Origin of the sequence: Mycolicibacterium sp. Y3 (genome assembly GCF_051188035.1) — a bacterium.
GTDB lineage: Bacteria > Actinomycetota > Actinomycetes > Mycobacteriales > Mycobacteriaceae > Mycobacterium > Mycobacterium fluoranthenivorans.
Genome location: NZ_JAVQLT010000003.1, coordinates 114,610 through 169,791, shown reverse-complemented (window position 1 = coordinate 169,791; position 55,182 = coordinate 114,610). Strand labels below are relative to the sequence as shown.

Genomic DNA, 55,182 nt, shown 5'->3' with positions numbered 1-55,182 from the left:
TCCTCCGTTCCGCACGCGGATGCGTGCGAGCTGCGCACGGGTCTGCACGCTGCACCACAGTGTCATGCGTTGCCGCGGAAACACCCGAACGGATATCACTATACCAATGAATGGCATAGTGCTATACACTCAGACGCAGACCCCGCCGCGCGACCCCCGCAGGAAGGAGAACGCCATGACCACCCACCCGCCCGCAGGCTGGTACCCAGACCCCATAGGCGCACCGCAGCAACGCTATTGGGACGGCCAACAATGGACCGAAGCGCTGGCCGCCCCCACCGTCATCGCAGTCCCCGTCGCCGCCCCACCCGCCAAGGACTGGGCGCAGCGCCATCCCGCCTGGACCACACTCATCGTGTTCTGGATCGCCTGCATGATCTGGCAGTGGGAATGGCTGGCCCCCACCCTGGCAGCGGCCGCCGCAACAGCCTGGGGCATCCGCTGGCTCCACCACCGCAACGCCCGACTCGCCGCCAACGCCGACCGAGAAAACGCCCTCGCCGCCGAAGGAGACGAACGCGGCATCTACGGCGACTACCCACCCGCCGACGCCCAACCCGACGCCGCCTAACCAGAGGAGGAAACCCCCATGCCCAGAACGACTTCCGTCCCCTTCAAAGCCGGCGACTACCTCTACGCCGGCCAAGCGATCGACGACGCCACCGGCCGCCTCGACCAATTCGACGACACCGCCAAGATCGTCGCCCACAACGCCATCATCGAACTCATCGACCTGGAAGGCGGCACCATCACCTGCCACCAAGTCGCCGTCATCTCCAGCGCCATCGCCAACGCCCTCCAGGGCAACACCTACGGAGAAACCCTCTAATGACCGACCTCACCACCATGACCCCACCCGACATCGACGCCATCCTCAACGACCTCAGCCACCAACGCGCCACACTCATCGCCCGCGCCGAAAGCCTGCGCACCGCAGCACATCACGCCCGAACCGGCCGATTCCCCGACGAGCAACGCGCAGCCCGCTTCGACGCCCAAGCCGACGAACACACCCCGCAAATCGCCGCGATCACCGATCAGATCAAGCCCTACAACGACGAATTCGAGCGCCGCGGCGGCTGGACACGGGCCTTCCTCGTCCAAAACAACGGCGGCCACGTCCACAGCAGCATGAACTGCTCCACCTGCTATCCCACCACCCGCTACGCATGGCTCACCGCCTACAGCGGCAAAGACGAAGAACAAATCGTCTACGCGGCCGGTGAAATCGCATGCACCACTTGCTATCCCAGCGCTCCGGCCGAAGTTCTCAACCGCGTCGGAGAGATCCGCCGACCAAGCGACCTCGAACGCGAACAGCGCGCCGCCGACAAGGCCACCAAGAACGCGCAGCGCGCCGCGGCCGCCGTGCTCAACCCCCACACCGGCAAGACGCTCTACAAGACCGAACGCGCCGCATCCAACGCGATCGCCACCGCCCTAGGGAACCTGCATTGGTACGGCGACGACCACCCCTCCGCCGCCGAATGGAAGCACACCGTCGACGCCGCGGTCACCGCCCTGGCCGCCAAACAGGGCATCGACAAGGACGCCGCCATGGCCGACTACCGCGAGCGGGCCGACAAGAAGTTCGCCGCCACCGCCCGCAAGACCCTGCGCGAACTCAAGCAGCAACGCGCCGACATCAACGTCGACGACCTCATGCCCGGACTGCAAGCCTGGATCCGCGACAACGGAATCCCCGCCTGACGCAGACCCCACCACCAAAGGCCAAGGAGAACAACAGTGAACGGCGACCACCGATGGCGCACCCTGTGCGTCAACCCCACCAGCTCACGTCCGTTCCTGGTGTGGCGAATCCGCAACGGCGCCACCGAGTATCACCGGTCAGCGCCCACAAACTACGCCCCGAACGGGCGAATCATCCGGTACGGCTACCAAGCCGCCCGCGACAAGGCCCGTGAACTCAACGCGCCGAGCAACGGCAACATCCTGGGCGATGGCAGTGCCCCGGACAATCCACATCGCGCGGGCCATGACATGTCGGCAGCCGGCGATACGGTGAAACGATGCCCACTCCGCCCAACGGACACCGAAACCTGAGTCGCACATGCCCTCCGTCGTGGTACTGACAGGCGCAGGCATCAGTGCCGAATCTGGACTGTCGACGTTTCGCGGCCCGGACGGCATGTGGGAGGGCCACAGAGTCCAAGACGTGGCCACCCCCCAGGGCTTCGCCGCCAACCCCGAATTGGTGCAGCAGTTCTACAACCGCTTGCGCCGGCAGACGAGCCAGGCCCAACCCAACGCGGCACATCACGCACTGGTCCGGCTCGAACGCGCCTTGGGTGACCAGATGCATCTCGTCACCCAAAATATCGACGACTTGCATCAGCGCGCTGGAACCCTCCGCATCACTGCCATGCACGGCGAATTGACAAAGATCCGCCATGTCGAGACAGGGCAAATACTGGACTGGCCTCACGACGTCGCTGAGGCTGACCGGGACTGGCGCCCCCACGTCGTGTGGTTCGGGGAGCCCACAATCGGCCTCGATCACGTCGCCGAGAAGCTCAATAGGGCCGACATCTTCGTCGCCGTCGGCACGTCCGGCACGGTGTACCCAGCCAACCAATTCGCCGCAATCGCCAAAGCCGCTGGTGCGATCACCATCGAAATCAACATCGAACCCGGTACCGGACCCTTCGATCAGGTTTGGCAGGCCTCAGCCGCCCAAGAAGTGCCGATGTTCGTCGACCACCTCATCGAAGAGTTCAGCCAATCGTCCCGATCATAGAGACACGTTCGGAGACAACGAAATTGCGCTACGACCGTGCACGGACAGCGCTTCGTCCCGCCAGAAAATCAGAGGCAATTCCGTTGAAGGACAACGCCTCAAGCGCAAACTTCGGGATCTAATCGCTACTTCCGCCGCACAGCCTACTGAGGCGCAGTGAAGGTGAAGTCGGTCGCCACGTCAGCTTCTCTAACCCGGCGGACGGGGTTCCACCGGCCGTGCGTGCGTAGCGTCGCGCGGCCATCTCCGAGGCCGAAGATCGCGGCGGTCGTCGCATTCATGAACGCGGCGTCGCCAGCCAACGCCGCCGACCGCGCCAGGCGATCGAGTAAGCGCCTGTCGGAAGGTGAGGCCTTCCAGGTGAGCTTGTGCTCCGGGGACGTGTCGTCGGCCCAGATCGACGACGGCGCGGCAGGGAAGCCCAGGACCACGTTCACTCCGGACGATCGTCCGATCCGTCCCCAGCGGCCCAAGGCCGCGGATCTGCCCCACTGTCCGTCCGGGTCCTCGATGAGCACGACCGTGGTGGGTACCTGGTGTCCGCGCTCACGGGCCTCTGCGACATCGCGCGCTTCGACCGAGCGCAGGAACTCGTGACGGGACCCCAAGACCTCGTCGACATGCCCGACCAGCTCGCCGGCGTCGACGCGCCGGTGCTCCACCGTCACCTGCGTGTCCTCGCCCGCGCAGAGCACCAACTCGAGATCCTCAGGTTTCTGGCCTGCTGCGAGGCCGGCGGCTATCACCGCCAGGAGAGCCGGCACCTCGGCGCCGGCGACCAAGCAGTGGGGCCCGGATCCGCCTTGGCTCTCCCACTCCAGATTCACCGACACGCTGGCACCGTCAGGGCCGGTTCCAAGGAGCGCCAACAGTGGGCGCCGCAGACCACCGTGGCTGACCTGGCGAAGGGCACGGGTGTAGGACGTCCCCGGATTGGCCGCCTGAAATTCGCGGGCAGCGCTCTTGCGGGATTCGTTGCTAGACATGGTGATTGCTCCCATCCAAAGTAGTTCCTCCGCGTCGCCCCACATCTGCGCGGAAGTGCCTTTGCTGGGTAGTGACACGGAACCCGGTGGGTCTTGTCCCGGTCTGAAATGACTGGCCGATGTGGGCGGCTGCAGTCGATGCCGAGATTCACGCCGCCGTGCGTGGCGATGGCCCAGTGTAAGCACGCAGAACCGCCTGCAGGCCTCGCCGACTGGGCTGAACATGTGATGCGCCCCGGCCGCAGGGGGGGTGAGGGCGACCGGGGCGCGGGAACGTCCTCAGGGGGGAGGAGGACGTCGAAATCCACGCTAGCAGCGCGCAACGACCCCCCTGCCGGCTCGTCACCTGTGAGATCTGCCCGAATCGAAGTGACGGAAACACCGGTCAGCGCAGGTACTTCATTGAATAGACGACCAAGAACCAACCCAAATGGAGGAGAAGGACCAACCTCCCGGCGGCATCGACGATCTCGCGCAGCAAGGCGTACCGCGCCCACGCCGACACTGCGCTGCAGCTGGCCACTCAGGCGACCTACGGCCGGCTCAGCACCCGAGGACCCATCAGTGTTCCTGGCAGAACACTGACTCGCGCCCAGGGCCGAAGATCGTCGATGCCGCCGCTGGCACGGGGCGCGGCAGCGTGCTGACCAGCGGCGATGACACGTCCCCGACGATATCCCGCACCCAAGATCGTGGGCGCCAGGATGGCGCCTCGCAGAAGGTGCTCAAGGAGCAACCAGTGGGCTGACCCTTCAGTTGGGGACGTGCTATCACCGCAGGTCATGCGAGCCATTGAGTGAGTGCTAGCGGTGTATCACCGCGCCCGGCAGCGTCCATCAAGGCCTCTAGCGCCGCGCCGGCGGATCCGTGCACCTGCACTGGCCGCCCGCACCGCACCCATACGTCGTGTTCGGCGCTGAAGCGCCACGGCCGGCGGAAGAAGTCGACGACGTCGCGACGCGTGGTCAGGACGTCGATCTCGACGAGGGCCGCCGCGAAGGAGCAGATCTCCTCGAAGTCGGCGAACCACCGGCCATCCAGTTCAGCTGCCGCTCGGCGAGCTCGCTCCAACACGTCGTCATCCATCGTCTTAGCGCACCGCATTCGCTGGGAACGTTGCCAATCTCGAACTGAGAAGCCCCCTTATCGGCATCCCGGGCACGCCGCCGACCTCGGCAGATGGCAGGTCCCGCCGCGGCGGGCCGCCGCACGACGCCGAGGAGTTACGTTGCATGGCAACGACGCGCCGAGGAGGTTCGCATGGTTCAAGTACTTCTGGCCAGCCGCAACGGCCAGCTGTACAAGGCGTCGTGTCCGATGCGTCGACGACATCGCCGACCTCATCCGCGAATGCGACCTGGAGGCACTTACCAGCGGTGACGCGAGCATCGACTTCTGGTTCACTCCGTCGACCCGATCCTCGCACCGCCGCGTCAACCGCAAGGCCACCGAGATCTACCTCGCCACAACCGGTTTCACGCCCCGCAACGTGCCCCTGATGCGCGGCATCGTCGTCCTGGCTGCACACGATGCCGCCGGCGGCCTGGCCAGCCTGACCGATCAGCAGATCGACACCTTGGCCGGCCATGTCGAGCGCACCCCCTGGTGGCAAGACCTGGTGCTGGCCATGCGCTACGCCCGAGACTGGCGACGCGAACTTCGCGCCGTCCGGACCACGCTCAAGCGCCAGTACCAGGATCTGCCCTGGCCGGCGTGAGCGGCGAGGACGACGCGGAGGCGCAGCCCGCCGGGCAACTGTGCGACCAGCAGCTACAGCAGCTGCAGCAGATGGTCACCCAGCAGCCTCGGCCGCTGCGGCAGTGGCTCTGTTGACTCTCGGCCGATCCCGGCCCCAAATAGCTCATCGACCAGCGCAGATAGCACGTCCCCGACATGAGGAGTCGGGCGCCGGTAGCCCGCAACACCCCGCCTGAACTGCGACGACGGCAGAGCCCCTGACAGGCAGCCGATCGACACGTCCGGCCCTTCAGGACTCAAGCGAAATTACCACTCACGGAAATATCACCGTAGCTGGTAATTTGCCCTCACTGGTAAATACCGCTCGTGACTCCCGCCCGTGAGGGCTGGACGACCTGAATAGCAGGAGTCCCCATGTCCGCCGTCCGTACCGCCACCCCGGCCCTGGCGCTGACCACCGCCGCCGCACTCGCCTTCACCCCCTTCATGTCACCGCTGCCGATGGCAGCCCGCGACATCGCCGTCCCGCACATCTCCGCGCCTCGACTGCAGCTGACCGCCGTCATCAACCCGGCCGACATCACCAAGCTCGTCGACAATCTCGAGTCGGCAATGGCCTCGGCCTCCACGACCGTCACCGGACTGGTCGGCGCCCCGGGCCAAACCCTGACCCAGGCGCTGGCCTCCGCGGTCACGCTCAACGACAGCCTGTGGAACGGCCTCATCGCCGCCTCGGACAACAAGACCCTCACCGCCATCCTCAAGACACTGAAAGCGTCGGCAGGAAACGGCCTTTCAGACCTCTCGAAATCCATCGACGACGTCAACGGCTCCATAGTCCTGACCACCGGACAGCTCGCTGACCTGTTGACCTCCACACTCACCGGCTCCCTCGGCACCGCCTTGAACGTCGTGGCCACCGTCATCAACAACCCGCTCGCGCTCCCGAGCTACACCGGCCTCATCAACGCCCCGATCGACATCGCCGGCCTGGCCCTCACCCAGGGCATCGGCACCGTCAACCACCTCGGCGCCAACGTCCTGACCGTCACCAACACCGTCGTCACCGGAGCCACCAGCCAGATCTCCAACGCCCTCGACACCTTCAACGGCCTGCTCGACGCCAGCAAGAAACTCACCGGCATCGACCTCGTCAACGGACTCATCACCGCCGTCCAAGGCATCGTCTCCGCACCCGTGGCCGCCGCCGTCGCCGCCGCCAACGGCGCCTCCACCACCATCACCAACGCCGCCACCACGATCCTGGACCGCGTCACCGACGGCGCCTCCGACGCAGTCGCCACCTGGATCGGCAATGGAACAGACCCCGGCGCGATCCAGAAGGTCATCAACACCATCGGCACCGCGCCGCTGAGCCCCGCCAGCTACGCACACGCCATCTCCGTACTCGTCGGCGCCGGCGCCTCCACCGTCACCACCGCCGCCCACACCGTCGGCTCCCTGGCCTCGGTGCCCTTCACCGCCGGCGCCGACATCACCGTCGCCGCCGCCAACGTCTTCACCGCCTTCACCAGCGGCCTGGCCACCGCCGCCAGCGGCGTCCTCCAAGCCGCCGGGCTGCCGTCCCTCGTCGCCGGCATCCCACACGCGATGGCCGCCACGGTCAACGTCCTCGTCAAGGCGGCCGCCGCGACCACCGCCGCAGGACTGCGCACCATCGCCGCAGGACTGGACTTCGGCTCGGCCATCACCGGCAACCTCACCGCGACCGCCACCCCGGCGGCAACCCGCAAAACGATCACCCTCAGCCTCACCGCCGACACAACGCCGAGCACCGACACCACCGCGGCGAGCGCCACCACCGGGCACAGCACCAAAACAACAGCGGCAGAACCGAAGACCGCCAACACCACCAAGCCGACCGAGCCGGCAGGGGACACCGCCGGCGAAGCGGCCGAACCCACGGTGAACCCGGCGACCGAGGAGAACCCGAAGCCAACCCACGCAACCGAAACAGCCGCCGATACGACCGCAAGCACCGCAGCGACCCCGACGGCCACCGACGCCAAGACCGACGCGGCCGGCACCAAGGACGCGTCGACGAGCACCAAGGACAGCACCCCCACCACGACCACCGGCAAGGACGACACCAAGACCTCAGCCGGCACCGCGAACAGCGGCTCCGACCCGGACAAGACCAACAACGTCACCGCGCCGAAGAAGCCCCGCCCCACCGGCACCAAGAACGCCCCCAGCAACAAGACCAGCGACAACGCCCCCACCGGAGAACCCGCCTCGAACTCAGCCAACAGCGGACAGTCCGACAGCACCTCCGCCGCCACCGCGAAGACACCCAAGCACGCCTCGGAAACCTCGCCGCGGCACGCCGCAGCCAGCGACTCCGCACCCAAACACGCCGCCGCCGCCTGACCGACCGCTCCAGACCAACCGACCCACGGACGGAGTTGCGAAAATCGCAACTCCGTCCGTACCCTTGACGGCATGAGCCAGGAACAGATCGCGCGCCGCGTCGCCGACAGCATCCCGGCGACCACCACCCACGCCGAGGTCGCCGGCCAGATCGGCCTGACCAAGGACCAGCTGTCCAAGTCCCTCAACGGACGGCGCGCATTCTCCTCAGTTGAACTCGCCCAACTCGCCGACGTCCTCGACCTCGACGTCCACTGGCTGATCACCGGACGGCCCGACCCGAACCGCCTCGTCGTCGCCGCTCGCCACGACTTCGACCACACCACCGGCCGCCGCGACGTCCCCGGCCGCGACACCGACCAACCGGTCCTCGACGACATCGCCCTGGCCTACCGCCAGGCCTTCCCCGCATGGAAACAGGTCGACTTCGCCCTCCCCGGCACCGTCATCGAAGTGAAGACCACCCTCGGCTCGAACTTCGTACGCCGCATGGCCGATCGCTTCGAAACCCATCTCGACGTCGACGTCATCCGCCTGCCTGAAGTGTCGACCGCCTACTCCTTCCACGTCGGACTCCGCAAGGTGATCGTGTTGCAGGCCACCGGGAACTGGTTCCGCGAAAACTGGTCCCTGGCACACGAACTCGGCCACCTCGTCGCCGGTCACCACGCCAACAACCTCACCCCGGCCGAAGAGAGCCACCACGAACTCGTCGCCAACGCGTTCGCCGCCGACCTGCTCCTGCCCGAGGACCGCATGCGCGCCATCAACTGGCACGACCTCACCGAGCGGGAACTGGCCGACCACATCTGGCACTGGGGTGTGTCCACGGATGCCCTCGCGCGCCGCCTCGAATGGCTTGGCATCCCGGTATCCGACACGATCGCCGCGGCGATGCAGCTGTCCACACAGAAACTGCTCCGCTGGTACTGGGCCGGCTTGCAAGACCACGGCCGCGATGAGATCACCGTGCGCATGGACGAAGCCGCCACCCGCCGCTTCCCGCTCAAGCTGCAAGAAGCCCACACCGACCTCATCGCCTCCGGCGCCCTCCACAAGGGCACCCTGGCCTGGATGCTCGGCATCGACCCCGACGCCCTCGAAGTCGACGAACCACCTCAACCCGAGCCGCTCGACACCGATCAGCTGGCCGCCGCCCTGGGCCTGTAGTGCCCAAGCTCTTCCTTCCCGACAACACCGTCCTGATCAACTTCGCGATCATCCGCCGAATGGACCTGCTCGCCGAACTCGTCAAAGGCCAAGGCGCCTGGTGCGTTTCGATCGCGCGGGAATGCGACAAGTCGCAAGCGTTCCACCCCGACCTCAGCGAGGCCGCTGCCATCTTCGGGGAACCGCTCGACCCAAATCCCAGTGAGCGGGTCGACGCAACGATACTGCGCGAGACCATGGCCAGCCCCGGTGAACCGTCCACCCAACACCTCGGTGAAGCCGAGACCATCGCAATCATGAGCAACCGCAAGCTTGAAGGATTGTTCCTCACCGACGACGGTGGAGCCCGCGCCTTGGCTCAGCGCCACCACATCACCGCTGTGTCCACATGGGACCTGCTGCGCTTGGCTCACAAGGTCGGCAAGGTCACCCGGCCGGTGCTGGCCGGCTATCTGCGCACCCTGGCCGCCGCCGGCCGCGGCAAGCCACCGGGGATCACCAGCTTCGACAAACTGACACCATGGCTGCCGCCCGAACCCGAGTAGACACCGCAGCTATGCCAGCAGCGCGCCGGCCCACCGATCGGCATCGAACAAGGTTGGTGCGTCCAGCCCCGTAGTCGCCTGCAGCGCACCGGGATACGTCCGCTCGTACATGGCATTCCACGCCACCACCATCGCCGGAGGCGTCAACATCCACTCGGCCACGGCCTCCTGCAGATACCAGCACTGGCCATCGCGGGCCGCCGAGATCAGCCCGCGCCGGACCAGGCCCTCCCACAGCGCCTCCGTCAACGCCGTCCGCGGCCGCAACGGCTTGGCCAACCGCTCGACGTGCACCTGAGCCAGCACCCACGGCAGATCCCAGATCCGCGCGGCATGCGCCCGATGCGTGCCTCGCAGCACCTCGTAGACCGGGCCTGCCGGACCCTCTACCCGGTTCAGCAGCATCGGATCCCGGGCGAACATCTGCGCCAACCAGTCATCGAGCGTCGCGCCGGCGACCGCGTCGTGCAGCCATCCCGCCACCTGCACGACGGTGTCGCGTCGCGGCTCTCGACCGATCTCGCCCCACACTGCGGCGTTCGTTGATGTCAACAGTCTCGGCTCAATCCAGTGCGCCCACGTCGCCCACCCGCGGGACGCAGACCCCTGCACCCCGAGTGCTCCGACGTCGGAGTCATCGAATGGCGGCATGAACACCCGGTGCGAACCGATCTGCGGCGCAACGGCGTTCAGTGTCGAGGCATTGGTCTGCGCGAGGACCTCAAGCTCATGCTGACCGCCTGGAAGCCCGGCCGCCAACGCCTGCAGCTGCTCAACCAGCCCACCCGGACGATGCCCGAGCTGGCGCGCGAGATCCCCGGCCACGTCGCCGGCGGCCTCCGATGCCTCCGACGACCAGGCGAAGTCGACTACCTCATGGTTGGGGCGCGCACGGTGGACAGGACCATCGGCCAGGATCACCTCGGCGCGGCGCAGCAGCTCGGCGACCGCCTCGGCGTCGCTGCCCACCCCGCGCACGACGACGCCATCACCGCGCTCGGCGCGGAAGAACCCATCACCGCGCCACTGCAGCACATCCTCAGCGGTGAGCCCGCTCAGGTCAACGCAGCCAAACTGCAATGCTCCCAACGACATAGCCATAATGTAGCACATGTGCTACATTGACGGGCATGGAAATCGTAGGCGTACGCGAACTCCGCCAAAACGCATCCGACCTCGTCCGCCGCGCCGAAGAAGGCGAAGAAATCACCATCACCGTCGCCGGCCGACCCGGAGCCCGCCTCGTCCCCGCAACCCCACACGCCTGGCGCCAATGGGAGGACATCGCCGACCTCTTCAATGGCCCTGAAGACACCGCCTGGCCCACCGACCGCGACCTCGTCGACCAACAGATCCGCGACCCCTGGGCGACCGCATGAAAGCCATCCTCGACACCAGCGTCATCCTCGCCACCGGCATCAGCCCCATCGACGGCGAGATCGCCATCAGTGCAATCACACTCGCCGAACTCCACTTCGGCGTCCTCGTCGCCAAAGAACAAGCCACCCGCGCTGAACGACTACGCCGCCTACTCAAGATCCAACGCGACTTCGACGCCCTGCCACTCGACGCCACCACCGCCGCCAGCTACGGCCAGATCGCTGCCGCCGTCGTCGACGCCGGCCGACAACCCCGCGCCCGCGCGATGGACCTCCTCATCGCCGCAACCGCCCACGCCCACTCCGCACGCCTCTACACACGCAACGCCGCCGACTTTCACGGCCTCCAGCACCTCATCGACATCATCGCCGTCTAACCGGAAACGGAAGCCAAAGATGAAGACCGCCAAGCTATCCGCACGCCAACAAGAAGCGCTCGACCTCGTCCGCCAAGGACGCGTCCAATACGGACACGAATTCCCAAAGATGGCGCGCCGCGGCCACGCGACGTTCCCGGTCTTCCTCATCGACGGATACGCCGCGTACAACCAACAAGGACGGACCTTCGGCTCCCTGGAAGAGCGCGGCATGATCGTCGTCCGCTACGACCTCGTTCCCCACCACCACGTTCCGGAGACCACCCGAATCTCCCGCACTCTCACCGGCGAAAGCACGGTCACGATCCCCGCGCACGATGCACCCGTCGACGCGGGGTGGCGCACGGTAGTGGAGCTAGCGGCCGGGGCGGAACCGGTCGCACGAAACTAAGTTTCAGAGTTTCTCCGCGGCCGGCGCACGATGTCGGCGTACCGCGGATTCTGATAGAGGGCCTGCTGACTAACACCGAGTGCCTCGGCGATCTTGCCCGCGGTGACACCTCGATCGCGGGCATCCTGCATAGCCGGGGAGGGGTCGGCGACTGGTGCCAGGATGCGGATAGTCAGGGTCGCCCACGGCTTCTCGAACGCCTGGAGGAGTTCGTAGCGGGTGTCGCTTGGGTCCTGGGCGAGAAGGACGCGCACGGCGGTGGCTGCGTCACCGACGCTCGATCCCGGGCCCGCAACGAGGTACTCGGCGGCCAGAAGTCTGGCTGAGTGCAAGGCATCGTCGGCGACGCGACTGCTAGCCGAAGCCAGGTCCTCAGCGGTGAGGTCGTCGAATGCCACGCAGGCAGATTAACGCCTTCGCTCAACTCGGCCGAGTATCCGTGCACAACGGGTCTTGAATACCCGGTCGCGACGTCTATAGTGACAACAGAAGTTGTATGTCAGTAGCAATTACACTTGGTAGTGACGCATGAGGAGCTGAGATGGCCGATGCACTCGCACATGAGATTCAGCTGGCCTGCGATGACCTCTACTGCGCACCTCTGGATCCCGTAGCTCAAGCCAACGCCCGCGACTTGCTCCTGCGCTCCACGCCGACGGCGGACGAGCGCGATATCGCCCGCAGGATCCGGATCGCCTGCGACGAGCTGCATGACGATCCTGCCGACGTCGACGCGCGTTGGACACTGCTAGCGCTGCTCGGACGGCCGATGGTCGGCTCGGGCATCTCAGTGCGAGCCTGACGACGGCAACGAACTGGGCAAATAGCACGTCCCCGGTGTGCGACCGCGGAAAGATTGACCGCGGCCCAATAAATCCGGGGCTCCGCAGCGCCTCCGGAGCGTGTCTGCGCAGATAAACTGGCCTTCATGAGCCAACCGATGACCTTCAACATCCCGCAGTTTCGGGGTGGGTCGGACGATCTGGGAAACCAGGGCCACCAAGCAGCATCGGACCTGTCCAGCGGCGTGCAATCCGCACTGTCCCCGCCCGGGGCGTCCAGCCCGGTTGGCAATCAGATCTCCATGTTCACCGGCCAGCTACAGACGGGTCTCTCGCCTGCGGGCCCAGCGCTCACCAACGGGGCCACTGATCTCACCAACGCGGTGCAGCAGGGCATGTCGAGCATTGAGAACCAGGACGCCCAGAACGCTGCCGGCTTCAAGGACGGATCCACGCCCGGGGCCGGGTTGGCCGGATCCGACACGGCTGGCCAGCTCGATCCCGACTCGATCGATAAGGAAGCCAAGGAGAAGGCCCAGGACATGCTGGGTGGCGACAAAAGCCAGCAGGAGATGCAGCAGCTGCTCCAGATGGGTATGCAAACGGGATCGCAGATCGCGCAACAGCTTTCCCAGCAGCTGTCCCAAATCGGTAGCAAGCTCAGCGAGGCTGTCGGCAAGGCCGGTGAGCAGGTCGGTCAGCTCGCCAGCAAGGCGGTCGAATCCGCGACCAAGGCCGCATCTGATGTGGCCAAGCCGGACCTGGGCCTCGACGGTCTCGGCGGCGGCGGCGGCGGCGGAGGCTTCGGCGGCGGCGGCGGGGGAGGCATGGACCCGGGCACGACCATGCCCGCTGGCCTGGAGACCCCGGTGACACCGATGAACGGCTCCAGCGCCCTGCAGGCCAGCCCGCTGCAGGGCCCCGGCGTCGGCTCGCCGGCTGCCGCCGCGTCCAGCCGTATGCCGATGATGCCGATGATGCCGATGCACGGCGCCCGAGGCCACAAGGACGGCGAAGGCGAGACCACCAAGCGGGACCCGGCCATCTTCCCCGAGGACAAGCTCTACGACGCCCCAGCCGGTGTCGAGCAGACCTTCGGCGCGATCCCCGAGATCGAATCCGAAGAGCCGCCATTCGGCACCTCGGGCACTCAGTCCGCCGGCCACTAACCGCTCCGGGGCCCTGCCATCTTGCAGGTCGCGGCACCCGGGAACGACATCGTGGCGGTGTTACGATTTGCTGCAACAGATGCGCCAGTGGCCATGTGCGCCACGCCAATTCGGTTCATCACTGTCTGTGAACACTCGATTCCGCCGCCGAGCCTGAGGACGCCATGACTGTCGTCGACGACGCCCCACTTGACCTTCAGCCCACCCGCAACGGACACACGCCCGCTGCAGCGTCGACCGCACCGATCACCCCGCTACCGGTGAGCGCCATCGCGGTCGACGACGACGACCTGGTGCTGGCCGGCGGTGAAGAAGTACTCGCCGCGCCGGGCTCGGCCAAGATGCTGCGCGCCACCCGCTTCGCCGCGGTCTCCATCACCGCCGTCATCGGCGTCGCCTCGTTCACCCTGAGCTTCGCCTCGCTCACCGACCTCGCCATCCGAGCCGGCTACCCGCACCACCTCGCCCCGCTGTGGCCCATCATCGTCGACGGAACCATCCTCTCGGCCACGATGGCGGTCCTCGCTCTGGGCGCCTACGGCGACCGGCAGCGCGCCAATCGCCGATTCTTCTGGTGGGTGCTCGCGCTGGCCGCCTTGGCCAGTATCGGATCAAACGCCTTGCACGCCATCACCGAACCCGGAACCGAGCTGGGCCCGTGGTTGAAGGCGGCGATCGGCGTCGTGCCAGCGGTCTCACTCTTGGCGACCGCCCACGGCGCCGCGATCTTGTCCAGGGTTCGCCCAATGACCGTGAAAGCCGTTCGGGTGCAACAGGAAAACCAGCAGGCGCAGCGTGCAGCCGATCGACGTCGGCACTGGGTGACCCTTGCTCGGAACATCCAGGAGCAGTCGACCCAGAAGGCGATCGTGGAACGGCCGGTTGAGCAGATCGCCGATGTTCTGGAGGCCACCCACGACGGCGGACAGTCCCAGCGGGCGATCGCGTCGAGCACGGGTCTTCACCATGAGACGATCCGCAAGATCCTGCAGGCTGGCGCCGCGGCGGCGATCGAGTCAGCGTGACGACGCCGTGTCGCGATACCGTAACACGGCATAGCTTGTATCGATATCGTGACATAGCGCTACCTTTGGCTACCTCATGTCATGGAACCATGACATGAGGTAGCTTGTAATGATATCATTACACGATGGCTGGTTTGATTGACGAAGTGCTTGCCGGCATCGGTGCGCAACTCCGCTATGCACGCATCAACGCCGGCCTCACCCAGCAAGATGTCGCCAACCGATCCGGAGTGTCCCGACAACTGGTCGGCCGCATCGAGAACGGCCTCAACGGGGAGATCAGCGCCTTCATCGCCGTGGCCAACGCACTCGACTACCGCCTCGGAATCACCGAAGAAGTACCACTCAACGACGCTGAGCAAGCCGCAGTCGCCCTGATGAACCAGATCAAGCACCAGGCCGCTCAACCGTGACCGCCTCCCACGGCGACGGCCTGGTCGTAGTCCTCAACCGCCGCCTGGCCGGGGTCATTACCCACGACTTCGGCCGGCCGCGCTTCACCTACGCCGACGACTACGCGCGCGCATCCGGCCGACTCGCCCCACTATCGCTGTCGATCCCGGTACGTAAAGGCGTCACCTACCCGCACCAGAAGGTCGCACCCTGGCTATCGGGCCTGCTCCCCGAAGACAAAAGGGTGCGCGAGGGATGGGCTGCCGAATACGGAGTCGCGGCGGGTAACACCTCCGCGCTCCTACGCCACCTCGGTCGCGACTGCGCCGGCGCGGTCCAAATCGCACCCGTCGAGGAACTCGCCGACGTCCTCGCCCAGACCGGTCACACCGAGCCCCTCAGCGACACCGACATCGCCGACCGCCTCCGCACCCTCATCGACAACCCCGGACGCTGGCCCGGCGCTGAAGAACGCTGGAGCTTGGCCGGAATGCAAGCCAAATTCACCGCCGTGCGCACCGGCAACGGATGGGCCACCGGGCACGGCAACGCCGCAAGCACCCACATCATCAAACCCGGCATCACCCAGTTCCCCGGCCAAGCACTCAACGAACACCTCTGCCAGAAGGCATTGCCGACCATCGGAATTGCGGCCGCCAGCACCGAATACCAGGAATTCCAAGGTATTCCGGCTATCGTCGTCACCCGCTACGACCGCGTCACCCAGGACGACGGCACAGTGCTACGTCTTCACCAGGAAGACATGTGCCAGGCACTATCTGTCTGGCCCTCAAAGAAGTACGCCGCAGACGGCGGGCCCTCCGCAATCACAATCGCCAAGCTCCTAGCCGCGCACGCCGACCAACAAGACGTGGACCGCTTCACCGACATGGTGGTAGCCCAGTACCTTCTCGGCGCCCCAGACGGCCACGCAAAGAACTACAGCGTGATTCTGCTCGGCAACCGCGTGACCCTCGCCCCGGTCTATGACGTCGCCAGCGTGCTGCCCTACAACCCGAACCCCGCATCAGGACTGTCCAGGGTGGCCATGCCGATCGCCGGCAAAAGCAAGTTCGGCACCGTCGACCTGGCCACGATCGCCAAGTTCGCCGACAAGGCCGGCACCGATCCGGACCGCCTCGTCGCTCGCACCAGAGAAATGGCCGCCGCCCTGCCCGACGCTATCGCCGCGGCCGCCGCCGACATCCCGACAGCGACCCTCGGTGACCTCGCAACCGCCCTGCGAACCGGCATCAGACAGCAGTGCGCAACGCTCGACCCGCCCCCACGCGGCACCGCCGCAACACCACCGGTCCACGACGATGAAGAAATGCCGCCCGAGACGGTGTCCGACGAAGAAGACGCTGCCGCCAGTGGTGAAATCCCCGTCGTGTCCCACTCGCGCGGAAAACGGCCGGTTCGCGGCCACACCCGACGGCGCCCAACAAAACGATTGTCCGGCGTCACCGACGAGTCGTAGCGCGACATCGTCGCCGGAGCTCGGCGGGCTGGCGGGGCGGTTACCGGGGACCTGCCATCTCCGCTGGTCACTGGCCTCTCACTCGGGATCGTATGCGGGGCAGCGCAATTCGCCACCCGTCGCAACCGGATATGTCCCCACGCTCGCTTACGCTGAGCAGGCACAACAAAGTCTTGGGGAGGCAACCACCATGAAGGTCAGACGAAGCCGTCGCCGCGGCACCATCGCGATCGCAGGTGCCGCCGCCGTCGCGATCGGAGCGTGGCTGCACCCCAATCTGCTCGACTTCGGATACCGCGGGGACACCGTGGCGATCGCCGCGCCCGCGGCCACCTCAGCCGACCTGGCCTCCCTGCTCGACCAAGTCAAGGTCGTCGACCACATCGACTCGGTACCCGGCTACGAGCGCAGCTGCAAGAAGGGTCAAGGATGCGTATTCGGGCCCGCGTGGAACGACCCCAGTGACAGATCGGGTTGTGATACAAGGTCTCGGATTTTGGCCAGAGATCTCAACGACGTCACCTACAAGGACGGCACCCGCAACTGCAAGGTCATCGCCGGCTGGCTGAAGGACCCCTACAGCGGTGAGCGGGTCGACCTGGCCGACGTTCAGATCGACCATACCGTCGCCCTCCACCATGTCTGGAATGCTGTTGCGTGGCAATGGGATTCGCGCAAGCGTCAGATCTTCGCCAACGATCCCATCGAGCTGCGCGCCATCTCTGCGTCGGTCAACAATGCGAAATCCGATGACGGCCTGGATCAATGGATGCCCCCGGACCCGGCAGCACGTTGCCCCTTCGCAACCCAGTACGTGACCATCCTCGCCAAGTACGAACTGCCCATCACCGTCAGCGAAAAGAACGCCGCGATCAAAGCCTGCAGACCAGTAGCGTAAGAGCCTGGCGCACAACAACGGTGCGCAAATCCGGTCCTTACCGGCCGGCGAACTCAGGAGCCGTCGGCGCCGGCTCCGAGGCCTGAGCGTCCAACAGCATGGACCATGAGTACGTCGCATCCGCCAACGCGCGCAACGCCACCGGGTTACGCAGCGCCATCACAGCCTCAGTCGCATACGCCTGCGCCAGCAGCGCACGGCACGCCCCACCCTCAGTGTCCACCTGACCAACAGGCACATCGCGCACATCGACCCGGGCCGCACGTTCCTGGACGCAGAGCTGGTGGTGCTCCTCCTCCAGATGCTCCCACGGCAACGCAGCGACCCACCGCGCATTGTCGATCCGACTCAGCTGGTCACGGAACGTCGTCAGCATCCGCAGCCGCGTCGCCGACGACCCCGCCTTCTCATCAGCGCTGAACGCCAGCCACAGCACCTGCTCCCGCTGCTTCACCGAATCCGTGATGGTCTTCACCGCGCGACGCCGCTCCGTTGATACCTGCAGCTCGAATCGGGTCACCACGGGCCCGCTGAGCAGCTCGGGGTGCGCTCGATCAGTCCCATCCACCAGCGCCCACGGAACACCCGCCGCCACGGCAGGTGCACTGGAGAACGTCGTCGCCAGCGCAGTCAACTGACCGCCGGCGGCCGCCGCGAACTCAACGAGCACCCGGGCCGGGTCAAGCAGCCCCTCCCAGCGCCAAGAGTCCTCGTGCGACCACGGGCTCAGGACATCAGCAGGGACGAACGCCTCAGCCGGAATCCAACCGCGGCCACGGTCAGACGTCAGCACAACCTGGTGCCGACCACTCGTCACGACCATGCCAGCGGCCCAATGCACATGAGCGGCCCCACCGGCGGCCTCAACCACCGACCGCACTGTTGCCAAATCCTGATCACCAAACGCCACAACAGGACTCACCGGAGGCACCAGCACAGCGGGCACGATCAACGCATCGTTTCCTCCACCGAGCGGCGCAATGATCGGACCGGACCCGCCACCAACGGACGGACCGGCCGCCGGCGGCGAAGACGGATCCTGATTCTGGTGCTGCGAATTGGACACCGGCGTCGACGACGGCGCCGCAGTGTGCGCGGTCGGGGCGGGAGGACCGGGCGGCGCATGACCCGGAGCTGGAGCTGGAGCCGGCGTAGGAGCAGGGCCCGGTGTAGCAGCTGCCGGCACACCGGCTACGGGAGGCGGCGGAGCGGCAACCGACGGAGGAGGCGGCGGCACAGCACTACCGGGAGTCATCGGCGACAACGGAGACACCGGCGGCGGGGCAGGCACCGGCGGAGGCGCCGGCACGGCCCCAGCTGCCGCCGACGTCAACGGCGACGCCGCAGCACTCAACGGCGCAGCAGACAACGGCGCAGATGCTGCAGCGGGGGCAGCCGCAGCTGGACCCGCGCTGGCCGCCACCGGAGCGGCGACCTCGGCACCTGCAGTGTGCACCGCGGCCGGGGCAGCCGCCGGGCCTTGAGCCGCGGGCGACGCCGTAGCCGACGAATGCGAAACCGGTTCCGCTGCAGGGCTTGCGGATGAAGCGGGAGCAGCGCCGCCCGACGCACTGTTGGGGGTGCCGGCCGCGGAGCCACTACCTTGCGGTGCGGGCGCTGTCGACGGTGCACCCGTTGGCGCTCCCGAAGTCGAAGGGGGTGTCGCAGGGGCTGATGAGGCAGACGTTGGGGCTCCGCTCGCGCCAGGGGCGGATCCGGCCGCCGGCGTCCCACCTCCGGTGCTGCCCGGTAAACCACCACCTGAAGAGCCAGTACTTGGGACGCCGCTGTTTGCCCCGCCACCAGGGGTTGGTCCAGCGCCAGTTCCGGCGGCACCCATGTTGTTGGACATCCCTTGGGCAGGTGAGCTAGGACCAGAGTCCGACGCGGCAGCGCCCCCGCTGCCGTTAGCGCCTGCGTGGGACACGGGTTGTGTCGATGCGCCGGGACCAGGGTCTGCCGTCGCGGCGCCGCCGCCGCCAGTTGTTCCGGTGTTTGACATGGGTTGCGTAGGTGCACTGGGCCCGGCGTCGCTTCCCGCAACGCCAGACCCAGTCTGGCCGCCGCCCACACCCGGCATCGGTAGCGCGGCCGGAACGCTTCCTGCCCAGCTGGGTACGGCAGCGAGCGCGCCCATGGCGGCGCCCGAAATGGCCTGTATTTGTGTCTTTGCTTCGTTCTTGACCTGCTCGATGAGCTGGTCGACGTCTATGCCAGCCAGCTCCTCTGCAACACGCGCAGCCTCGAACGCCTCAATGGCGGCTTCGGCCCATCCGACGACCGCGTCCATTTCTGCCAGCATGGCGCCGAGAGTGGTGGCCCAAGCCCCCAGGCATGCGCCGGCCTGGCCGACCTGAGCGCCTACGAGACCAACATTGACGAAGTACTTCGTCCAGGCGCCCGAAATGACGTCGGCCAGGTCACCCTGCCCGTAATTGAGCAGTCGTATGGCGGCGACCTGACCGTCCTCTGCGGCAGCTACAAGCTTGCCTGAGAGGGTCGTCATCTCTACCGAGCGCCGCATCAACTCGCCCGGTTCTAGCGAATCTTCCCAGTAGTTCTGGAGGATTTCAGACGCGTGCGGCGTAGTCGGTTTTGGAGGCACGTCTTAGAACCCCGCCTCAGCTCAACCGCACGCTTCGTCGAGCTTGGCCAGCGCGACGTTGCCAGGTACGCCATCGGCGGAGGTGTAGGTGCGGTCGACAAGCTTTTGCATAGCCTGCCGCCGCTCCGAGACGTACGTCTTCGCGGCCTCGGTCACCTTGGGCGGGTCAGTCGCAGCGATTTCCGTCTCGAACAAGTCCAGGGCCTTATTCACTGCCGCGCTTTGGTTCTTCACGTACAGATCAATGTTCGGAGTGTCCCAGTTCCACCCAGCGGGAAGTGCTGGGATGGCGTTGAGCGCGGCCTTTGTGGACGGCCATGCCTCGCAAGTCGAGCTGTCAGCGGCGCCGGCGGCTTGAGCGGGCACGGCCCCGACCGCGGTCGGGGCCGTGCCAGTGGGGGCAGTCGTGTTGGGGCTGCGGGTCAGGACGACGGCGCCGATGATCGCTGCGGCGATGATGATGGCCGCGATGATGATGGCGACGGGAATCCACCGCCGTGCCGGCTTGGCGGGCGGGTAGTAGGGCGGCCACTGGGCCGGGGGCCCTGGTGGTGCGCTCAGCGGCGGATGATTTCCCTCCATGGGTAAAGCGTAGCTCTCCCAGTTTGCCGCGTCACTGGTAAATGGAGCGTCCAGCTGTGCGTTTCGTGCCATGGTGGACCTCCTTTCGCTCTGTTGGTGATAGCACTATGCTAGCACAGTGCAACACTGCTGCGGGAGGAATCATTCCGGGGCGCCCAACGACGGAGGGACGTCGTCACCCCGAACCGTGGTGGCCAGCCCATCGAGTAGGTCAGATAGTTCCTGCTCAACCGCGCGATCGAGGGCCTGGCGGTCCAGCGCGGTCGACTCCAGCGGCAGACCCAACTCGAGTCCGATCCAGCGGTCCTCTACGTCGAGACGCAAGATTTCGCGGTACGCGATGAGGCGATCCGCACGGCCATTGAGGATGCGGGCGTACTCGGTGAGGGCGTCGATCGATTCCAGCAGACGTCCCCAGGCATCGGTGTCGGTCGGGCCGAGGTGCAGATGGGTGTCGGCGTGTGTGCGCCACAGACGGTGGGCGGCGGCGACGATGTGGTTGAGGCGCGCGTCGACGTCGAGACGGGCGTCGTGCGTGTCGAGGAGGTCGGTTTTCCAGAGTCGGCTGTGGCGGGCGGACTGAGCTGACCGGTAGGCCGCAGTGATCGCGTTCGGTTCGGGCCAGACGAGCGCGGCGGCGCCGGCGTGGGAGTACTCGGTGCGGCCGAAGCGGGCGTTCCACTCGGCTTCGAGGATGTCGGCGTTGTCGTAGCCGGCTAGGTCCTCGCGCGAAGTGGGCCAGCAGATGGTGGCTGCGCGCAGTGCGCGGCGCTCAGATGGTGTGTAGCGCCGCGCGGGATGTGTGGCGATTTGGCGCCAGGTGAATGGTGGATAGGTGGTGCGTTGGTGTCCGCGGCGTCGGCGTTTGGCGGCGAGTTGTGGTGGGAGCGCGTCCTCGTCAATGGTTCCGACTGGGCTTGCTTGAGCGAGGAAGTCGGCGACGTCGTGGTCGCGGTATGGCCAGTCGACGTCGAAGTCGCCGCTTCGGCGGCGATCACGACCCGCAGCTGCGTCCGGCCAGTCCATCCGTCGAGCCTAGGCCGTTGAGGCGTCCCAATCCTTGAAGATCGAGGGACGTGCCGTTTAGCCAGCGTGCGGCCAATTTAGGTGGGGGAGTATGCCAGCGCTGGGTGGCCAAGCCCGGGCTACGGGGGTATGCCAAGAGCGCCAATCTCCCACGGGTGCTCGGCGGTTCGAGCGTGGCGATCATTTCTACGTCTTCGGTTGGTGACCAGGCGGTCGACGGTTCTCGTTGCGCGGCAGGCTTGTCCGGGCCACGCCGCTACCATCAATAGCTAGCCGCTACCGCCAATAGCTAACAGCGCAATCCGTGCGGAAGTGGTGGCATGCGTGAGCCCTGTCGCAACAGCGATTTTGCCGGCCCGCGGGAGCCGTTTTCGGCGGCCGGCGCTGTTAGCTTTTGGTTGATAGCCGCTTCGTGTGTCTGAGCAAGGAGATGAACCGTTGAGCGCTGCGTCCAGAGCTGTGATTGCTGCCGTCGCTGCGTCGGTGTGCGTCGGGGCGTTGTCGGTCCCCGTTGCGTCGGCGGAGGAATCGGTGATCCACACGCTGGGCAGCCCAGCCCAGTTGGTGAACGGCGATGTGGTGCAGGCGTGGACGGTCAAGGACTTCAAGCCGAGCGTGGACGTCATCCCGTACCCGGTGGCCGGAACGCTTTGGGAGGCAACAGCAACCGACGCTGCGGTGCGCGGCACTGTGCAGCCTGTGGTGTCCAATCTCAACGCCCGGGCCCGCAGTGGCCAGACCTACCGGGTGCTCTTCGGTGTGGCGACGCCGCAAGGGGTCAACCCGGCTGCGCTGGCCCAGGGGCAGCAGACCTCCGGCAAGGTGTACTTCGACGTCACCGGTGATGTTCCGGACAGTGTGGTTTATAACGCGGGTGGCACGGATCTGGCGGTGTGGGTGCAGCCGCCGCCAGCCCCGACGCGGGCTGCGTCGTCTGGTTCGGGGTCGGCGCCGAGTTCAGCGGCGGGGGCGGCTCCTGCGGCCGCGGCTGAGGCAGCGCCGGCGGGTGCCACTGCCGCGGCGGCACCGGCGAGCGCCGGCACGCCCGTTCCGGGTAGCCAGGGCGCCCCCGTCGTCCCAGGTAGCACCGGAACCCCCGTCGTACCAGGAAGTCAGGGAACGCCTGTGCCTGGCAGCACGGGCACGCCGGTGCCGGGCAGTGCAGGGACGCCGGTGCCGTCTGCGGCTGGGAGCGCCCCTTCGGGTGCTGAGGTGAGCCCGGCGCCGACCCCAGCGGGTCCCGGTGCGACGCCGGCTCTCGCGCCGGTCGCCAGCTCCGGCACCCCGGCAGCAGGTAGCGCCGCCCCGGCGGGCCCGGCCCCGGTCGTTGCGCCGACGACAACCGTCGTCGCCCCACCCGCCTGACGGCGACCCGGGGACCGTCGCTGATGGGGGACTGGCTTGACGTCGGCGACGGCAACCGGATGTTCTGGGAGGCACGGGGAAATCCGTCGGGTCGCACTGTGCTGCTCGTTCACGGCGGGCCCGGTAGCGGTCGCTCCCGCACCGCCCATAAAGCTTTCGACCACAGCATCTTTCGGATTGTGTCGTTTGATCAGCGTGGCTGCGGGGACAGCACGCCGAGCGCCGCGGACCCGTCCACCGACATGAATGTCAACACCACCGAGCACCTGCTGAGCGACATGGAGAAGCTGCGGGAAGCTCTGGGGGTGGAGCGGTGGCTGCTGTACGGCGGCTCCTGGGCGTCGACCCTCATCTTGGCGTACGCGCAGCGCCATCCGGAACGGGTCGAAGGCATCATCCTCATCAGCATTTCGACGACTCGGCGCCGTGAAATCGATTGGCTGTACGGCGGCTTGCGGATTCTGCTGCCCGAGCAGTGGGAGCGGTTCCGCGCCGCGGTACCCGAGCACCTGCGGGATGGCAATCTCGTCGAGGCCTACCGCCAGCTCATGGAGCACCCCGACCGCGCTGTGCGTGAACACGCCGCCTATGAGTGGGGATTGTGGGAGGACACGGCGATCGCACACGAAACCCACGGGCGGCCAGGACAATTCAGCGCCAAGCCCATGGATGAAAAGTTGGCGTTCGTGCGGATCTGCACGCACTTCTACGCCCACTACGGGTGGCTGGCCGAGGAACAGCTGCTGCGCGGCGCCGACCGCCTCGCGGGGATCCCCGGTGTTCTCATCCATGGTCGCCTGGACTGTCCTGTCCAGTGATCTCCGCGTGGGAGCTGGCCCAAGCGTGGCCGGACGCCGAGCTGGTGGTGATCGAGAACTCAGGGCATACCGGCAGCCCCGCCATGGCGGCGGCCGTCCGAGAGGCGATCGCGCGGTTCACCGACGGAGACCTTGCTCCCGCAGCCGTCGTGTAGCTTCCGGATTCACTGGCCTGACCTGTGACGATGGCATGGCCCCCCTGTTGGCGCGGGCGGGCGGATGGGCGGTGAACAGGGCACACCAGGCGGATCTGGCTTTCATCGCTGCCTGTGCGCCCACGTTCACGGACCAGCCGGCGACCTTTCCTCAACGATTCCGCACTTGACAGGGTCACTGTTCCTTTGGCTAGCGTGTCGAACGGTTAGGTAGGTGTGACCTGTCTACTGTTGTCGGCTGTGGGTGTTACGTTGCGGGCGAACGCGAATTTCGCGTTTCAGTGTGCGTATCACGTGGTGTGGTGTCCGAAGTATCGGCGCCGGGTGATCGGGGGCCGTATGGAGGAGCGGCTCAAAGAGATCATCGCCGAGGTGATCACCGAGAAGGGGGCCTGGTTGATCGAGATGGAGACCATGCCTGATCACGTGCACCTGTTGGTGGAGGTGGATCCACAGTACGGGGTGCACAAGCTGGTGAAGGCCATCAAAGGCCGCTCGTCGCGGGTGTTGCGTGAGGAGTTTCCGTGGCTGAAATCGCGGTTGCCGTCTCTGTGGACGAACTCGTATTTCGTGGCCACTGTCGGCGGCGCGCCCTTGTCGGTGATCAAGCGTTATGTCGAGTCGCAGAAAGAACGCTGAGTCATGTTGACGGGGCGGCGGTTTCGGGTCGAGTTCACCGGTGAGCAGGCCGAGTTCGCCGAGCGGATCGGGGCAGTATGCCGGGTGGTGTGGAACATCGGTTTGGAGCAGCGCCGCGAGTACCGCCGCCGCGGCGCCTGGATGAACTACCAGCCCCAGGCCAAGGAGTTGGCCGAAGCCAAGACCGAGCATCCCTGGCTCAAAGACGTTCCCGGGCACTGCCTGCAGCAGACGTTGATGGACCTGGACCGGGCGTGCCGCGAGCATGGCACGTGGCAGGTTCGGTGGCGTTCGAGTCGTCGCTGGTCACCGTCGTTCCGGTTTCCCGAGGGCAACAAAATGACGGTGGAGAAGCTCAACCGCCGCCACGGCCGGATCAAACTGCCCAAACTCGGGTGGGTGAAACTGCGGATGAGCAGACCTCTGACCGGTGAGACCATCCGCTCAGCGACCCTCACCAGGCAGGGCCGGCATTGGTTCATCTCGGTGCTCGTCGACGACGGCCAGCAGACTCCCGCGACCCATGCCTCGCCGGGCAGCGCAGTGGGAGTGGACCGTGGTGTCGCGGTGGCGATCGCAACCAGCCACGGGGAGCTGATCGACAGGGCGTTTATGACTGTCGGGGAACGCCGCCGGGCGGTGGCATTGCAACGCAAGCTGTCGCGGTGCGCGAGACGCTCTGCGAATCGGGACAAGACCCGCGCCGCGTTGGCAGCGGTGCGGGCCCGCGAGCGCCGGCGGCGCCTGGACTTCGCCGCTCAGACCGCTCATCAGCTCGCGGCCGCCAACGCGGTGGTGGTGCTCGAAGCCCTCAAAACCAAGCAGATGACCAAATCAGCGAAAGGAACCCTCGACTCGCCCGCGCGCAACGTCAGAGCCAAGTCCGGGCTCAACCGCGCCATCCTGGCCAAAGGATGGCATCAGTTCGCGTTGGCACTAGCCTCGGCGGCCCGCTACACCGGGACCACCGTGGAAAAGGTGCCGGCGGCCTACACATCGCAACGCTGCTCAGCGTGTGCGCATGTGGACCCGAAATCCCGTGAGAACCAAGCGGTATTCCGGTGCACCCACTGCACGCATCATGAGCACGCGGATGTCAACGCCGCTAAGAACATTCTGGCCGCAGGGCTTGCGGTCACCGCCTGTGAAGACCAGCCAAGGCCTGCGGGCCGAGCGCGGTCACCGAAGCAGGAACTAGCAGGAACCCGCGAGGAATTACTGCTCCAACCCAGCGCTGCACCCGCAGCATGAACAGGGTTGGAATCCCCCGGCTTCAGCCGTGGGGAGGAAGTCAAGGTTCGTGCGTGGGCACTGGCGCAAGCAACCGCACGGTCCCGGCGGACAGCTGCGCAAGTGGATCTACATCGACCTGCACACCGCAGGTCACCCCGACGCGCCTGAACCGGCTGGCCCACCTGCTCCGCGAGTGAATGCTGTCTACGGCCAGCGCGCTGACTGGTCGCGTCGGTCGTAGCGCTAGCGAGCACGCTGCCCGCCGGGCTGGAGGCGATCGCGCGGTTCATGGACGGAGACCTCGCACCCGCACTCCACTGATTGGCCTCCGGCCTCCTTCGAGCCAGACCGGAAGGTGGGCCTCGACGGCCCGGCGCTGTTCGGCGCGCAGGACGCTGTGACCAGGGGAAATAGCACGTCCCCGGGCATCTAAAGTCTCCGGTCACTGAGTGCGCACGGCCTCCGTGTCGCTGGGCCTGACCTGCGGCGATGGCATGGCCCCCTGTCGGGCGCGGATGGGCGGCGAATACGGCACGTCGATCCTCTTTGATTTACCACACGCGGAAAAGTTACCGTAGATGGTAAATTTCCTGCACTAGGTATCACCGCTTGCGACTCCCGCCCGTGAGGGCCGGACGACCTGAATCGCAGGAGTCCGCATGTTCGCCGCCCGTTGCTAGGCAACTCACTGCACATGTAGTCGGCTGGCCGCAAACCCATTGGCTCACCGGTCATTTGCGGTGTTCAACGCTCACTTTCCCCGGCACCAACAAGGTGTCACATCGACTGGCCCCGCGCCGTGGCGCGCTCAACGCCGAGCCTCTGCTTTCGCTTGCCCAAAACGCTTCTCCCACCATGCCATCCACAGGAGTGTTCCTATGTACACCACCAATGCCATACTGCGCGCCAAACATGCTCTGGTCGCGGCCGCCGTCACCACGACGATCGCCGCATCGCTACACACCGGCGCCCTTCTTGCCGCGCCCGCCGAACATCCGCTGCACCGCGAGAGCGTCTCCACCGCAGTGGCTCTCGTGAACTCCGAGTCATCGACCAGCTCGAACACCAGTATCGGGGTCGCCGACTCGACCCTCTACAACCTCAGCCACGACGAGCTCGTCGAGCGCCTCAACGACATGAAGAGCCTCGGAGTGACCGACCTGCGAGTCGGCGTGCCGTGGGTGTACATCCAGCCCACCCGAGACACCTACGACTGGTCGAAGATGGATAACGTTGTCGATACCGCGGTCTCCCTGGGTTTCTCGATCACTGGGGACATCACCGGCAACCCGGCCTGGGACGGAACTGTCCTGGCGGGCGCTCCGAACCCGACCGCCTACGCCAACTTCGCTTCGGCGGTCGCCACGCGCTACGGCACCAAGATCGGCTCCTACGAGATTTGGAATGAGCCGAACGGGGTGGTCTTCTTCGCCCCGGTCAGTGCTGCCAAGTACACCGAGGTCCTCAAGGCCGCCTATACCGCGATCAAGGCGGCGAACCCGGACGCAGTCGTCGTCGCCGGCGCGCTTGGGGCGGCCGGCAACATCAAGGGCATCAGCCAGACCGCCTCGGACTTCCTGACCGCGATGTATGCCGCCGGGGCGAAGGGATACTTCGACGCTCTGTCGTATCACCCGTACGGCACCACTCTGCCGTTCAGCTCCGGTTCTGATGTGAACAACGCTGCGCTGCAGCAGATCCAGGCGCTCTACGCGACCATGGTCGCCAACGGTGACGGTGATCTGAAGATCTGGGGAACCGAGTACGGCAACGCCACCGTCCCCGTCATCGGGGTCAACCAGACCGAGCAGGCCCAGTTCTTACAGGACTTCGTGACCGCCTGGACCCGGCTGTCGTTCACCGGCCCGGCGTTCGTCTACACCGCGCAGGACATTCACACCGGCTTGCTCAACGCCGAAGCCAACTTCGGGCTCTACAACAGCGACGGCACCCCCAAGCAGGCCGCGCTGGTGTTGGCCAAGCTGATCGCCGACCTCGCCGTCAACGGCTCCCTGCCCGACTACACCGCCCCCAAGCTGTCGCAGGCCCGCGACGCTTACCTGCAGCTGACCTCCATCGGCTTCGGGCTGGTCAACACTGCCTTGATCATCCCGAACGCGGTCATCGACGCTGCCTATCAACAGATGCCGACCGCCGGGAAGAAGGTCTTCAGCGCGATCGCCGACTACGTCTCCGCGCGGTTCGTTCAGATGGTCGCCGCGATGGCTCCACTGACTCAGGCTGGCCTGGGCGCTGTGCTCAACATCGGGCCCGCGATGAAGAACCCTCAGGCGGCCGTCGCCGCCGCGGTCACGCGCTTCAACAGAGATCTGCAGAGCACCGGTCAGGCGGTCGCAGCGGCGCTATCGGGCACCCGGGCCACGTTGGCCCGTCTCGAACAGCCCACGACCCCCAAGGCAATCACTGCGGTACCCAAGGCCACGGCAGCCCCCGAGGGGGACGCGGCCACCGCCAAGAAGGTCGAGGCGACAACCACGGCTGCCGGCGACGACAGTGACGCGGCCACCGTCAAGGAAGTCGGCACTACGACCGCGGCTGCCGGCGACGACAGTGACTCGATCACCGTAAAGAAGGCCGGCGGCACCACGACCACAGCGGCCGGCGCGACGACCACACCGAGCACCGTCGGAACATCGAACGGATCGAACACCGCTGCAGCCGAGCCGGTCTCAGACAAGACTGCCGCCGCGGGGACGAGCAAGACCGCCACCGACGACACGCCGGCCCAGCAGGGAGGGCGGCACCGCAAACCCGACAGCGCGACCACGACCGGTGCCGCTGATGCAGGAAAGGCGGGATCTGACACTGCGGCGTCGACGACGAGCGGTGACACCGCCACACCCAGGACCGTCAAGCACCGCAAGGACACCAAGGGGTCGGCCGAGCCCGGCTCGACCGGTACGGACACCTCGAAGAAGACGGCAGCGCCGCGTCACGCCGCGTCGGCGGACAAGGGTTCGGCGGCCGCCGCGTGAGGACGCGACGCCCGTGGTTGGGCGCGGCCGCCTGCGCCCTGGTCCTGGGCGGCGCCACCCTTGCAGGGGCTCCGTCAGCCGCCGCTGAAGATGTCGCGCTCTACCTGTCCGGTACGCGTCAGAACCCCGTTCCCGCTGGGCAGATCGACCTCACCAAGGTCAACGCGAGTCTGGCCAATTATGGAGTAGCGCAACAGATCGGCTATCTGGCTTCGCTGTTCCCGGTGGTTGGTCAGACAGCGCTGGACCCGTCGGTGGCCACCGGGGTCGCCGCCACGGAGGCCGCGATCGCCGCGCTGCCCGATGGGGTGCGCATCGTCATCGTCGATGTCTCGCAGGGCGGCATCGTCGCCTCCCGGGTCGAGCGCGACCAGCTCGCGGCGGGCTCGACGAGAACGTTCCTGTTCGTCCGGATCGGCGACCCGACCGGGCCGACCGGCATCATGGGCCGCAACCCCGGCCTTGCGCTGCCCGGCCTGACATTCGTCACCGCCCCTGACGACAGCCCCTGGAACCGGATCATCATCACCCACCAGTACGAGGGTCTGAGCGACTGGCCGGCTCAGCAGCTGAACCTGCTCGCCGACATCAACGCGCTGCTCGGTGCCATCGAGTACCACAATCCGTGGTCCTACGCCGTCGACCTGTCCACGCTGCCGGACTCCGCTGTCACCGTCACCGTCAACTCCGTCGGCGCCACCACCACGACCTACCGGATCCCGGCCACCGGGCTGCTCCCGATCTTGCGGCCCTTCCAGGCGGTCGGCGTCAACGACGCGACGCTGGCGTCCTGGCAGAAGGTCCTCAAACCGATCATCGACTCGGCCTACACGCCCGCGAAGACGTCGACCGTCGCGGCCCTGGGCAGCAAGTTGTTCGTGGCCGCGGTCAACGGCATGACCACCGGCGCCAACCGGGCCGGCATCACGCTGCGTCAGACCCAGCGCTACCTGGATGCCGCGATCAGCCAGTGGCAGGCGAAATCCCGGCCCGCAGCGGCCACTACGGTGGCTGCGCCGACCAGTGTCGTTACGAGCGTGACGTCCCGCGCTGTCCCCGACGTCGCCCCTGCGGCGGGGCAGTCCATTTCGGCCGCAGGCGTCGCAGCACCCGGGTCGGTGGGAGTGCAGACCGAGACGCAGGAGCCCGCCGCGACCGTTCCGGCGCAGCCCAGCGGGCGCGCTACGAAACCGGCGTCGCGGCGCGCGCCGACCCTGGCGTTGAGCCGGCCTCTCAGAGCTGGAGGTGGTGGCCGGAAGCCGTCCGTCATCGCGGCGGAGGGCCCGGGGGCGGTCGTATCGGGCGGGCCCAGTGCCGTGGGGTCGGCCGGTTCCGGTGACGACACCCCCAACGGGTCAGCATCGCCACCATCTCACGCCCACGAAACAACCGGGCCCAGTAAAGGTTCCGAAGGTGGCGAGGCGTCGGGTAGTCATGATCACTGATGCCGATCTCGCCCAGGCGGTCCTGGTTTTCGTTGCCGTCGCCAGTGGGGCCACGTTCGCGGTGCGCCTGTGGCATCGCTTCGCGCCCACCCGCAGCGTCTCCCCGACAGCGACTCCCGAGCCTGCCGAGGTGCCCGCAGATCCCTGTCGCTCGGCGGCGGTTTGGGTCCGAAACTCGCCTTAGGCTGGAGTGATCGCCGAGTGGGGAGGGCTCAGCCAGGTGGCCAGTGAAGTGAAGCTCGAGTTGTCCGGCGCGCCGGTGCAGTCGCCGGCCTTGCAGCGGGTCGAGGTGGCCACCATCATGCGGTTCGCCGGTGTCCTGGCTTGCGTCGACGGTCAGCCGATCGTGTCCGCCGAGCTGGATAGCGTGGAGGCCGCGCGCCGGCTGCACGCCATGATCAAGGATCTCTACGAGCCCAGGGTGATGCTGCGGGTGAAGCCGGGTCGCACCGTCGTCTCGGCGTCGAAGGTGCGTCAGTACCGACGTCGCTGCCATGAGGTGCAGATCCGCCACGGTGTGGAGGAGTTCGCCCGCCGGGTCGGTCTGGTTGATCGAGGTGGGCAGCGTATGCGGGGTCTCCCGCCGTCTGTTGTCGCCGGGGACCGGGACGCCATGCGAGCGGTGTGGCGAGGGGCGTTCCTGGCCTGCGGGGAGCTGAGTCGGCCGGGGCGGGCCCGGGCGTTGCAGGTGAAGGCGCCGGCGCTGGAGGCCGCCATCGCGCTGGCCGGTGCCGCGCGACGCCTGGGTGTTGTGGCGAAGGTGCGCGAGGTGCGGGGCGCGGTGCTGGTGGTGGTATCCGATGACGATGGGGTCGCGGCGCTGCTCGCGGCGACGGGAGCCGTGGAGTCGCAGGCGCGGTGGGTGGCACGGTGTGCGCGATATCAGGTCACGCCCGCCGGGCGTGCGGCCCGCGGATTTCAGGAGCAGAGCACTCACCGTGCGGCGGTGGCTGCGGCGACGTCGGCGGCGCGGGTGGCGCGTGCGCTGGAGATCTTGGGTGATGGCGCTCCGGAGGATCTTGTCGAGGCGGGGCGGCTGCGTCTGGAGCATCGGTCGGTGACGTTGGAGGAGTTGGGGCGGTTGGCGGTGCCGGCCTTGTCCAAGGATGCGATGGCGGGGCGGATCCGGCGGTTGTTGGAGAAGGCGGATCGTCACGCGTATGCGCATGGGCTTGCCGACACCCATGCGGTGGTGGCGTTGCAGACAGGCGCATAGCCCACCGGACCGTGTTGCATTCTGCTAGCATTGTGCGACATGGGAACGGTGTACCTGCGCAACGTGCCAGCCGACGTGATCGAACGCCTGGAACGGCTCGCCGCCCGCGAGCGCGTCTCGGTGAACACCTACGCGACGCGGGAGTTGGCTGAAGCGACACGTCGCGCCGACAACGCCGACCTCCTGGCCGCATTACCCGACCTCAGCGTGGACACCGCCGACATCGTTGCCGCGGTCGACGAAGGACGTTCGGGAAGGTGATCATCGTGGACGCCTCCGCTGCGCTGGCCGGGCTGCTCAATGCCGGGCAGGCACGCAAGGTCTTGGCCGGCGACCGGGTGTGGGCCCCGGACGTGATCGACGTCGAGGTGGTCAACGGCTTGCGCCGCTGCCTGGCGCTCGGGCAACTCGACGCGAAGACGGCGCAGGCGACGGTGAACGCCTGGCGTGGCCTCGGGGTCCGGCGCGTCAGCGAGCTGGGACTGCTCCCGCGGGTGTGGGAACTGCGCGAGGTCCTCGACGCCGGCGCGGCCAGCTACGTCGCGCTGGCCGAAGCGCTGGACTGCACGGTCGTGACCGCCGACGCCGCACTCGGCGCCGCAGCAGGAATCCAATGCCCAGTGATGGTCGTAGCGAACTGAAGAGAGGTGAAATGAATTGCTGAACATAATGCAACGCAACGTGATTCGCGGCTATCTCGATGAGGGGATGAGCCCCGAAGAGATCGCCGACTACCTGGGGCGAGTCAACGACCTGGGCCCGCTGGAGGTGGTCACCATCCGCTCGGCCGCCTACGACATGCTCAACGAGCAGACGCTGGCCGGGTCGGCCGCGAGCGGAAAACCGATGCTGACGCTGATCAGCGGCGGCGCTGCCTAGCTGTGCTGTCTCATGAGATTGGTTACGCGGTAGGGCCTTCGACGAGAGCTGTTCGGGCGGGCGGGGGCTGGTGGGGGCAAAAGAGCGAACGAGTGTGTCGCACCTCGGTGGGAAGATGGAAGATATGAAGGGTTCAGACCGCGCACCGCTACGTGAGCGAGCAATTCGAGTCGCGGCGGCTGTCGCTGTGTTGGAGCTTCTCGTCTGGTTGGTGTTGGCGATGATGAAGCTCATCGATTTACTCGGGGCGTCTGCTGGGCAGGTCGACACGTGGGATGTGCTGCTCTGGGTGTGCGTCCTAGGCGCGCTGGTCGCCGCCACCGTGATCGCTTGGCACATTTACGACCAGGGCTCCGATGGTGCGCGGCGTGTCGGTTCGTTAATCACAGATACGGCCGGTGGAAAGATCCTCAGCGGCGTGGCCGCCACTGTGCTCGCCGCCGGCGGACTAATGTGCGCGGTCGCCGCCGACGGATGGGGTTCGCGGGGATGGTTCATCGCGGTGACGGTGCTGTGGGCGGCCGTGAGTGTGCGTTGGTTAAGGAACGGTTGGCGGCAATGTGCTTCGCATCGCGAGCCCTCACGCCATGGCCCTGGCATCGAACGCATTCCGGAATAGGTACCGCGCCGGAGGTACCACGCGCCGTCGCCGAGCAGGACCCTGGGAGTGCCCGCCGAGACGATGACGTCACCGCGTAACCAATCTCATGAGACAGCACACCTAGCCACCACCAAGAAGCAGCGAAGCGGAAGCGGGGAAACGCGTTGAGTAAGGCCGTAGTGCTGGGTTCGGATTACCTCACCCTGATGAAGCGCGCCGATCTCGTCCTGAATGCGCTAACGCCTAGCAGCATGCCCGTTCTGCTCGATGCGCTCACCGCGCACGCCGCCCAGTCGCTCAAGATCGTCGAGCCGCGATATCTGCTCAACGAGGACTGGCGGGCGTACGCCCGCGGCGAGGTCGACGAACCCTCGGAGCGGCTCGCCTACACCGCGCAGCTCCTGGACACCACACCGGCAGAGATGGCGGAGCGGTGGCGGACACACAACGTCGAGGACGAGACGGACTTCCACTCGACCCGGGCAATCTACTTCGGCCAGGTGCTTGCCAGCGGCAGTGTGCAGACCAGGCACACGATCTTCTGCACTGAGGAGATGACAGCACTTGTCCGCAGCGCTGCCACGGCGCAGGTTGCAGAGAGCGCGCTGTCGTTGGCGGACCTGCCGAGCCCGGCTGGTGTGGCGTTCCTGCATGACCGGTCCGAGCCCTTGTTGTTGCGGTGGGTGACGACGTCCGAGGGCATGGTGTCGGCCAATCTTGCTGAGGTGGAGGGACTTCGGCGCATCGTGTCCGATCGGTTCACTGATCCGGACATGCATGTACCGCAGCCTTTCGAGCAGGCCAGGCTGAGCCCACCGATGACCGATCAGCCGCCGAGTCCTGTCGAGGTGTTCAAGCCGTTCGGCGACGGGCAGTACACGAAGATCAAGCCGGACAATGCGATGAACACCTTGTTTGCGCTCAGTCATCTGGCGCGACAGGCGAAGCTGGCCAGCGCCGAGGTGCAGACGGTGCGATCGCCGGGAAAGGATCGGCGCGGTCGTCGCCGCACCCGCACCGACTCGATCACCTACCTGAGCTACAACGCCACCGAGCATCACGGGCGCCGGCATGAAGACGGCCCCAGCCGGTCCTACTCGCACCGGTGGGTGGTCCGCGGGCACTGGCGACGCCAGTGGTACCCCAGCCTCAATCGGCACGTGCCAATCTGGATCACCGACTACATCGCGGGCCCGGCCGACCTGCCGATCGAGCACCGCGACAAAGTGACGATCGCCCGCCCGCCGGCTGCTGACGAAGCTGACGCCGAATGAGGTCCTGAACAGCGGCGATGGCATGGCCCCTAGCCGGAGTGGCGACCGGCGAGTGAAGAGGTGAAGCCGCCGGACCTGGTCGGATGGCTGGGCCCAGTCCGTGCGCCCGAACCGTGGCTTGGGCGGCCCACAATTGAGCCATGGTGGGCCAGATGCCTCGCCGGGAGGGAGGCGACATGCCCAGTGACGACACGACGCCCGTGTACGGAATGCCGTTGGAGCAAGTGCTGATTCACGTCTGGTTCGACGGATTCACCTCCGGCGCGTCCACGGGCTGCAACCTGTTCCTGCCGGCGGACGCCGCCGACGCGAAGGCCGACGACCTGGTCGCCGCCGCGGTCGGCTCGCCCGAGCTCCAGGCGCAGGTGCAGATGCAGGTTCGTGAACGCATGACGGAGCTGATGCAACAGGTCATGGCCAAGGGACCGCTACCCGGTGTCACCAAGGCCGACATCCGCGCCGCGGCCGACAAGAACGGGCCGAACTGATGGCGCGTCTGATGGAGGTGGCGCACACCGCCCAGTTGGTGCGGGACCGCGCCAAGACGGTGACCCGACGCGCGGGCTGGCGCATGCTGCGGCCCGGAGACCAGCTCACCTTGTGTCCGAAGGTGCGCGGCCGGCGCCCGGGCGAGGAGCTGGAGCGGATCGTCACGGTCGACGTCGTCTCGGTGACGCGCGAACGCCTCGGCGCAATCACGGCTGCCGACGTCGTCGCCGAGGGCTTTCCGGAGATGACCGTGGCCGAGTTCGTAGAGTTCTTCTGCGCCACCCACAAAGGCGTCACCGCGGACGACGAAGTGACCCGCATCCAGTGGCAGTATCCGCGGATCTGCCGCGGCTGTGCATGCACCGAATACGCCGCCTGCGACACGCTTTCCGGGCCGTGCGCGTGGACGGTCACCTTCGACGACAACACCGGTATCTGCACGGCCTGCCCTGCGCCGGGACGCTCGGCAACGGCCGGTACACGGCAATGAGTCAATGCCGGGCCGAGCTGTGCCCCATGTGGGCCGGCGAGGGATGCTCCTGTGACCTCTTCGGCCTCGATCGCGACGATCTACCGACCGACGGCACGTTCACCGTCGTGTTGCCCCCCGAGATCGATTAGCGGCCGTCAGTCGAAGTATTCGGTCAAGATTTCGTCCACGCGGGTGAGGTCGACGAGATCGGCAAGGATGTTCGCCCCCGACAAAAGGGTCGTCTCGTCGACGTGCTTGTCGCCGCTGAGTTCGGCGAAGATCTGACGCGTAGTGGCGTGCTTCAGGATGGCGTGCATGCCGGCGTCATGTCGGGTGCGCAAGAGAAGCGGCTCCTGGCCGGCGTCCTGCTGGCCGGTTAGATATGTGCGGGCCAGGTCGGTTAACCGGATTGCGTGGCTGATGAGGAAGTCTTCAAACGGCTGTTCGTTGAGCGGCGCATGGCTGCCTTCATCGATGGTGCGCGGCACGGGGCACCCCCAGTTATCCAGGACCAGCCCGATGATGGTTCCGACATCGTCGGAGTCGGGGTCGATGTGCGGTCCTGTTGCCCAGGTGAGGATTTCGTTCGGGTCGAATTCATGCTGAGCCGAGACGGTCTGCAAAACTGCGTAGAGGTCGACGGCGATCGTGGCCTCGTCTGCCAGCAGTTCTGTGCGCGGTATGAGTAGCCGATTGGTGGTGGATGAACGCAGTTGGTGCGGGTTATGGGAAGCGCCGGTAACGAACGACGCGGCGGCGAATTGAGCTGCTGCGAGCGAAGGAAACGCGGTGTCGGTGGAGTAGAAGGTGTCGAAGCTGTCCGTGGGGTCGCCGGTGCCGACGTGTCCGCGGGCGGTGACCTGCTCAAGGGCAGGTGTGCCGGACGGTCCGAAGAGCTGCCATTGACCTGAGGCGGCTTCGGTGGTCACGATGGCCCTGAGCGGGGTCGGCGCACCAGGGATGGTGTGGGTTGCCTGCCATTGGTTGTCGGTCTCTTGGTGCCAGTCGAGGACAAGAGCCGTGTACTCGCTGGTGTGCAGGAAGGCGTCGCCGATTTGAGCCAGGTGTACTGCGATCGCGCACCGCAGGGCTTCGATTGTGGTGTCGTCCCACCGTGCCGTTGGTCCAGTGAGCGTGTTCAGTGTTGCCGAGGCAAGAGTGGTCAGGGCGGCGTAATCGTCGTCGCTGGGCCCGTCATCGACGTCCGGGTAACCGGTGTCTTCGAGTTCAGCGGCGGCTGAGATGTTTCGGCGCCTTCGGATGAGGGTTGTCTCGATCCCGTGGAGTGCAGTGTCGGATGTCATCCTGAATTCGACCGCAGCGGAACGAAGTTCGCGATCTGAGAGGCTTTCGAGCGTCTGGCTGATCTCGGAGTGGGCCGCGATGATGTGGGGGGATATGGGTGGCGTAACCCTGAGGCCGGTGCTCGTTGTGGCGTCGAAGAGATCGCAGGTGGTGAGGACTGCGCCGACTGGCACGTGGGTTTGTAACGTATCGAGTGTGTGACGGACGAGCTTCTGGCCGAGGGGTCCCGATACGGGCGGCAGGCCTGCGAAGGCAATCAGTGCGGCCGGCAGGCCGGCCTGATTGGTGCGGAGGGCGGCGGCAGCTCGACTCCACCGCATGTCGTGGTGGCCATGGTCTGCCAGTGCGCCCCCGATTCGGCGCTTGGCAACGTTGTATGGCACGTTGTCGTGCTGCGCACGGGCGCGGATCGCCTTCTTGCGGTTGCGGTCACGGGTCATGATGACGTCCTTCCGCGCGTCCTGACTGTGGCCCGCGTCCTCGGCCAGGCGTGCGCAATGAAGGTGGCGTGAGGTGACCTTTTGCACGATTCAAGAGAACCTGGTCCCAGGTGTTTCGCGGCTAACGCGGGTCGCCACGATCAGGGAGGCGGGCAAGTGCAAGTTGCCACTATCCGAGATGCTAACACCGCTGGTGGTGGCTGTGTCGGATATCGAGACCCCGAGTGGATCGATGTCGTGGGCGCTTCGTCCGACGCCGTGGGGACGTGGGTTCTAGGTCCGCTGTTGGAGCCGCAGACGGAGCGAGTCCGGTTTGAGAGTCAGGGTCTCTGAGACCTTGAGGGTATAGCCGGGTTCGGGTTGCAGGTCGAATTGGTGCAGGACGGCGGCCAGGGTCAGCATGATTTCGTGGAGTGCGAACTGGCGGCCGATGCATGCCCGTGCGCCAACGCCGAAGGGCTTGTAGACGTGTGGGGGCAGCTTGCGGATGTTGTCGGTGAGGAACCGGTCTGGGCGGAACTGGTCGGCGTCTGGTCCCCAGGTGTGGGGGTCGCGGTGAGCGGCGAGGAGGAGAACGAAAACCCAGTCCCCCTTGGCGAAGTGGTACTTGCCGTCACCGATGGTGGTGTCGGTCTTGGCTTGGCGGAAGTAGCCGGGGGCCACGGGCCACAGTCGTAGGGTTTCGTCGACGATGCGGCGCAGGTAGCGCAGCGGGGCAACGTCGTCGAAGGCGATGTCGGGGATGGTGCGCTCGGGCCAGCGTTGATCGATTTCGGCGCGGGCGGCCTCGGCTATGTCGGGGTTCTGGGCTAAGAAGTGCAGAGCGAAGCTGATGGCGTTGGCGGAGGTCTCGCTGCCGGCGACGAGCAGAGTCAGGATCTGGTTGGTGATGTTGTCGTCGTCGAGGGTCTCGCCGGTCTCGGGGTCCGCTGAGGTGAGCATGGTGTCGAGCATGTCGCCGCCGGCGCGCGGCCCGGCGTGGCGGCGGTCGTTGATGATGGTGGAGATCTGCTCGCGCAGTGATGCCTTATCTTGCAGGTGCTGGCGGCGCTGGGCTTGTCCGAAGAGCTTCTCGTAGAGCGGGATTGCGTCGGTCCGGCGGTTGGCGTATTTGAGCTCGCGCAGGACGGTTGCGATGAAGGGATCGTCGCTGGTGTCTTCGAGCTTGTTGAAGGAGTGGCTGATGGCGGTGCGCGCGACGATTTCGGTGGTCAGCCTGTTGGATTCGGTGGGGATGTCGATCCAGGTGTGGGTGGCGGCGCGGGCGACCCAGGCGTCGACGAGTTCGCGGATGGTGTCGAGCATCGTCGAGTGGTAAGACTCCATGGCGGATTTGGCGAATGCCGGCATGAGGACGTTGTGGGCTTTGCGCCAGTTGGGTTCGTGGTTGTAGGCGGTGAACAGGCCGTCGCCGCCCAGAGGCCGCAGCTTTCTCAGTGAGTGCCCGACGTGCTTTTCCCAGACTGTTTCGTCGTTGACGTCATCGATCAGACCGGGGTCGGACAACACGATGACGGGGACATCGAAGATGCGTTGTTCGACGATGCCTCCGCGGGCGACGTTGTCCTTGGCCAGACCTTGGCAGGGTTTGGCGAGGTCGATGGTGAGGAGGTCGCCGATGATCGGCATGCGCCAGCGGGGGTGGGGCAGTGCCGTGGAAGCTTTGTTAGGCATGGCTATTGGCTCATCTCGGTGTCGTGCTGGGCTGGGTGTTGGGTGGCTTGTAGGGCTTGTGGCCACCACCGGGCCAGGCGCAGCAGTTCGGCGGTTTCGTCTTCGAGGTTGGTTGACCGGGACTTGAGGATGACGGAGGAGTCGACGGGCACCGGTTGGGCGCCGACGGACTTTGCGTGAACAGCGGTGGCCAGTTGCAGGGCGGCCAGGGCGGGTTCGCGCCGGGCCGCCGGGATCGAGAAGTGATGCATGAAGTGGTCGGCATCGGCGGTGGGGATGTCGTGAAAGTAGGCGCGCAGCTGCAGGATCGCGTCACGGATTTGGATGGTGGTTTGGTGGAGGTCCAGGGACGATTTCTGACGGCGGGGATTGGGGTTGCGCAGTTCGAAGGCACTGGCCGGGACGGCTTGGGTCATGGTGGTGCGCAGGGGTTGTAGTCGGCGCCAGTGACGGCTGGTGGCATCGAGGCCGACGCGCGCGGCAAGGGCCCTGGCGGCCGGCACCGCAGCGAGCGCACTGACTGCAGTGGTTTCCCAGAAGATGTTGGAGCCGTGCAGATTGAGGCGGAAGTCGATGGTGTGAAACCAGCCGAGTTGTTCGAAGGCGGCCAGGATGACGGCGTCGACGCTGGTGCTGCCGACGGCGACGCCGACGGCGATGCCGCCGAGTGCGATGAGTCGCTCGCGGGGTTTGGCTGCGGGGCGCAGCAGCTCGTTGATCACCATGTGAAGCAGCTTGTAGGCCAAGGCGATGAAGATGCTGGTGAGCAGCGCCCAGGCCAGAACGCTGTACCAGCCGCCGAACTCTTCGAGGGTGCGGCCGGCGCGGCGGGCCGGCGTGGCGGCAAGGACGAAGCCGATCGCCAGGAGGGTGGCGACGGCGCGATGGTGGCGGTGCCGGCGGCGGGTCTGGTCGGGGGACAGTCGGGACCACAGGGAGATGAACCCCATGAATTCGGCGGCGGCGAAGATCATGACTGCCAGTGAGAGTTGTTGTGCGGCAGTGATGGAGAGGATGCCGTGGTTGGCGAGGAGGTTTTCGATGGCGCGTTCGCGTAGCAGGTTGGAGCCGACCATGAGGGCCAGGGTGTTGTTGAAGTAGGTTTCGTATTGGCTGCTGTTGAAGAAGGCATAGCGGGTGATGACGACGGACACCATGAACACCAGCAGTGGCCAGGTGAGGTAGGCCGGGACGGTCGTGGTCACCGCGATCGGAAGAACACGCTGCGCATCATCGACTGGCGGTCGGCACGTTCGGCGGCGGCGATCATGAGGATGCTGGCGAACATTTCGGCGTCGCGTTCCTGGTCGCTGGCGAAGTCTGTGCGGCCTAGGACTGCGTTGACGGCGGCGGGGTCGATATCCGGTAATACCTTTTGGCACATCTCAATTTCACCGTCACGGTCAGCGCCGAAGGCGCGGGTGCGTCCGTGGCCGAGCATCATGTGTCCGATTTCGTGGCAAACGATTTGATCGATGTGATAATCGGACGTGCCGATCTCATGCAGGATGAGGTCGTCGTCGTCGCGAGTGAGCCACAGGCCGCAGGGGCTGTCAGCCAGGGCGGCGGTGTCGGTGGGAATCAACGTAATGGGGCGGCCGCGCATCTCGGCGATGTTCTGGATGAACAGATCCCGGTCCCAGGGGACAGGTATGGGTAGCTCGCGAGCCATCGCGAGCATGTCTTCATTCGAGATCGCCATTTAGGGCTCCTTGCCCCCGGTTACGTCTACAGGCGGCAATTGCTCGAGTTGCCGCGCATGATCGACCATAGCTCGCAGGCTGCTGATGGCTTGGGGGGTGAGTCCGCTGGCGCGCATGGCGAGGTCGCGGACGCCGGCGTCGCGTAGGGCGGCCAGCAGGTTGAGCTGCTCGTCGATCTTGGGGTCGATGCCTGGGTCGATCAGGTAGGAGGGGGTGACGCCGAAGAATTCGGCGATCGCGCGTAGATGGGCGACGGTGGGGTTGTTCTTCATGCCTTGGCGGAGTTGCCAGAGGTAGGCCGCGCTGATGGATACGCCGGTTTGGCGGGTGATGGCCTCGGCGGCCGCGGCGTTGGACAGCGGTGGTTGTGAGGGCTTGCGCATGGTCTCGAAGAGCTTGTTGAGCTTGATCGACAGCTCGGAGGGTTGCGCGGTGTCGGGCGTCGATTCGTTCAAAGTACTCTCGTTTCACGTGTCGGGCCCGGTCGTGTACTGATGTTACTACAGGGCTCCTTCCCGGTATTTATGCAGGTAGATGGGCTGCGTCGGGGTCTGCCGGGTGGGATTGGACGGGCGTCAAGCACGTAATAAGCCTGCCATATTTACGTGGGTATACGTTGCATGTCAGAAAATTTACGGTTATAAACGACGGCATGGTCAGTAAGTCGCCGCACCCATCACTGGCAGCAGCAGCCGCGTCGCAGCGCGAGACCAGGGTGATCGGGACGTGCATTCCGCTCCCCACGGCCGACTCTGACCTCGCCTTGGTGCGCGGCTACTCCCGCGACTTGAAGATCGCGTGCGATGAACTGCACGACGATCCCCTCAACGCCGATGCTCGCGCTCAATTGGTCCGACTGATCCTGCAGGACAGCAAGAAGGCCGACGCGGCCAAGGAGCGGTTGCAGGGCCACCGGGTGCCCACTGTGCGCCGCCCGTAGAAAGCCGAGCTCGCCGGTCCGGAGAGCATTGTGATCGCCGACGGCAGCTTCATGAAACGCCACCATCGCAGCAGTTGGGATGTCGTGGTCGTCGTCAACGCCAGCTTCGATGAAGCCTTGTGGGAATCATCCGTGACGCAGCACAATTCGGTGGGGTGGGGCGGCCGAGCAGAGGTACGCCCAGCGTTATCACGCCACATCGCACATATGCATTGACGACGTCAACCCGCTACAGGTCGCCGATTCCGTGATCGACAATGACGATCCGACCCACCCGCGGCTGCGCCAGGGCTTGGCGAGATAGGCCTGCTGCGGGGATTCTCCAACGGGCTGATTTCGTGAAATAAAGCCCCGGCGACTTAACCTCCGGGAAGGTCAGCGGTCCACGCGGGGCTAACGCGGTCAAGGTTACGCGTGGCGGTTTGCCCGACGCAACCACGCGGGTGGTGGTCGGGGACGTGGCATCGCCGCTGGTGCGACGGTGTGACTCGTCCAGGCAACGTGCCTAATAGTCACCGTAGGCGGGAAAAAACTGGCATCACTGTCCGAAACTTGCAGGCAGCGAGCCCGCGATGGCGCGAAATCGGGAGTTACGATTTGCAGCAATTCCAGGAGAGGATTGCCGATGCCAAACCCCCCGTCCAGCGTGATCTCGGCGGCCACGCTGTCAACCCGCCAACCGCGGCGGGGCGCCCATGTCGCCGACCTCGGCGTACGAGCGATCACCATTCAGCAGCCGTGGGCGTGGGCGATCGTGGCGGCCGGCAAGAACGTGGAAAACCGCTCGCAGGCATGGAGTTTCAGGGGTCCGTTGCTCATCCACGCCGGGGCGCGGTGGTCTCAGCGAGGCGATGAGTCGCCGTTGATCCACCAGGCCGCCCACGGCCGCTCGCTGGCAGGCGCCCTGGACATGTCCGCCGTCATCGGGACCGCGGTCCTCGTCGACTGCCATCTCGACGCCGGGTGCTGCAAGCCGTGGGGGGAATCGTCCTACGTCGAACACGGCGGCCGGCAGCGACGGCGCGTAGTTCATTTAGTGCTCGAAGACCGCACACCGCTGGCAGAGCCCATCCCGATTCCGGGCGCGCTCGGGCTCTGGATCCCGCCCGTCGACGTCGTCGAGCGCGCCGGGGTGGCGCGGTGAACGCCGGTGGAGTCGATACCGCGGTCATGTCGCCAGCGGACCGATTCGGCATTGGGCCAGGCCGGCATCGCCGCCACGCGGTGGACCTGCTGGAGGCCGCGCCACTGATCGACGCGGGCCGGCGCAGGGGGCGGATGGCCCGCGCCGCCGAGTTGCACGGGGTGTGCGGAGAGCGGGTCATGCTGGCCCGCAAATGGGGGCGCTACGACTACGCCAACCCGCACTTGAGTACGCGCCGCTGTGAGCGGTGCAGCTGGATCGTCGCCCTACACCTGGGCACCGTGGAAGACGAAATAGCCTCCTACGCGCCAGAGCCCGTGGAGCGCGGTTTGATCGCGAGCACCGGGCACGATCCCGATCTGTTGACCACGATCGTGCGGGCCGTCCTGGCCGCCCACGACGGTGAAGTGTCCGACCGGCTTGAGCCCGCCGTGGTGTCCGAGCTACTAGCCCACATCAGCCGGCACCGCCCGGTTGGGGTGATCTGCGAGGGCTGCTGGGACGGCGGAATCCAGGACACACACGGCGTCGGGGTGACGCACTGCCCTGAGGCCATCGTGGCGTGCTGGGCGTGCACATTCATTGCCGGTTCGTGGGCCGGCGAGTTCGAAGACACCATCGGATCGTGCGAGTGCATCGTGCGTTCCCCGTGTTCGGTACTGACCGCCGTGGCGGCGCATCACAACATCGACATCACCAGTGCGACAGGAGAAACGCGATGATCAACGCTGACGCAATGCGGTCCGAGGCGAGGTCGGCGCCAGCAGATGCGGACACGCCCCGATCGGCGGTAGTGGGTGTGCTGGCCGCGCCCGGGCGGCGACGGCAGGCTCGGTGCAGCTGCGGCTGGGACGGGCCGCGGCGGTGGCTGCTGCCGAAGGCGGCTGCCGTCGACGCCCTGACACACGCCCGGACCCAGGGGTGTGTTCCGGCCTACCCGCTGGTGCAGGCCGCCGACGAGCCCGCGACGTGGCGGCCCGATGACGGGGTGCTGTGATGGGGGCCCGCAGCAAGATCGAATGGACCAACTCGACGTGGCCGGTGGTCACCGGGTGCACCCCGATCTCGCCGGGATGCGACAACTGCTACGCCGCCCGGCATGCTCGCCGATTCGCGGGAACCAAGGCGTGGCCCAACGGTTTCGATGTCACGTTGTGGCCGGAGCGGCTCGATCAGCCGATGCGCTGGCGGGCGCCGCGCAAGGTGTTCGTGTGTTCCACCGGTGACCTGTTCCACGACAAGGTGCCCGATGAGTACATCGCGCACGTGTTCGCGGTGATGCAGAGCTGCGCCACCCACACGTTCCAGGTGTTGACCAAACGGCACGGTCGGATGCGCTCTCTGCTCAACAGTGATCAGTTCTGGTCGGCGGTGACCGATTTCGGTGAGCACGTCATGGCGCAGCGGCCGTCGCGTCAGCAGTACTGGCCCAATCACGGCCAATTGCACGGGTTTCTGCCGAACGTGTGGCTCGGTGTCAGCGTGGAGAGTCAGTACTGGGCCGACAGGCGGATCCCGGCGCTGCTGGACACCCCGGCCGCCGTGCGCTACCTCTCGATGGAGCCGTTGCTCGAATACGTTGCGTTGCGTCGCGCGCTGCGCAAATGGACGCCGCCGCAGGATCATCCGGCCTGGGACGGGCAACGTCTGCGCGTGCGGGAAGTGCTGCACTGGGTCATCGCCGGGGGCGAATCAGGCCCGCAGGCGCGCCCCTTGCATCCGGACTGGGTGCGCGGAATCCGCGACGAATGCGTGCGAGCAGACATCGCGTTCTACTTCAAGCAGTTCGGTGAGTACCTGCCCGTCGCGGTCACCGATGACGAGGACTTCCGGTTCGGCCGCGCCTATGACCATCCCCTGGGAGGCCGGTGCTCGCCGGTGATCCGCGTGCCCGCGCCGGGGGCCACCACCCTGCGGGGCGGGCAGGAGCGGTTGCTGGAGGTGGGCGAGCGCACCACCAACACCGTGCTGCTCGACCGCGACACGATCGCGGTCCGCGTCGGGAAGCGGCGCGCCGGCCGAGTCCTGGACGGGTGGACCTGGGATCAATACCCGCCCGCGGTGACGGAAACGGCCGCCCGCGGCGGTACTAACCAGGTAGGAGCATCCCCCACAGCTCAGGAGGCACGGTCATGACCACAGACACACTCACCAATGCCGCGCGGTCGCAGCAGCGCCTGTACTACCAGGCCGAGCCGATGACGCCGGTGACCATGGCAGTCGGGCAGCGGGTCAGGCTCGACGCCGAGCGGGGGTGGTGGACGGTACGGGCGGTGGCCGGTGAGGACGTCGTCGTGCTCACCCGGCAGGCGCCGTTTCGGCGGCGCGGCGCCTTGGAGTACGCCGTGCTCGATTGGCGGGCGGGTGTGCGTGGCCCAGTCAATGTGATCGGACAAGGCTGGGACGTCACCACCGACGAGCAGTGCCAGGAGCTGGCCGACCTCGTCCAGGCCGGGAAATGGTCGGTCTCTGTGCGTAATTGGCTTCCGATCGCCGTGACCGACGTGAAGTAGGACCAAGATGCCCTCCACGCGTGACACCTCGACGATGACGGCTACCGATCTGCTGGGGCGGCTCCGTCGCCACTACATCGAGCCGTCCCGGCGCCTGCCGGGCGGGATCTTCGTCCCCGAGGTCGGGATGAACGGCGGGTACGGGGCGGGGCGCCGGTGTGACGCCGTGTACGTCGGGTTCACCACCACCAGTGGGCGTCAGCTGATTGGCCACGAGATCAAGGTGTCGCGCTCGGACTGGGTGGCCGAGATGGGCCGCAAGAACGGCAAAGCCGATGCATGGGCAGATGAGTGCCACCAGTGGTGGTTGGTCGTCTCCGATCCCGCCATCGTGCGCGACGGTGAACTCCCCGCCGGCTGGGGCCTGATGTCGCCGGGCCGCTCGGTGACCCGGATGAACGTGCATCACCCAGCGGTGGCCAAGGCCGATCACCAGCCGTCCTGGGATGCGGTGCGATCGGTGTTCGCCCGCTACGACACGTTGCGTGCTGAAGCCGTGGACGCCGAGACGGCCGTCGCGCGGGCCAAAGCTCAGCAGGAGGCCCAGAAGGAAGCCGCCGCGACGCTGGCGCGGCGCATCGCCGAGCTGCCCGATGTGACCGAGCTTCAGCGTCAGCTCGCGCTCGTCCGTGAGGCGCTGGGCGGTGCGCCGATCGACTGGAGCTCCGCGGACAAGCCGCCCCGGCACGGGGCGATCGGTTTGCAGGCGCTGCGCGAAATCGCCGGAATGGTCACCGCGCACGGGAACCTCGCCCGGGTGGCATACCGCATTACCGAGGGCTACGCGAATCCCGCTGAGGCTGCGCGCAAGGCGATCACCGACCTGTCGGACGCCCTCGACGGCGTGGCAGCTGCAGGAGCGGCGGTACGCGAAGACAGCTGTGCGGCAGTGGATGTCAAGCAATCAGCGTAGAAAGGGGTGCGTCGTGACGCAGGCTGTTGCGCGGCGGAGCTGCCGCGAGATGGCGATCACTATGGACGACGGTGTGGTCCTGGCGGTACGGGACATCGGGGGACCGGGTGCGGTGCACACCGTGGTGTTCCTGCACGGACTGTGCCTGTCGCAAGGATGCTGGGCCCGCCAAATCGATTATCTGACAGACCGATACGGGTCGACGGTGCGGATCATCAGCTATGACCACCGGGGCCATGGCCGCTCCGGGCAGGCACCGATGAACACCTATCGCATCGAGCGGCTGGCCAAGGACCTGGCCGCCGTGCTGGCCGGCCTTCACGTCGAGGGCCCGGTGACGTTGGTGGGGCACAGCATGGGCGGGATGACCGCGCTGGGCTATCTCGGCCTGGATCAGCGGCCCGTCGAGCCCACGGGATTGGTGCTCGTCGCCACCGCGGCCGGCAAGCTTTGTCACCGCGGGCTTGGCAGGATGTTGGGGACCCCGGCGACCGCGGCGCTGTTCGGTGTGGTCAACCGCGCCCCCGATCTCGCGCTCAAAGCGATGGTGGGGCCGCTGTGTGCGGCGCTCGGTCGGTGCCGGCGCGGGGCGTCGGCGGCGACGATCGCCGCGGTGGCCGCCGACGCGCTGGCGGCTGTCTCGGTGGCCACCGCTGTCGGGTTCCTGCCGGCGCTGCGCGATTACGACCAGTACCCGATGCTGGCCGGCATCCGGGCCCGCACGGTGGTGCTCTCCGGTGGCGCTGATTCGCTGACGCCGGCCGCGCACGGGCGCGACCTCGCCGCAGCGATCCCCGGCGCCGAACACGTCGAGATCCCCGCCGCCGGACACATGCTTCCGCTGGAGGCCCCCCAGGTCGTACATCAGGCCATCCGGCGCGCCATCGCCATCGAGACCACCGCGGAGCGTACCGCCGGCAGACAGCCGGCCGTCCCGGCGGTGGCAGGGGTGGCGTCGTGACCGTCTACGTCGACGACGCGCGGATCCCGGCGAAAGTGGGTCGACTCGACTCGACGTGGTCACATCTGTTCGCCGACACCACAGAGGAGCTGCATGCCTTCGCGCTGCGATTGGGGTTGCGGCGCAGTTGGTTTCAGGACCCCGTGAAGACCGGTAAGCCGAAGGCACGGCCGGGAAGCCGGGCGTCGCACAACTGGCACTACGACGTGACCGAAGGAAAGCGCCGCCAGGCGATCGCCCTGGGCGCGGTCGAGGTGAGCTGGCGGCAGGCCGCGGCCATCATCGACGCCCGCTACCGCGCCGAGCTGCAGACCGGCGTGCAGGAGACCCTGCTGTGAGCGTCGCCGACCTGCACGACAGCAGCGAGGCAGGAGCGTTCGAGGCGTGGCGCGATGGTCTGGTGTCGCCGCGGGCGATCACCGCGGCCCTGGACATGCGGGCGCTCTACGGTCCTGAGGTCGACCGCGCGTGCGGGGTCGAGGAGCCTGCGGTCGATCAGTGGGAAGCCGGACAGCTGTATCCGAGCTGGGAGCAGCTGCAGGCGTTGTCGCGGCTGACCGGCTTCGCGGTCGACTTCTTCACCCGCGCCCATGACGTCGAGGTCGCCGGCGGGTTCCTGTGTCAGCGCGGCGGCCGTGGGCGCGGGTGTCGTCCGCTATCGGCGCCACGAGGGCCGAAGCAGTTTTCCCGAGAGGTGGTCGCGGCGACCGCGGGGACCCGTTGGCACGTCGTCACACTCTTCTGATCTGCGGGAACGACACGTCCCCAGGAATCCAACAAGGAACGGAGACAAATGAAATGAGCTACGAGATTCGGTGGGATAACTTCACCCGCCAGGGCCACGATGACGACAAGGCCAGGGTTGCCCTCGCTGAAGTCTTCGCACACATACGCGGACGCACCAGCCCCGACGATATCGACGTCGCGCAAGCCGTCCACGCCGTCAATGCACTCAATAACGCTGGTGCAACTATCATCTGGCCGAAAGACGTGACCGCGCTGCTGTCCATTTCCGACGATCTACCCGCGAAGACATCCACGATCCGATACGGATACCCACAAGGCTCGACGTGGGAGGCAACCGTGCCACTAAACGATCGCAGATACTTGAATCTTGGCGAAGCGATAGACGGCATTCTGGGCGATCAGCCCACTGGCGCTTTGGGACAGACAAAAGGCGGGAAGGAACACGGGATGCCGGCACAGTCCGAAGACGATGATGACGTTCTTGTTCCTGTTGAAGCAGAGTTCTTCCGCGTAGCTGATGCAGCTCGCGACGGCAACGACCCGATCGCTCCTGTATCGATCATGGCCGCCCAGCCTGGCGATCTCGTCGTACATGCCGGAGCACAGGTGGGCATCTACGTCGGCGGCGGCAAGATGCGCCGTCAGGCGGACGGTCAGAACTAGCGGCCCTACACGTCAGCGGTACGTCGAAGAGGCCCGTACGTGTAACCAATGTCATGAAACACCCGAGCTAGGGGAGTTATTGGCGCGAACGGATACGGGAGATCAACATGTCAATCGAGTCGGTGCTCGCCGGGCACGGTGACCCCATTGTGCTGGTGGCGCTGGGTGCCATCGGCATGTTCGTCGCCCTCGCGCTGTTGCGGTTCGTTCGGCGCGTCCGGCGGATGATCTGGACTGCGGCAGTATTGGCGGCAGCCAGTGGCGCCGGCGCCAGCGGCGGCTGGGCTGTCCTCGACGCCTTGAAGATCAAGCACTAACAGTACCGAGGGGAGTTCGCATGGGTATCGACTGGTTCGCCCGCAGCAGCGGCGGCCCGGGTGGCGCTGAAAGCCCGAGGTCGCCGATGGGCTCTGCTGCGCCCCTGCCGCGGCGGGTGCTGGTGCGCGAACTCGCCGACTACGTGACCTACCACGGCCGTCGGGCCCAGTTCGGCGATGTCACGGGCACCATTTCCGGCCTGGTCGCCACCACCGCCCTCGCGCTGACCGTCGAGGGGCAGGGTGTACCGAGGCCCGGCCCCACCAAGCTAGTCCTCATCGACGACTCCGGGCAGACTCACCACTTCGAGTTCGGCGCCCACGACTTCGTGACCTTGCTCGACTGAGGGACGTGTCATCGCGCCTGATAGAAGGCCTGCGGCCCGCGCGCGGCCGCCGCTGGCGGCGTCGTCGACGCCGCCCTGGCGTCGGCTCAGGCGGTGCCTCGTCAGGAACAGGCACTGACGTATCAGCGGCGGTGTCATCTTCTTGTCTCGGGCCATCAGAGATCCCTGCCGATCACGCGGCGTGGGACGGTTGACAATCGTGCGTGGGCACGATGAAAATAAAACAGTCCTCCTAGGACATTGATTGGCTGGAAGCCGGGCGGCGCCCCGGCTTTCAGCATTTCTGAGCGGCTTATGCCGCGGGAACTGCCGTTACTTCGCTGGCGCTACGGTGTCGCTGCACCTCCCGACTTCGACACGGGCACAACGGGCTTGCTTCCGCGGAGTCTCTGTAGACGCGTCACGCCCGGATCCACGCTGACTCAATGCCAGCTTCAGGAGTTCACCGCCAGCCTGCGACAACGTGATGCCGGCGGAGTCCGCATACGTGTAGACGGCTTCGGCGAGTGCCGGCGGCAGGCCGAACTCGACGACAGACAGGCAGCGATGGGGACGTGTCATCGCCGCTGGTAGCACACCCTGCGGTAGATCAATCTTGAGCTGAGGTGACGGAAAACGCGCTGTGCGTCGGTACTTCATAGGTGTACCTGCCAAAGACACCTGAAGGAGGCGCACGGTGTGCCGATCGACCCAACATGGTGGCCGGCGTTGCCCCGGCTGCGGAAGCTATGGCGCCGCGGCCAAAGCGAACGGCAATCGACGGCTGGGCAGGCTGGCCCGCAAGAAAGTGGTCGATCACCTCACCGAACAAGGCCTGGTCGCCACCGCCAAGGCGATCCTTGCCGCGCCCCCAAGCGTCCTACCGGAATTCATGAAGGCGATGGGCATCGAGGAGTCGGTGCTCGGTGACACCCCCATGCCCAGCACCCACGCCAACCCGCCCTCGGCGGGGCTGCTGATCGCCGCGGCCAAGGCCGAGCAGGCCGCACTGGCCGGCCCGCAGATCTCCCCGGAGGAGCACGCCCTGGAGCAGGCGCAGGAGGCGCTCGCCGCGGCGGAGAAGGCCGTCGACGACGGCCGCAAGGCCGTGCAGCGGGCCCAGGCGCGCCGCCGCAAGCTGGTCAAGGAGTTCGGCTCGGCTGAAGGGGACTCGCTGACGATCGAGCAGATCACGCAGCTCGCGCAAGCCGGTGAGGAGATCGACGCGGCCAAGGCCGCCTATGAGCAGGCCAAGCTCGCGGTCCCGATGGCAGCCGATGACGTGGTGGCCGCGAAGTACGGGGTGGCCACCACGCTGCCTGCTGAGGAGCGCGACGCGTACTGTGCCAACCTCAGTGCCGAGGACGTCGATGCGTTGGCGCGGTCGTTGAACCGGTCTGTGGCGGCCGAGGCTGCCGGGGCGCTGGATGGGGGGCCGCAGCCGGCGCTGTTGGCCGGGGTGGTGCGCGACACCTCCGTCTACACCGCCGGCAAGTTCCTGATGGAGACCGGATCGGGGGCCGTCGAGGTCGAGGGGCGTCTGCTCGACGGCGGGACGGCGATCCACCGCCGCGGGTCCGGCGACTTCCTGATCCTGCAGAAGCGCGATGGGGTGTATCACGGCGTGGCCGCTGCCGGCGGGAAGTCCGCGGCGCTGAACAAGGCCAACCGTATGCCCATGATGGAGGAGCTGCCCCCGCTCGCGGAGGGCGCCACTGACACCGAGGCTCAGGCCCACCACATCAAGTCTCAGGTGCTGATGCAGCTGGCAGGCCAAGCCGCAGAACATCATTGGAACGGCGAGCAGCACCAGAAGTTCATCGACGACAAGATGGGTGAAGCCCGCGACAAGCTCGTCGACGCCGTGGGGGCCGGGCCGGTGCGCGCCGACATTTACGACGCGACTAAGCGGCACAAGAAGCTGGTGCGTGAGAAGGCGGCCGTGGCCGCCGGCGAGGCCGCCCGCGCCGAGGCGCTGGCGGCCGGTAAGGGAGCCGCGGCCGCGCAGGAAGCCTACGCGGCGGCGCACCGGCGCGCGTTGGGCACGCTGACCCGTGGTGGCGGGGTCATCCCGCACTTCGATCACAAGATCCCGCCGGGGAGTCTCGGTGCTGACAAACATAAAGCGTTGTGGCGCAGTGGTATTCGTGCGTGGGGCAAGGAGACGGCTGATGACTATGCGGTGATCGGCCAGAGGGCGGGCAACCTCAAGGCGTGGGGTTTCAACACCAGCGGCCCCGGGGTGAAGACGTCGAGCATCAGCGACCTGACGACGGCGAATGCGGCCTTCGTGCAGAAGGCGCTCGACAGCAAGGAGCGTTCGGCGTTGACGACGTACACCGGCGGTAGTTACACCTCGATCAACGCCGCGATCTGCGGGCGTGACGGTGCTACGCCGTCGGGGTCGATCAAGACGGTGGTGTCGGGGATCGAGTCGGCGTTCGACAAGTTTCGCGAGAACAACCCGAACATGTCGCCGATGACGGTGGTGCGCGGGACGAAGGTGCCCAGCGGGTGGAAGGGAACTCCGGCTGAGTACATCGACGCGGTGTTCAGTGTTGGTGCGCGCATGGAGGTGGGGAAGGTGACCAGCACGACCACCAAGCAGTCCACGGCCTCGGCGTTCGCCGGGCATCCGCCGTACTACATGGTCGTGCGCACCCGGGAGGGGTTGCCGGTCAAGAGCATTTCCAATTTCTCTGGTGAGGACGAGGTGATTCTGCCGATGGGTTCGCATCTGAGGTGCGTGCATGTCGAGCACAACGGCATCGCCGGTAAGCCGACGGTCTACCTGGTCGGCGAGGATTTGGTGGCTGAAGCCGAAGACACCGGTGTCGGCGGCTGGAAGAAGGCCGGCTGAGGATGATGATCAACGGTCATGCTGAACTGGGGCAATAGCATGTCCCCGTGCCGGTGCCGGCCGGCAGCGGGTGGGCAGGGAAAGGGGCCGACATGGCGTTGACCAGAGCGCAGATCGACGAGATCCAACAGCGACTGGATGAGGGCATGACCCCGGAGGCGATCGCCGATTCCATCGGCCGGATGGCCGACCTGGATGAGCTCGACATCGTGACGATCCGCTCCACTGCCTACGACCTGATCAACGGGGAGCCGGTTCGCGCGGTCGATGACTAACCAGGGGTGAACGTGCCGGGTGGACGTGTCGTCCAGGCTGCTCAAAAGGGGTGCGCGGAGCGTGTGATGCGCCAGAACCCGGGATTGATTTGGTGGGCAAGCTCGGCAAGGTCGTCGACGAAGCCATCTGCGTTGGGTCCCTCGACGCGCACGGTCAGGTAGTCGCCGCCTCCGTGGATGGACGTGGTGGCGGCCCCTGGCCGTGACGTCCACGCTGCGGCGGTGAGGGTGTTGATGCGGGCGAGCTCGTCCTCGGTTTCGGGGTCGCCGGTGGCGATCGACAGGTGGCGCACGCCACGGGTGAGGTCTTCGGCTTCGGCCACCAGCGAGGCCGCCGCCAGCTGTTCGAGCAAGCCAATGCAGTCGTCGTGGGGCTCACCGGTGGGAGGGGCGTCCTCATTGCTGCGGTGAGGTTCGTCGCTCATCGTCTCTCACCTCCGCTGTGTTCAGTGGTAGCTGGAATCTTGCCCGGAGCAGGGTCGGCGGTCGGTGCGGCGCGCCGGTTGGAGCTGCACATTCCTCCATCACGTCCGGATCCGTGGAAAAACTACGAATGCCGCCTATATAACGGCTTTGACATGGGCTAATAGGCGCCTGCGATGGCATCTGAGACATACTAAAAGTTACCAAGGGTGGTGAACTTTCCGGAATTGGGTTAGTCTGGCCGTGCCAAAGACACCTTCACCGGAAGGGGAACCATGTTTCGACGTACTCCGGCCCAACCGATTGCGGGGGCCTTCTGATGTGCCGCTCCCTCAAGGACGGAACCCGTCGCCGCTGCGCCAGCTGCACCAGCTATCCGGCCGCCGCCCGCGCCAACGGCAACCGCCGACAGAGCCGCCTTGCGCGGCGCAAGATCGTCGACCACCTCAACGGCCTCGGCCTGGTCGACACCGCCAGCGCGGTCCTGGCCGCACCGCCGAGCATGCTGGCCCCGTTCATGGCGGCACTGGACATCGACCCGGCAGTCCTGGGTGACGTGCCGATGCCGGGAACCGGCCCCAACGGCAGCGACGCCACCGCACTCATCCAGCAAGCCACATCCGAACGGGCGCAACAGCTTGCGCGCGCACAGGCCACTGCAGCTGCGGCCGCCCCCGCGGCGGCGAACGTGCCGAACTGCCGAACCAACATCGCGGTGATCACCGACTGGGAGGACCGGGTCGAGAGTGTCTTTGCTGCCGGCGGCAACAAGGCCCAGTGCCGGGTCGCCTGCGCCGAGGCTGAAATGCTCTGCAAGGGATGCCCGCTGATGGAATCCTGCGCTCAGGAAGCCAAGGCCAGCCACTACACAGGGGTTGCCGGAGGCCGCATTTTCGTCAACGGTCGGCACCGGTTGACCCCGTCGAGCCCGACTAGGATCGTCGCATAACTGCACGTCTGTGACGTGTTGGTGTTCCGTGGCGACGTAGAGGGCTGGGGTAAGCGATGACAGCAGGGGTCGGACTTAAACCACTCGACGTGTTCGTGCTGGGGTTGAGGTACCTGCGCAACAGTCAGACCGATGAGGCGCGCCAGGCGTTCAGCCAAGCCGTCGAGGCCGATCCCACCATGTGCGATGCCTGGTTGGGCAGGCTTGCTACCGGGGAGAATTCCTTGGATGTGGCTGCCGGCGCCTACCGGTCGGTGTCCAACCTCGGGGCCGCACTCAAGTCCGCGCAGATGACCGTCGCGGACTTGAAGGTCATGACGTCGATGACGCTGGGATCGTTCGCGCTGCGCATGCCAACCCACACCCGCATGCACGTGGCGATCGCCTACGCCGCCGCGCTGGCCGAGGCGCGGCAGCCGCAGCTGGCCAAGGCCGACGAGGTCATCACTCGAGAAGCCCGGCAGCCGAATCTGTCGACGCTGGATTCGGACCTGCTCGACTATGTGCGGCTGGGGCTGCTGGGCTTGGCGCGGCGCTGGCCTGACGTGCTCAGCTTCGAAGGCAAGCAGCAGTGGCGCTCGCAGGACAATCCCGAATTCGTCAAACTGCTCGACGCCGGCATGCTGGTGTGGAAGGTGTGGGCGCTGGTCGGTACCGGCAACCCCGCAGAAGCGCAGCGGTACGCCGAAAGTGGTTTGTCCAGCGGCGGTTTAACCAACGATGTCCATGCCAAGCTGCGTTTGGGGCGGGGCTACGCGATGCGCGCGCAGGGCCAGCGCGATGAGGCCATGCAGGCATTCAAGGAGCTGCAGGCCTGGATGAACCTGCCCGAGGTTCAGGCAGCGATCGACGATCCGGAGAAGACGATCGAGATCGTTACCGCATCCTCGTTGGCGACCAGGACCGATGTGTGGGATCCAGAATCGGGTACCTCGGCCGCGGCGCTGGAGACTGAGGCACGAGAGCGGCGGCGCGACATCGTGCGTGCCGAGGCAATGGCGTTGCTGGACAAGCAGATCGGCATGAACGCGGTCAAGGAACAGATGAAACGGCTGGAGTCCAAGGCGGTGATGGATCTCAAGCGCGCCGAGCTGGGCATCGCCAAGAAGGACGTCGGTGCGGCCTACATCTTCACCGGCCCTCCGGGCACCGGTAAGACGACGCTGGCGCGCATCCTGGCGCAGCTGCTGTTCGGTCTCGGCGTGATTGCGCGACCCGAGGTGGTGGAGGCATCGCGGCCCCAGTTGGTCGACACGTACCTGGGCAAGACGGCACAAAAAACCAACGCGGTCATCGACAAGGCGTTGGGTGGGTTGCTGCTCCTCGACGAGGTGTATTCGTTGATTCAACGTGGCTATTCCGACGGCGACGCCTACGGGCAGGAGGCCGTGGACACGCTGCTGACCCGGCTGGAGAACGAGCGCAAGACCGAGGATCCAAACAAGAAGCTCGTCGTAGTGATCGCTGGTTACGAAGCTGACGTGAACCGGTTCCTGACGTCCAACGAGGGTCTGGCGTCACGGTTCACCACCCGGATCCACTTCGAGTCCTACACGCCCGAGGATCTGGTACAGATCGCCGATCTCATGGCCAGTTCGGAGAATGCGCTCTACTCGGCAGCGGCTCAGGACCTGTTGCTGCGCCAACTGAAGACCCTGGCCACGATGCAGGTCGACGACGTCGACTCCGCCGGTAATCCGCGGGTGGTGTCGGGAATCGACAAGGCCGGCAACGCGCGCTTCGTACGCAACGTGACCGAGAAGGCCACCGAGATCCGCGACTACCGACTCAA

At 66.4% G+C, this 55,182-nt stretch carries 64 protein-coding genes and 1 pseudogene (1 of these 65 only partly in view); 52 read left to right on the top strand and 13 right to left on the bottom strand.

Annotation, left to right across the window (positions count from 1 at the left end):
- The first annotated feature begins 175 nt into the window (after positions 1-175).
- Genes QN239_RS33250 through QN239_RS33230 form a run of 5 tightly spaced genes read left to right on the top strand, consistent with a single transcriptional unit; the run spans position 176 to position 2,758 of the window.
- Positions 176-571 (top strand): DUF2510 domain-containing protein, encoded by a 396-nt coding sequence (locus QN239_RS33250; protein ID WP_499017575.1) that lies wholly within the window; start codon positions 176-178, stop codon positions 569-571.
- A gap of 18 nt (positions 572-589) precedes the next feature.
- Entirely contained in the window at positions 590-829 is a 240-nt protein-coding gene (locus tag QN239_RS33245; protein ID WP_499017574.1) for a hypothetical protein, read from the top strand.
- Positions 829-1,710: a hypothetical protein gene (locus tag QN239_RS33240; protein ID WP_499017573.1), complete on the top strand. Its 882-nt coding sequence runs from the start codon at positions 829-831 to the stop codon at positions 1,708-1,710. The genes QN239_RS33245 and QN239_RS33240 overlap by 1 nt, the downstream gene beginning before the upstream one ends.
- Before the next feature lie 36 nt (positions 1,711-1,746).
- Complete coding sequence (locus tag QN239_RS33235; protein ID WP_499017571.1) at positions 1,747-2,064, top strand: hypothetical protein; 318 nt, start codon at positions 1,747-1,749, stop codon at positions 2,062-2,064.
- Positions 2,065-2,071: 7 nt separating this feature from the next.
- A complete protein-coding gene (locus tag QN239_RS33230) occupies positions 2,072-2,758 on the top strand; it encodes a Sir2 family NAD-dependent protein deacetylase (protein ID WP_499017570.1) in 687 nt (228 codons plus the stop codon).
- Positions 2,759-2,901: 143 nt separating this feature from the next.
- Here the strand turns inward: QN239_RS33230 and QN239_RS33225 are convergent, their stop codons facing one another.
- Together QN239_RS33225 and QN239_RS33220 are read right to left on the bottom strand one after the other, a co-directional pair.
- Positions 2,902-3,744, bottom strand: a complete 843-nt coding sequence (locus QN239_RS33225) for a hypothetical protein (RefSeq protein WP_499017568.1) — start codon at positions 3,742-3,744, stop codon at positions 2,902-2,904.
- 780 nt (positions 3,745-4,524) lie between these two features.
- Complete coding sequence (locus tag QN239_RS33220; protein WP_499017567.1) at positions 4,525-4,830, bottom strand: hypothetical protein; 306 nt, start codon at positions 4,828-4,830, stop codon at positions 4,525-4,527.
- Positions 4,831-4,972: 142 nt separating this feature from the next.
- On the opposite strand from QN239_RS33220, the gene QN239_RS33215 reads away from it, so the two are divergent.
- From QN239_RS33215 to QN239_RS33200, 4 genes are all read left to right on the top strand, one after another.
- Positions 4,973-5,461: a hypothetical protein gene (locus tag QN239_RS33215; protein ID WP_499017565.1), complete on the top strand. Its 489-nt coding sequence runs from the start codon at positions 4,973-4,975 to the stop codon at positions 5,459-5,461.
- 395 nt (positions 5,462-5,856) lie between these two features.
- Entirely contained in the window at positions 5,857-7,833 is a 1,977-nt protein-coding gene (locus tag QN239_RS33210) for an autotransporter outer membrane beta-barrel domain-containing protein (RefSeq protein ID WP_499017564.1), read from the top strand.
- A gap of 72 nt (positions 7,834-7,905) precedes the next feature.
- The gene (locus tag QN239_RS33205) at positions 7,906-9,003 is read left to right on the top strand and encodes a helix-turn-helix domain-containing protein (RefSeq protein WP_499017563.1); all 1,098 of its coding nucleotides are present in this window, start codon (positions 7,906-7,908) and stop codon (positions 9,001-9,003) included.
- Positions 9,003-9,548 (top strand): PIN domain-containing protein, encoded by a 546-nt coding sequence (locus QN239_RS33200; protein ID WP_499017562.1) that lies wholly within the window; start codon positions 9,003-9,005, stop codon positions 9,546-9,548. Before QN239_RS33205 ends, QN239_RS33200 begins: the two co-directional genes overlap by 1 nt.
- Before the next feature lie 9 nt (positions 9,549-9,557).
- Here the strand turns inward: QN239_RS33200 and QN239_RS33195 are convergent, their stop codons facing one another.
- The gene (locus tag QN239_RS33195) at positions 9,558-10,643 is read right to left on the bottom strand and encodes a hypothetical protein (RefSeq protein ID WP_499017561.1); all 1,086 of its coding nucleotides are present in this window, start codon (positions 10,641-10,643) and stop codon (positions 9,558-9,560) included.
- 35 nt (positions 10,644-10,678) lie between these two features.
- On the opposite strand from QN239_RS33195, the gene QN239_RS33190 reads away from it, so the two are divergent.
- The 3 genes from QN239_RS33190 to QN239_RS33180 are packed head-to-tail and all read left to right on the top strand — an operon-like array spanning position 10,679 to position 11,695.
- A complete protein-coding gene (locus QN239_RS33190; RefSeq protein WP_499017559.1) occupies positions 10,679-10,927 on the top strand; it encodes a type II toxin-antitoxin system Phd/YefM family antitoxin in 249 nt (82 codons plus the stop codon).
- Positions 10,924-11,304 carry a type II toxin-antitoxin system VapC family toxin gene (locus QN239_RS33185; RefSeq protein WP_499017557.1) on the top strand — a complete coding sequence of 127 codons (381 nt, stop codon included), beginning with the start codon at positions 10,924-10,926 and terminating at the stop codon, positions 11,302-11,304. The genes QN239_RS33190 and QN239_RS33185 overlap by 4 nt, the downstream gene beginning before the upstream one ends.
- Before the next feature lie 19 nt (positions 11,305-11,323).
- Positions 11,324-11,695, top strand: a complete 372-nt coding sequence (locus QN239_RS33180) for a hypothetical protein (RefSeq protein ID WP_499017555.1) — start codon at positions 11,324-11,326, stop codon at positions 11,693-11,695.
- Here the strand turns inward: QN239_RS33180 and QN239_RS33175 are convergent.
- Positions 11,692-12,093: a hypothetical protein gene (locus QN239_RS33175; RefSeq protein ID WP_499017553.1), complete on the bottom strand. Its 402-nt coding sequence runs from the start codon at positions 12,091-12,093 to the stop codon at positions 11,692-11,694. The genes QN239_RS33180 and QN239_RS33175 overlap by 4 nt on opposite strands.
- A 143-nt stretch (positions 12,094-12,236) precedes the next feature.
- Between QN239_RS33175 and QN239_RS33170 the strand changes: the two genes are divergently transcribed.
- The 6 genes from QN239_RS33170 (at position 12,237) to QN239_RS33145 (ending at position 17,442) form a co-directional block, all read left to right on the top strand.
- Positions 12,237-12,497, top strand: coding sequence for a hypothetical protein (locus QN239_RS33170; RefSeq protein WP_499017552.1), 261 nt, complete (start codon positions 12,237-12,239; stop codon positions 12,495-12,497).
- Positions 12,498-12,623: 126 nt separating this feature from the next.
- Complete coding sequence (locus QN239_RS33165; protein WP_499017551.1) at positions 12,624-13,646, top strand: hypothetical protein; 1,023 nt, start codon at positions 12,624-12,626, stop codon at positions 13,644-13,646.
- Positions 13,647-13,810: 164 nt separating this feature from the next.
- Entirely contained in the window at positions 13,811-14,671 is an 861-nt protein-coding gene (locus QN239_RS33160) for a DUF2637 domain-containing protein (RefSeq protein WP_499017550.1), read from the top strand.
- Between the two features lie 125 nt (positions 14,672-14,796).
- Positions 14,797-15,084 carry a type II toxin-antitoxin system RelB family anti-toxin gene (locus tag QN239_RS33155; RefSeq protein WP_499017549.1) on the top strand — a complete coding sequence of 96 codons (288 nt, stop codon included), beginning with the start codon at positions 14,797-14,799 and terminating at the stop codon, positions 15,082-15,084.
- The gene (locus QN239_RS33150; RefSeq protein ID WP_499017547.1) at positions 15,081-16,544 is read left to right on the top strand and encodes a type II toxin-antitoxin system HipA family toxin; all 1,464 of its coding nucleotides are present in this window, start codon (positions 15,081-15,083) and stop codon (positions 16,542-16,544) included. The genes QN239_RS33155 and QN239_RS33150 overlap by 4 nt, the downstream gene beginning before the upstream one ends.
- A gap of 190 nt (positions 16,545-16,734) precedes the next feature.
- On the top strand, positions 16,735-17,442 hold the full coding sequence (locus QN239_RS33145) for an HNH endonuclease family protein (RefSeq protein WP_499017546.1): 708 nt from the start codon (positions 16,735-16,737) through the stop codon (positions 17,440-17,442).
- Positions 17,443-17,479: 37 nt separating this feature from the next.
- On the opposite strand, the gene QN239_RS33140 is transcribed toward QN239_RS33145, so the two are convergent.
- The gene (locus QN239_RS33140) at positions 17,480-18,235 is read right to left on the bottom strand and encodes a hypothetical protein (protein ID WP_499017544.1); all 756 of its coding nucleotides are present in this window, start codon (positions 18,233-18,235) and stop codon (positions 17,480-17,482) included.
- 1,368 nt (positions 18,236-19,603) lie between these two features.
- Here QN239_RS33140 and QN239_RS33135 point away from each other — a divergent pair.
- Entirely contained in the window at positions 19,604-19,936 is a 333-nt protein-coding gene (locus tag QN239_RS33135) for a hypothetical protein (protein ID WP_499017542.1), read from the top strand.
- A gap of 132 nt (positions 19,937-20,068) precedes the next feature.
- On the opposite strand, the gene QN239_RS33130 is transcribed toward QN239_RS33135, so the two are convergent.
- Together QN239_RS33130 and QN239_RS33125 are read right to left on the bottom strand one after the other, a co-directional pair.
- Positions 20,069-20,701, bottom strand: a complete 633-nt coding sequence (locus QN239_RS33130) for a hypothetical protein (RefSeq protein ID WP_499017540.1) — start codon at positions 20,699-20,701, stop codon at positions 20,069-20,071.
- 69 nt (positions 20,702-20,770) lie between these two features.
- A complete protein-coding gene (locus tag QN239_RS33125; RefSeq protein WP_499017539.1) occupies positions 20,771-21,655 on the bottom strand; it encodes a hypothetical protein in 885 nt (294 codons plus the stop codon).
- 98 nt (positions 21,656-21,753) lie between these two features.
- Here QN239_RS33125 and rpsH point away from each other — a divergent pair.
- The 16 genes and pseudogenes from rpsH to QN239_RS33045 all read left to right on the top strand — a co-directional run.
- Positions 21,754-21,849: pseudogene (gene rpsH / locus QN239_RS33120) on the top strand (30S ribosomal protein S8); the annotation flags it as partial.
- A 244-nt stretch (positions 21,850-22,093) separates the two neighbouring features.
- Positions 22,094-23,020: an MPT63 family protein gene (locus QN239_RS33115; RefSeq protein ID WP_499017537.1), complete on the top strand. Its 927-nt coding sequence runs from the start codon at positions 22,094-22,096 to the stop codon at positions 23,018-23,020.
- Positions 23,021-23,043: 23 nt separating this feature from the next.
- Complete coding sequence (locus QN239_RS33110; RefSeq protein WP_499017535.1) at positions 23,044-23,838, top strand: alpha/beta fold hydrolase; 795 nt, start codon at positions 23,044-23,046, stop codon at positions 23,836-23,838.
- Positions 23,835-23,993, top strand: coding sequence for a hypothetical protein (locus QN239_RS33105; RefSeq protein ID WP_499017533.1), 159 nt, complete (start codon positions 23,835-23,837; stop codon positions 23,991-23,993). The genes QN239_RS33110 and QN239_RS33105 overlap by 4 nt, the downstream gene beginning before the upstream one ends.
- A gap of 240 nt (positions 23,994-24,233) precedes the next feature.
- Positions 24,234-24,632, top strand: coding sequence for an IS200/IS605 family transposase (gene tnpA / locus QN239_RS33100; RefSeq protein ID WP_499017531.1), 399 nt, complete (start codon positions 24,234-24,236; stop codon positions 24,630-24,632).
- Between the two features lie 3 nt (positions 24,633-24,635).
- Positions 24,636-25,883, top strand: a complete 1,248-nt coding sequence (locus QN239_RS33095) for an RNA-guided endonuclease InsQ/TnpB family protein (protein WP_499017529.1) — start codon at positions 24,636-24,638, stop codon at positions 25,881-25,883.
- An 860-nt stretch (positions 25,884-26,743) separates the two neighbouring features.
- The gene (locus QN239_RS33090) at positions 26,744-28,861 is read left to right on the top strand and encodes a cellulase family glycosylhydrolase (RefSeq protein ID WP_499017527.1); all 2,118 of its coding nucleotides are present in this window, start codon (positions 26,744-26,746) and stop codon (positions 28,859-28,861) included.
- Positions 28,858-30,306 (top strand): PE-PPE domain-containing protein, encoded by a 1,449-nt coding sequence (locus QN239_RS33085; protein ID WP_499017526.1) that lies wholly within the window; start codon positions 28,858-28,860, stop codon positions 30,304-30,306. Before QN239_RS33090 ends, QN239_RS33085 begins: the two co-directional genes overlap by 4 nt.
- 220 nt (positions 30,307-30,526) lie before the next feature.
- Positions 30,527-31,522, top strand: coding sequence for a DNA-binding protein WhiA (whiA, locus tag QN239_RS33080; protein ID WP_499017525.1), 996 nt, complete (start codon positions 30,527-30,529; stop codon positions 31,520-31,522).
- 39 nt (positions 31,523-31,561) lie between these two features.
- Complete coding sequence (locus QN239_RS33075) at positions 31,562-31,783, top strand: antitoxin (RefSeq protein WP_499017523.1); 222 nt, start codon at positions 31,562-31,564, stop codon at positions 31,781-31,783.
- Between the two features lie 5 nt (positions 31,784-31,788).
- Positions 31,789-32,163, top strand: coding sequence for a type II toxin-antitoxin system VapC family toxin (locus tag QN239_RS33070; protein WP_499017522.1), 375 nt, complete (start codon positions 31,789-31,791; stop codon positions 32,161-32,163).
- 28 nt (positions 32,164-32,191) lie between these two features.
- A complete protein-coding gene (locus QN239_RS33065; RefSeq protein ID WP_499017521.1) occupies positions 32,192-32,401 on the top strand; it encodes a cytochrome c-type biogenesis protein in 210 nt (69 codons plus the stop codon).
- Between the two features lie 115 nt (positions 32,402-32,516).
- Positions 32,517-33,020, top strand: a complete 504-nt coding sequence (locus QN239_RS33060; protein ID WP_499017520.1) for a hypothetical protein — start codon at positions 32,517-32,519, stop codon at positions 33,018-33,020.
- A 146-nt stretch (positions 33,021-33,166) separates the two neighbouring features.
- Positions 33,167-34,276, top strand: a complete 1,110-nt coding sequence (locus QN239_RS33055; RefSeq protein WP_499017518.1) for a hypothetical protein — start codon at positions 33,167-33,169, stop codon at positions 34,274-34,276.
- A gap of 176 nt (positions 34,277-34,452) precedes the next feature.
- On the top strand, positions 34,453-34,764 hold the full coding sequence (locus QN239_RS33050; protein ID WP_499017517.1) for a hypothetical protein: 312 nt from the start codon (positions 34,453-34,455) through the stop codon (positions 34,762-34,764).
- On the top strand, positions 34,764-35,255 hold the full coding sequence (locus tag QN239_RS33045) for an ASCH domain-containing protein (protein ID WP_499017515.1): 492 nt from the start codon (positions 34,764-34,766) through the stop codon (positions 35,253-35,255). Before QN239_RS33050 ends, QN239_RS33045 begins: the two co-directional genes overlap by 1 nt.
- A gap of 137 nt (positions 35,256-35,392) precedes the next feature.
- On the opposite strand, the gene QN239_RS33040 is transcribed toward QN239_RS33045, so the two are convergent.
- The 5 genes from QN239_RS33040 to QN239_RS33020 form a co-directional block, all read right to left on the bottom strand.
- Positions 35,393-37,069: a hypothetical protein gene (locus QN239_RS33040; RefSeq protein WP_499017513.1), complete on the bottom strand. Its 1,677-nt coding sequence runs from the start codon at positions 37,067-37,069 to the stop codon at positions 35,393-35,395.
- A gap of 186 nt (positions 37,070-37,255) precedes the next feature.
- Positions 37,256-38,656, bottom strand: a complete 1,401-nt coding sequence (locus tag QN239_RS33035; RefSeq protein WP_499017511.1) for a cytochrome P450 — start codon at positions 38,654-38,656, stop codon at positions 37,256-37,258.
- 2 nt (positions 38,657-38,658) lie between these two features.
- Entirely contained in the window at positions 38,659-39,861 is a 1,203-nt protein-coding gene (locus tag QN239_RS33030; RefSeq protein WP_499017510.1) for a DUF6545 domain-containing protein, read from the bottom strand.
- On the bottom strand, positions 39,858-40,358 hold the full coding sequence (locus tag QN239_RS33025; RefSeq protein ID WP_499017509.1) for a hypothetical protein: 501 nt from the start codon (positions 40,356-40,358) through the stop codon (positions 39,858-39,860). Before QN239_RS33025 ends, QN239_RS33030 begins: the two co-directional genes overlap by 4 nt.
- The gene (locus tag QN239_RS33020) at positions 40,359-40,814 is read right to left on the bottom strand and encodes a helix-turn-helix domain-containing protein (RefSeq protein ID WP_499017507.1); all 456 of its coding nucleotides are present in this window, start codon (positions 40,812-40,814) and stop codon (positions 40,359-40,361) included. It lies immediately after the preceding gene.
- A 197-nt stretch (positions 40,815-41,011) separates the two neighbouring features.
- Here QN239_RS33020 and QN239_RS33015 point away from each other — a divergent pair, with 197 nt between their 5' ends.
- The 15 genes from QN239_RS33015 to QN239_RS32945 all read left to right on the top strand — a co-directional run bounded on the left by QN239_RS33015 (position 41,012) and on the right by QN239_RS32945 (position 52,018).
- Entirely contained in the window at positions 41,012-41,299 is a 288-nt protein-coding gene (locus QN239_RS33015; RefSeq protein ID WP_499017506.1) for a hypothetical protein, read from the top strand.
- 625 nt (positions 41,300-41,924) lie between these two features.
- Positions 41,925-42,443 (top strand): ASCH domain-containing protein, encoded by a 519-nt coding sequence (locus QN239_RS33010; protein ID WP_499017505.1) that lies wholly within the window; start codon positions 41,925-41,927, stop codon positions 42,441-42,443.
- The gene (locus tag QN239_RS33005; RefSeq protein WP_499017504.1) at positions 42,440-43,165 is read left to right on the top strand and encodes a hypothetical protein; all 726 of its coding nucleotides are present in this window, start codon (positions 42,440-42,442) and stop codon (positions 43,163-43,165) included. The genes QN239_RS33010 and QN239_RS33005 overlap by 4 nt, the downstream gene beginning before the upstream one ends.
- The gene (locus QN239_RS33000; protein WP_499017503.1) at positions 43,162-43,440 is read left to right on the top strand and encodes a hypothetical protein; all 279 of its coding nucleotides are present in this window, start codon (positions 43,162-43,164) and stop codon (positions 43,438-43,440) included. The genes QN239_RS33005 and QN239_RS33000 overlap by 4 nt, the downstream gene beginning before the upstream one ends.
- On the top strand, positions 43,440-44,579 hold the full coding sequence (locus QN239_RS32995) for a DUF5131 family protein (RefSeq protein WP_499017501.1): 1,140 nt from the start codon (positions 43,440-43,442) through the stop codon (positions 44,577-44,579). Before QN239_RS33000 ends, QN239_RS32995 begins: the two co-directional genes overlap by 1 nt.
- A complete protein-coding gene (locus QN239_RS32990) occupies positions 44,576-44,956 on the top strand; it encodes a hypothetical protein (protein WP_499017500.1) in 381 nt (126 codons plus the stop codon). The genes QN239_RS32995 and QN239_RS32990 overlap by 4 nt, the downstream gene beginning before the upstream one ends.
- Before the next feature lie 7 nt (positions 44,957-44,963).
- Positions 44,964-45,869 carry a hypothetical protein gene (locus tag QN239_RS32985; protein WP_499017498.1) on the top strand — a complete coding sequence of 302 codons (906 nt, stop codon included), beginning with the start codon at positions 44,964-44,966 and terminating at the stop codon, positions 45,867-45,869.
- A 49-nt stretch (positions 45,870-45,918) separates the two neighbouring features.
- On the top strand, positions 45,919-46,830 hold the full coding sequence (locus tag QN239_RS32980; protein ID WP_499017496.1) for an alpha/beta fold hydrolase: 912 nt from the start codon (positions 45,919-45,921) through the stop codon (positions 46,828-46,830).
- Positions 46,827-47,168, top strand: a complete 342-nt coding sequence (locus QN239_RS32975) for a DUF4031 domain-containing protein (protein ID WP_499017495.1) — start codon at positions 46,827-46,829, stop codon at positions 47,166-47,168. Before QN239_RS32980 ends, QN239_RS32975 begins: the two co-directional genes overlap by 4 nt.
- Positions 47,165-47,575 carry a helix-turn-helix domain-containing protein gene (locus QN239_RS32970; RefSeq protein ID WP_499017494.1) on the top strand — a complete coding sequence of 137 codons (411 nt, stop codon included), beginning with the start codon at positions 47,165-47,167 and terminating at the stop codon, positions 47,573-47,575. Before QN239_RS32975 ends, QN239_RS32970 begins: the two co-directional genes overlap by 4 nt.
- Before the next feature lie 53 nt (positions 47,576-47,628).
- Positions 47,629-48,240 carry a hypothetical protein gene (locus QN239_RS32965; RefSeq protein ID WP_499017492.1) on the top strand — a complete coding sequence of 204 codons (612 nt, stop codon included), beginning with the start codon at positions 47,629-47,631 and terminating at the stop codon, positions 48,238-48,240.
- 107 nt (positions 48,241-48,347) lie between these two features.
- Positions 48,348-48,557, top strand: coding sequence for a hypothetical protein (locus QN239_RS32960; protein WP_499017490.1), 210 nt, complete (start codon positions 48,348-48,350; stop codon positions 48,555-48,557).
- A 20-nt stretch (positions 48,558-48,577) separates the two neighbouring features.
- Complete coding sequence (locus tag QN239_RS32955) at positions 48,578-48,904, top strand: hypothetical protein (RefSeq protein ID WP_499017488.1); 327 nt, start codon at positions 48,578-48,580, stop codon at positions 48,902-48,904.
- 676 nt (positions 48,905-49,580) lie between these two features.
- On the top strand, positions 49,581-51,743 hold the full coding sequence (locus QN239_RS32950) for an ADP-ribosyltransferase (RefSeq protein WP_499017486.1): 2,163 nt from the start codon (positions 49,581-49,583) through the stop codon (positions 51,741-51,743).
- A 92-nt stretch (positions 51,744-51,835) separates the two neighbouring features.
- Positions 51,836-52,018 (top strand): helix-turn-helix domain-containing protein, encoded by a 183-nt coding sequence (locus QN239_RS32945; RefSeq protein WP_499017484.1) that lies wholly within the window; start codon positions 51,836-51,838, stop codon positions 52,016-52,018.
- Positions 52,019-52,059: 41 nt separating this feature from the next.
- Here the strand turns inward: QN239_RS32945 and QN239_RS32940 are convergent, their stop codons facing one another.
- A complete protein-coding gene (locus QN239_RS32940) occupies positions 52,060-52,443 on the bottom strand; it encodes a hypothetical protein (RefSeq protein ID WP_499017483.1) in 384 nt (127 codons plus the stop codon).
- Positions 52,444-52,760: 317 nt separating this feature from the next.
- Here QN239_RS32940 and QN239_RS32935 point away from each other — a divergent pair, with 317 nt between their 5' ends.
- A complete protein-coding gene (locus tag QN239_RS32935) occupies positions 52,761-53,390 on the top strand; it encodes a hypothetical protein (protein ID WP_499017482.1) in 630 nt (209 codons plus the stop codon).
- A gap of 56 nt (positions 53,391-53,446) precedes the next feature.
- A protein-coding gene (locus tag QN239_RS32930) for an AAA family ATPase (protein ID WP_499017481.1) crosses the window boundary here: on the top strand, positions 53,447-55,182 show its 5' portion. Its footprint extends 118 nt past the window's final position; the window shows 1,736 of its 1,854 coding nt (coding positions 1-1,736); its start codon is at positions 53,447-53,449; its stop codon lies beyond the right edge, outside the window.

Excerpts from the sequence above, each read along its gene's own strand:
- QN239_RS33230 (WP_499017570.1), top strand. The coding sequence starts at position 2,072 with ATGCCCTCCGTCGTGGTACTGACAGGCGCAGGCATCAGTGCCGAATCT.
- QN239_RS33190 (WP_499017559.1), top strand. The coding sequence starts at position 10,679 with ATGGAAATCGTAGGCGTACGCGAACTCCGCCAAAACGCATCCGACCTC.
- QN239_RS33160 (WP_499017550.1), top strand. The coding sequence starts at position 13,811 with ATGACTGTCGTCGACGACGCCCCACTTGACCTTCAGCCCACCCGCAAC.
- QN239_RS33090 (WP_499017527.1), top strand. The coding sequence starts at position 26,744 with ATGTACACCACCAATGCCATACTGCGCGCCAAACATGCTCTGGTCGCG.
- QN239_RS33210 (WP_499017564.1), top strand. The coding sequence starts at position 5,857 with ATGTCCGCCGTCCGTACCGCCACCCCGGCCCTGGCGCTGACCACCGCC.
- QN239_RS33045 (WP_499017515.1), top strand. The coding sequence starts at position 34,764 with ATGGCGCGTCTGATGGAGGTGGCGCACACCGCCCAGTTGGTGCGGGAC.
- QN239_RS33095 (WP_499017529.1), top strand. The coding sequence starts at position 24,636 with ATGTTGACGGGGCGGCGGTTTCGGGTCGAGTTCACCGGTGAGCAGGCC.
- QN239_RS32955 (WP_499017488.1), top strand. The coding sequence starts at position 48,578 with ATGGGTATCGACTGGTTCGCCCGCAGCAGCGGCGGCCCGGGTGGCGCT.
- QN239_RS32965 (WP_499017492.1), top strand. The coding sequence starts at position 47,629 with ATGAGCTACGAGATTCGGTGGGATAACTTCACCCGCCAGGGCCACGAT.
- QN239_RS32945 (WP_499017484.1), top strand. The coding sequence starts at position 51,836 with ATGGCGTTGACCAGAGCGCAGATCGACGAGATCCAACAGCGACTGGAT.
- QN239_RS32960 (WP_499017490.1), top strand. The coding sequence starts at position 48,348 with ATGTCAATCGAGTCGGTGCTCGCCGGGCACGGTGACCCCATTGTGCTG.
- QN239_RS33195 (WP_499017561.1), bottom strand. The coding sequence starts at position 10,643 with ATGTCGTTGGGAGCATTGCAGTTTGGCTGCGTTGACCTGAGCGGGCTC.
- QN239_RS33125 (WP_499017539.1), bottom strand. The coding sequence starts at position 21,655 with ATGGACTGGCCGGACGCAGCTGCGGGTCGTGATCGCCGCCGAAGCGGC.
- QN239_RS33035 (WP_499017511.1), bottom strand. The coding sequence starts at position 38,656 with ATGCCTAACAAAGCTTCCACGGCACTGCCCCACCCCCGCTGGCGCATG.
- QN239_RS33240 (WP_499017573.1), top strand. The coding sequence starts at position 829 with ATGACCGACCTCACCACCATGACCCCACCCGACATCGACGCCATCCTC.
- QN239_RS32935 (WP_499017482.1), top strand. The coding sequence starts at position 52,761 with ATGTGCCGCTCCCTCAAGGACGGAACCCGTCGCCGCTGCGCCAGCTGC.
- QN239_RS32995 (WP_499017501.1), top strand. The coding sequence starts at position 43,440 with ATGGGGGCCCGCAGCAAGATCGAATGGACCAACTCGACGTGGCCGGTG.
- QN239_RS32940 (WP_499017483.1), bottom strand. The coding sequence starts at position 52,443 with ATGAGCGACGAACCTCACCGCAGCAATGAGGACGCCCCTCCCACCGGT.
- QN239_RS33130 (WP_499017540.1), bottom strand. The coding sequence starts at position 20,701 with ATGGCACGAAACGCACAGCTGGACGCTCCATTTACCAGTGACGCGGCA.
- QN239_RS33180 (WP_499017555.1), top strand. The coding sequence starts at position 11,324 with ATGAAGACCGCCAAGCTATCCGCACGCCAACAAGAAGCGCTCGACCTC.
- QN239_RS33110 (WP_499017535.1), top strand. The coding sequence starts at position 23,044 with ATGGGGGACTGGCTTGACGTCGGCGACGGCAACCGGATGTTCTGGGAG.
- QN239_RS33250 (WP_499017575.1), top strand. The coding sequence starts at position 176 with ATGACCACCCACCCGCCCGCAGGCTGGTACCCAGACCCCATAGGCGCA.
- QN239_RS32980 (WP_499017496.1), top strand. The coding sequence starts at position 45,919 with ATGGCGATCACTATGGACGACGGTGTGGTCCTGGCGGTACGGGACATC.
- QN239_RS33245 (WP_499017574.1), top strand. The coding sequence starts at position 590 with ATGCCCAGAACGACTTCCGTCCCCTTCAAAGCCGGCGACTACCTCTAC.
- QN239_RS32985 (WP_499017498.1), top strand. The coding sequence starts at position 44,964 with ATGCCCTCCACGCGTGACACCTCGACGATGACGGCTACCGATCTGCTG.
- QN239_RS33220 (WP_499017567.1), bottom strand. The coding sequence starts at position 4,830 with ATGGATGACGACGTGTTGGAGCGAGCTCGCCGAGCGGCAGCTGAACTG.
- QN239_RS33165 (WP_499017551.1), top strand. The coding sequence starts at position 12,624 with ATGAGCCAACCGATGACCTTCAACATCCCGCAGTTTCGGGGTGGGTCG.
- QN239_RS33145 (WP_499017546.1), top strand. The coding sequence starts at position 16,735 with ATGAAGGTCAGACGAAGCCGTCGCCGCGGCACCATCGCGATCGCAGGT.
- QN239_RS33205 (WP_499017563.1), top strand. The coding sequence starts at position 7,906 with ATGAGCCAGGAACAGATCGCGCGCCGCGTCGCCGACAGCATCCCGGCG.
- QN239_RS33185 (WP_499017557.1), top strand. The coding sequence starts at position 10,924 with ATGAAAGCCATCCTCGACACCAGCGTCATCCTCGCCACCGGCATCAGC.
- QN239_RS33010 (WP_499017505.1), top strand. The coding sequence starts at position 41,925 with ATGCCAAACCCCCCGTCCAGCGTGATCTCGGCGGCCACGCTGTCAACC.
- QN239_RS33025 (WP_499017509.1), bottom strand. The coding sequence starts at position 40,358 with ATGGCGATCTCGAATGAAGACATGCTCGCGATGGCTCGCGAGCTACCC.
- QN239_RS33015 (WP_499017506.1), top strand. The coding sequence starts at position 41,012 with ATGGTCAGTAAGTCGCCGCACCCATCACTGGCAGCAGCAGCCGCGTCG.
- QN239_RS33225 (WP_499017568.1), bottom strand. The coding sequence starts at position 3,744 with ATGTCTAGCAACGAATCCCGCAAGAGCGCTGCCCGCGAATTTCAGGCG.
- QN239_RS33065 (WP_499017521.1), top strand. The coding sequence starts at position 32,192 with ATGCAACGCAACGTGATTCGCGGCTATCTCGATGAGGGGATGAGCCCC.
- QN239_RS33060 (WP_499017520.1), top strand. The coding sequence starts at position 32,517 with ATGGAAGATATGAAGGGTTCAGACCGCGCACCGCTACGTGAGCGAGCA.
- QN239_RS33075 (WP_499017523.1), top strand. The coding sequence starts at position 31,562 with ATGGGAACGGTGTACCTGCGCAACGTGCCAGCCGACGTGATCGAACGC.
- QN239_RS33050 (WP_499017517.1), top strand. The coding sequence starts at position 34,453 with ATGCCCAGTGACGACACGACGCCCGTGTACGGAATGCCGTTGGAGCAA.
- QN239_RS33170 (WP_499017552.1), top strand. The coding sequence starts at position 12,237 with ATGGCCGATGCACTCGCACATGAGATTCAGCTGGCCTGCGATGACCTC.
- QN239_RS32990 (WP_499017500.1), top strand. The coding sequence starts at position 44,576 with ATGACCACAGACACACTCACCAATGCCGCGCGGTCGCAGCAGCGCCTG.
- QN239_RS33155 (WP_499017549.1), top strand. The coding sequence starts at position 14,797 with ATGGCTGGTTTGATTGACGAAGTGCTTGCCGGCATCGGTGCGCAACTC.
- QN239_RS33000 (WP_499017503.1), top strand. The coding sequence starts at position 43,162 with ATGATCAACGCTGACGCAATGCGGTCCGAGGCGAGGTCGGCGCCAGCA.